38 protein-coding genes and 1 tRNA gene (1 of these 39 running past the window's edge) are annotated in these 57,671 nt (G+C 58.6%); 34 read left to right on the top strand and 5 right to left on the bottom strand.

The window, feature by feature from the left end:
* Window positions 1-498: 498 nt before the first annotated feature.
* Window positions 499-3,231, bottom strand: a complete 2,733-nt coding sequence (gene valS, locus O3648_RS04325; protein WP_371568678.1) for a valine--tRNA ligase — start codon at window positions 3,229-3,231, stop codon at window positions 499-501.
* Window positions 3,232-3,769: 538 nt separating this feature from the next.
* On the opposite strand from valS, the gene O3648_RS04330 reads away from it, so the two are divergent.
* The 6 genes from O3648_RS04330 (at window position 3,770) to O3648_RS04355 (ending at window position 12,417) form a co-directional block, all read left to right on the top strand.
* Window positions 3,770-4,084, top strand: coding sequence for a penicillin-binding protein (locus O3648_RS04330; RefSeq protein WP_371568680.1), 315 nt, complete (start codon window positions 3,770-3,772; stop codon window positions 4,082-4,084).
* Window positions 4,085-4,224: 140 nt separating this feature from the next.
* Window positions 4,225-5,025, top strand: a complete 801-nt coding sequence (locus O3648_RS04335; protein ID WP_371568682.1) for an SDR family oxidoreductase — start codon at window positions 4,225-4,227, stop codon at window positions 5,023-5,025.
* A gap of 543 nt (window positions 5,026-5,568) precedes the next feature.
* Window positions 5,569-7,137, top strand: coding sequence for an LPXTG cell wall anchor domain-containing protein (locus O3648_RS04340; RefSeq protein ID WP_371568684.1), 1,569 nt, complete (start codon window positions 5,569-5,571; stop codon window positions 7,135-7,137).
* 1,340 nt (window positions 7,138-8,477) lie between these two features.
* Entirely contained in the window at window positions 8,478-8,738 is a 261-nt protein-coding gene (locus O3648_RS04345; protein WP_279754138.1) for a hypothetical protein, read from the top strand.
* Window positions 8,739-8,941: 203 nt separating this feature from the next.
* The gene (locus O3648_RS04350) at window positions 8,942-11,593 is read left to right on the top strand and encodes an HtaA domain-containing protein (RefSeq protein WP_371568687.1); all 2,652 of its coding nucleotides are present in this window, start codon (window positions 8,942-8,944) and stop codon (window positions 11,591-11,593) included.
* 83 nt (window positions 11,594-11,676) lie between these two features.
* Window positions 11,677-12,417, top strand: coding sequence for a sirohydrochlorin chelatase (locus O3648_RS04355; protein ID WP_371568689.1), 741 nt, complete (start codon window positions 11,677-11,679; stop codon window positions 12,415-12,417).
* A gap of 124 nt (window positions 12,418-12,541) precedes the next feature.
* Here O3648_RS04355 and nirD read toward each other — a convergent pair whose 3' ends face one another.
* Window positions 12,542-12,868, bottom strand: a complete 327-nt coding sequence (gene nirD, locus O3648_RS04360) for a nitrite reductase small subunit NirD (RefSeq protein ID WP_279788961.1) — start codon at window positions 12,866-12,868, stop codon at window positions 12,542-12,544.
* A 545-nt stretch (window positions 12,869-13,413) separates the two neighbouring features.
* On the opposite strand from nirD, the gene nirB reads away from it, so the two are divergent.
* Both nirB and cobA read left to right on the top strand, forming a co-directional pair.
* A complete protein-coding gene (nirB, locus tag O3648_RS04365) occupies window positions 13,414-16,083 on the top strand; it encodes a nitrite reductase large subunit NirB (protein ID WP_371568691.1) in 2,670 nt (889 codons plus the stop codon).
* Between the two features lie 97 nt (window positions 16,084-16,180).
* Complete coding sequence (gene cobA / locus O3648_RS04370; protein ID WP_279740118.1) at window positions 16,181-16,996, top strand: uroporphyrinogen-III C-methyltransferase; 816 nt, start codon at window positions 16,181-16,183, stop codon at window positions 16,994-16,996.
* Window positions 16,997-17,703: 707 nt separating this feature from the next.
* Here cobA and O3648_RS04375 read toward each other — a convergent pair.
* The gene (locus O3648_RS04375; RefSeq protein WP_371568694.1) at window positions 17,704-18,180 is read right to left on the bottom strand and encodes a hypothetical protein; all 477 of its coding nucleotides are present in this window, start codon (window positions 18,178-18,180) and stop codon (window positions 17,704-17,706) included.
* 1,361 nt (window positions 18,181-19,541) lie between these two features.
* Here O3648_RS04375 and ileS point away from each other — a divergent pair.
* From ileS to O3648_RS04460, 17 genes are all read left to right on the top strand, one after another.
* Window positions 19,542-22,883 carry an isoleucine--tRNA ligase gene (gene ileS, locus O3648_RS04380; RefSeq protein WP_371568697.1) on the top strand — a complete coding sequence of 1,114 codons (3,342 nt, stop codon included), beginning with the start codon at window positions 19,542-19,544 and terminating at the stop codon, window positions 22,881-22,883.
* A 116-nt stretch (window positions 22,884-22,999) separates the two neighbouring features.
* On the top strand, window positions 23,000-24,670 hold the full coding sequence (locus O3648_RS04385; RefSeq protein WP_371568699.1) for a folylpolyglutamate synthase/dihydrofolate synthase family protein: 1,671 nt from the start codon (window positions 23,000-23,002) through the stop codon (window positions 24,668-24,670).
* 383 nt (window positions 24,671-25,053) lie between these two features.
* Window positions 25,054-25,731, top strand: a complete 678-nt coding sequence (locus tag O3648_RS04390; protein ID WP_279754134.1) for a TenA family protein — start codon at window positions 25,054-25,056, stop codon at window positions 25,729-25,731.
* A 470-nt stretch (window positions 25,732-26,201) separates the two neighbouring features.
* Window positions 26,202-26,864: a vitamin K epoxide reductase family protein gene (locus O3648_RS04395; protein ID WP_371568701.1), complete on the top strand. Its 663-nt coding sequence runs from the start codon at window positions 26,202-26,204 to the stop codon at window positions 26,862-26,864.
* A 313-nt stretch (window positions 26,865-27,177) separates the two neighbouring features.
* A complete protein-coding gene (locus O3648_RS04400; RefSeq protein ID WP_279790219.1) occupies window positions 27,178-27,417 on the top strand; it encodes a nucleoside-diphosphate sugar epimerase in 240 nt (79 codons plus the stop codon).
* Window positions 27,418-27,983: 566 nt separating this feature from the next.
* Complete coding sequence (locus O3648_RS04405) at window positions 27,984-31,799, top strand: Rne/Rng family ribonuclease (protein ID WP_371568704.1); 3,816 nt, start codon at window positions 27,984-27,986, stop codon at window positions 31,797-31,799.
* A 537-nt stretch (window positions 31,800-32,336) separates the two neighbouring features.
* Window positions 32,337-32,648 carry a 50S ribosomal protein L21 gene (gene rplU, locus O3648_RS04410; protein WP_005505764.1) on the top strand — a complete coding sequence of 104 codons (312 nt, stop codon included), beginning with the start codon at window positions 32,337-32,339 and terminating at the stop codon, window positions 32,646-32,648.
* A 40-nt stretch (window positions 32,649-32,688) separates the two neighbouring features.
* Complete coding sequence (rpmA, locus tag O3648_RS04415; RefSeq protein ID WP_005505766.1) at window positions 32,689-32,946, top strand: 50S ribosomal protein L27; 258 nt, start codon at window positions 32,689-32,691, stop codon at window positions 32,944-32,946.
* Between the two features lie 198 nt (window positions 32,947-33,144).
* Window positions 33,145-34,752: a GTPase ObgE gene (gene obgE / locus O3648_RS04420; RefSeq protein ID WP_279740101.1), complete on the top strand. Its 1,608-nt coding sequence runs from the start codon at window positions 33,145-33,147 to the stop codon at window positions 34,750-34,752.
* Between the two features lie 470 nt (window positions 34,753-35,222).
* Window positions 35,223-35,864: a nicotinate-nucleotide adenylyltransferase gene (gene nadD / locus O3648_RS04425; RefSeq protein WP_279740363.1), complete on the top strand. Its 642-nt coding sequence runs from the start codon at window positions 35,223-35,225 to the stop codon at window positions 35,862-35,864.
* Between the two features lie 11 nt (window positions 35,865-35,875).
* Window positions 35,876-36,931 (top strand): sulfite reductase subunit alpha, encoded by a 1,056-nt coding sequence (locus tag O3648_RS04430; protein WP_279790224.1) that lies wholly within the window; start codon window positions 35,876-35,878, stop codon window positions 36,929-36,931.
* A gap of 66 nt (window positions 36,932-36,997) precedes the next feature.
* Window positions 36,998-37,435, top strand: coding sequence for a ribosome silencing factor (gene rsfS, locus O3648_RS04435; protein WP_279740098.1), 438 nt, complete (start codon window positions 36,998-37,000; stop codon window positions 37,433-37,435).
* Between the two features lie 210 nt (window positions 37,436-37,645).
* A tRNA-Ala gene (locus O3648_RS04440) sits at window positions 37,646-37,718 on the top strand.
* 129 nt (window positions 37,719-37,847) lie between these two features.
* On the top strand, window positions 37,848-38,801 hold the full coding sequence (locus tag O3648_RS04445) for a cation diffusion facilitator family transporter (protein ID WP_371568708.1): 954 nt from the start codon (window positions 37,848-37,850) through the stop codon (window positions 38,799-38,801).
* Between the two features lie 255 nt (window positions 38,802-39,056).
* Window positions 39,057-40,457 (top strand): glutaminase, encoded by a 1,401-nt coding sequence (locus tag O3648_RS04450; protein ID WP_279740094.1) that lies wholly within the window; start codon window positions 39,057-39,059, stop codon window positions 40,455-40,457.
* A gap of 175 nt (window positions 40,458-40,632) precedes the next feature.
* Entirely contained in the window at window positions 40,633-41,598 is a 966-nt protein-coding gene (locus O3648_RS04455) for a polysaccharide deacetylase family protein (RefSeq protein WP_280927027.1), read from the top strand.
* Between the two features lie 45 nt (window positions 41,599-41,643).
* The gene (locus O3648_RS04460) at window positions 41,644-41,916 is read left to right on the top strand and encodes a hypothetical protein (RefSeq protein ID WP_371568713.1); all 273 of its coding nucleotides are present in this window, start codon (window positions 41,644-41,646) and stop codon (window positions 41,914-41,916) included.
* 193 nt (window positions 41,917-42,109) lie between these two features.
* Here O3648_RS04460 and O3648_RS04465 read toward each other — a convergent pair whose 3' ends face one another.
* The gene (locus O3648_RS04465) at window positions 42,110-42,823 is read right to left on the bottom strand and encodes a DsbA family protein (protein WP_371568715.1); all 714 of its coding nucleotides are present in this window, start codon (window positions 42,821-42,823) and stop codon (window positions 42,110-42,112) included.
* A 165-nt stretch (window positions 42,824-42,988) separates the two neighbouring features.
* Entirely contained in the window at window positions 42,989-44,053 is a 1,065-nt protein-coding gene (locus O3648_RS04470) for a polysaccharide deacetylase family protein (RefSeq protein ID WP_279740087.1), read from the bottom strand.
* A 177-nt stretch (window positions 44,054-44,230) separates the two neighbouring features.
* Between O3648_RS04470 and O3648_RS04475 the strand changes: the two genes are divergently transcribed.
* The 9 genes from O3648_RS04475 to uvrA all read left to right on the top strand — a co-directional run.
* A complete protein-coding gene (locus tag O3648_RS04475) occupies window positions 44,231-45,340 on the top strand; it encodes an App1 family protein (RefSeq protein ID WP_371568718.1) in 1,110 nt (369 codons plus the stop codon).
* Window positions 45,341-46,114: 774 nt separating this feature from the next.
* Complete coding sequence (gene nrdH / locus O3648_RS04480; RefSeq protein ID WP_005505794.1) at window positions 46,115-46,339, top strand: glutaredoxin-like protein NrdH; 225 nt, start codon at window positions 46,115-46,117, stop codon at window positions 46,337-46,339.
* Window positions 46,340-46,413: 74 nt separating this feature from the next.
* Window positions 46,414-46,941: a class Ib ribonucleoside-diphosphate reductase assembly flavoprotein NrdI gene (nrdI, locus tag O3648_RS04485; RefSeq protein WP_279754130.1), complete on the top strand. Its 528-nt coding sequence runs from the start codon at window positions 46,414-46,416 to the stop codon at window positions 46,939-46,941.
* A complete protein-coding gene (nrdE, locus tag O3648_RS04490; protein WP_279740076.1) occupies window positions 46,914-49,094 on the top strand; it encodes a class 1b ribonucleoside-diphosphate reductase subunit alpha in 2,181 nt (726 codons plus the stop codon). The genes nrdI and nrdE overlap by 28 nt, the downstream gene beginning before the upstream one ends.
* A gap of 147 nt (window positions 49,095-49,241) precedes the next feature.
* Entirely contained in the window at window positions 49,242-50,219 is a 978-nt protein-coding gene (nrdF, locus tag O3648_RS04495; protein WP_049352870.1) for a class 1b ribonucleoside-diphosphate reductase subunit beta, read from the top strand.
* Window positions 50,220-50,549: 330 nt separating this feature from the next.
* Entirely contained in the window at window positions 50,550-51,593 is a 1,044-nt protein-coding gene (locus O3648_RS04500; protein ID WP_279740073.1) for a zinc-dependent alcohol dehydrogenase family protein, read from the top strand.
* Between the two features lie 230 nt (window positions 51,594-51,823).
* Window positions 51,824-53,536 (top strand): formate--tetrahydrofolate ligase, encoded by a 1,713-nt coding sequence (locus O3648_RS04505; protein WP_279754127.1) that lies wholly within the window; start codon window positions 51,824-51,826, stop codon window positions 53,534-53,536.
* A 1,057-nt stretch (window positions 53,537-54,593) separates the two neighbouring features.
* A complete protein-coding gene (locus tag O3648_RS04510) occupies window positions 54,594-55,367 on the top strand; it encodes an MBL fold metallo-hydrolase (RefSeq protein ID WP_279788989.1) in 774 nt (257 codons plus the stop codon).
* A 126-nt stretch (window positions 55,368-55,493) separates the two neighbouring features.
* Window positions 55,494-57,671 carry the 5' portion of an excinuclease ABC subunit UvrA gene (uvrA, locus tag O3648_RS04515; RefSeq protein ID WP_371568724.1) on the top strand. 711 nt of this gene lie beyond the right edge of the window, so the window shows 2,178 of its 2,889 coding nt (coding positions 1-2,178); the start codon lies at window positions 55,494-55,496; its stop codon lies beyond the right edge, outside the window.

Raw genomic sequence — 57,671 nt, forward strand, 5'->3', positions numbered from 1 at the left:
GCGGCACGTGCGGCGTTGATGGAGCTTTCGTGGTGCAGCATATCGCAGTTTTCGCGCATGAAGCGCATCCACTTGCGGGTCAGGCCTCAAGCTGCTGAGCGCTCAAAGAACCGGAGGCGATGCTCGCCTCATCGGTGGCGGCGCTGGTGGAGATGTGTTGATGCCAGAGCTCATACACTTCGTTGGTGTAGCTGGCGTGTAGAGCCTGGGCAGACTTATGCGCCTGCCGAAGTTGAATATTCCATGGTCTAATGGGCCTAAACCCACATGTTCAGAGGTGCGTTTCTAGCGGGTGCCTGGTCTCCGTATGCGAGGCGAAAGAATAGTTAAATGCAATAAAACCCAAAGTTGGCGGCTTTTAGAAAATACCCCAGAAAATAGAAAACTAACATACAGAGGCACAGAAGACGGGGCGGTACCGTCAATCGGTACCGCCCCGTCTTCAACGCTCAAACAGCGTCATAAATTTAAACGAAGAACGCTTAAAATTTGGCAAAATTACTCAGCTGCTTCTTCCACAACGAGCACAACATCGCGAACCTCCAGCTCACTCTCAGCTGCCACCAGGGACAGCTCACGAGCGTTACCGGCAGCCTTCAAGTCAGCCATGCCAGCGGCAATGCGATCCAGCTGAGCCTGCGGAGCCGCAATAGTTGCGGACTCCACCTCGGTGCGCTGCTTAACCTTCGCGTCGCTCTTAGCCTTACGCAGGCCACCCAGAGCCTCGGCAACATCCGGCAGGATCTGCTTCAGCGACTCAATCTGAGCCGGGTCAGCATCCGCCAGGACCCACTGGGCAGAAATGCCGGCAGTCGGGTTCTGTGCAGAGTACTCAGCCAGCAGGGTACCTTCCAGAATGGGCAGTGCCTGCGGCCACTCGGCGCGGTGCACGCTACCTGCACGCCACCAGGACCAAATCTCTTCGGTCACGAACGGCAGGAAGGGCGCGAACAAGCGCAGCAGAGCATCCAGGGTGGTTGCCAGCGCAGCCAGAACAGAAGCCTGCTCCTCCTCGCCGCGAGCACCGTACGCACGGTCCTTAATTAGCTCAACGAAGTCGTCGGTGAAGGACCAGAAGAAGCTCTCGCAAATCTGCAGGGCACGAGCGTACTCATACTTCTCGAATGCGGCGGTTGCTTCCTCAATCAGGTACGCCAAGCGAGCCAGCAGGGAACGGTCCAGAGCGTTGATCAGCACACGCCCCTGGGCCTGAGAAGTAATCACGGACTTCTCGGTAGCGCCCAGGTTCAGCACGAACTTGGATGCGTTCAGCAGCTTGATGGCAAGGCGGCGGCCAATCTTCATCTGGCCTTCGTCGTAGGCGGTATCAGCACCCAGGCGAGCGGAAGCAGCCCAGTAGCGCACAGCGTCCGAACCGTACTTCTCCAGAACCTCGTTGGGGACCACAACGTTGCCCTTAGACTTGGACATCTTCTTGCGGTCCGGGTCGAGAATCCAGCCGGAAAGCGCAGTGTTGTACCAGGGCACGGAGGAAGCCAGGGTCTCCGCGCGGACAGCGGTGGAGAACAGCCAGGTACGGATAATGTCGTGACCCTGCGGGCGCAGATCCATGGGGAAGGTCTTCGCGTGCAGGTCCGGGTTCACGCCCCAGCCGGTCGCAATCTGCGGGGTCAGGGAGGAGGTAGCCCAGGTGTCCAGAACGTCCGGGTCAGCGATGAAGCCGCCCGCTACGCCGCGCTGATTCTCGGTGTAACCGGGAGCAGCCTGAGATGCGGGGTCAACCGGCAGCATCTCTTCGGTCGGCAGAATCGGGTTCTCGTAGTCCGGCTCGCCCTCAGCGTCCAGCGGGTACCAGACGGGGAAGGGAACGCCGAAGAAACGCTGGCGAGAAATCAGCCAGTCGCCGTTCAGACCCTCAACCCAGTTCTCGTAGCGGCTACGCATGAAGGAGGGGAACCAGTTCATCTCACGGCCGCGCTCGATGAGATTCTCGCGGCGTGCCGCGTCACGGCCACCGTTGCGGATGTACCACTGACGGGAAGCAACGATTTCGAGGGGCTTGTCACCCTTCTCGTAGAACTTCACGGGGTGGGTAATCGGCTTGGGGTCGCCGTCCATTTCGCCAGCCTCAACCAGCATCTCCACGACGGTCTTCTGCGCGGTGAAGACAGTGGTGCCTGCCATGCGTTCGTAGCGCTCGCGACCCTCGGCGGAGGTAATCCACTCGGGGGTTTCACGGGAGAAACGGCCATCGCGACCGATGAGGGCGCGGGTGTCCAGCTGCAGTTCACGCCACCAGGTGACGTCGGTGGTGTCACCGAAGGTACAGATCATGGCGATACCGGCACCCTTATCCGGCTGTGCCAGCGGGTGCGCCTTAATCTCGACCTCAACGCCAAACAGCGGGGAGGTGACGGTGGTGCCGAACAGCGGCTTGTAACGCTCATCGTCCGGGTGTGCCACGAGAGCCACACAGGAGGGCAGCAGCTCGGGGCGGGTGGTCTCAATCCAGACCTTCTCACCGTTGGGGCGGTGGAAGCTGATGCGATGGTACGCGCCGGGGCGTTCCTTGTCTTCCAGCTCAGCCTGTGCCACTGCGGTGCGGAAGGTGACGTCCCACATGGTCGGTGCTTCTGCCATGTAGGCGTTGCCTGCTTCCAGATCCTTCAGGAAGGCGAGCTGGGAGACCTTGCGGGAGTGCGCGTCGATGGTGCGGTAGGTGCGCGACCAGTCAACGGACAGACCCAGGGTGGTGAAGAGGTTTTCGAAGACCTTCTCGTCTTCAACCGCGAGCTCTTCGCAGAGTTCAATGAAGTTGTTGCGGGAGATACGCGGCCACTTTGCCTGGCTGCGGTCAGGCTTGGGGGTACCGTCTGCCTTCCAGGTGATCAGGTCACGGAAGGAGTCGTTGTCTGCCACCGAGGGGTCGCAGAGAACGCCGTAGTAGTTCTGAACACGGCGTTCGGTGGGCAGGCCGTTGTCATCCCAGCCGAGCGGGTAGAACACGTTCTTGCCGGTCATGCGCTGGTATCGTGCAATGACGTCGGTCTGGGTGTAGGAGAACATGTGACCCACGTGCAGGGAGCCAGATGCGGTCGGCGGCGGGGTGTCAATGGAGTAGACCTGTTCGCGAGTGGTGTTCTCGTCGAATGCGTAGGTTTTCTCGTCGGTCCAGCGCTGCGAGAGCTTCTCTTCGAGGCCTTCCAGGGCGGGGCGGTCGGGAACGTTAATCTGTACGGGCGAGTCTGAGCCCAAAATGTTTTCAGCCATAACGGCTATTTTCTCATATTCACGGCATTCTCTCAGCTCCAGGGGAATTCCGCGCTGCGCTGTGCTGTTCGTACCGCTCGATGGCGGCTTCTAGACGCGCCAGGAGGTGCCGGTACCGGCGCGCAAATTGTGCCCTGCGTGCTGCGGCACGTATCCCGCTGGAGGCGGTGAGTTCTTGCCAACTGGCGGGGTCGAGGTAGCTCTGCCCGAGTAGCAGGTGAACCTCAGAACTGTAGGGGGTTCCGGTGGCGGCACGGATGCTGTGTGCTCTCTGCTGTAGGGTGCGGCGTTGCTCGTGTAGCGCGGTGATGCGCTCGTGCGGTATTGCTGTCATGGAAGTTCCCTATATGAGGAGTAACCGGGGATTCAACGGTAAACTCAGCGGAAAATGGCGAGGGGGAGAGAACCCCCCCTATTATCTGTCCTTGATTACCAGCAGTGTAGGCGTGAAAATCTTGAGTATCAACAGCTGGTGAATCCTTCTCAGTAGCGCGGAGGCGGCGTAGACTGAAAGTACATGACCTTCGAGGAGTTGCCAATGAGTTCTCTGAGTATTTTTGGTTTGGGTACGCCTGAAACTGTTTTGCTGATACTGCACCTGGTGCTGGTTGCGTTGTGCGTCTGGCATTTGGCTGTGTGTAGCGGTTACGGTGAGGCGCGTATGCGTTTCGTACTGCCTCTGATTGTGTTCATGCCCGGTGCCGCGATTCTTTATCTGATGTCGGCGCGTGAAGGTACAGTCCCTCCGGACACCATCAGGACCGGTAGTAGCTCGCCCGTCTATTTTGAGCACCGCCTTGGGTTCCGTGACGGCGGCAGGAGCCGTTGGGGGTTGCCTCGCCGCCGCAAGTAGTAGGTGTGACAGTGCCTGTACCGTTCGTCCTGAATAGTGGCATTGTCGGCATCTATCTCGCTATCGAACATTTCAAAATATATGCCCGCGGGTCTGCTCGAACAGAGCACCCGCGGGCATCGCTCTACTAGGATTAAAGTATGACTGAGAACACCCACATTCCTGTATCTCCTTTCCTGCCCAATACCGGTGTTGGCAAAGTTGCCGTGGTAACCGGCGCCTCCAGTGGTATTGGGCGAGCTACGGTGCATCAGCTGGTGGCTAGCGGATGGACTGTTTATGCAGTGGCGCGGCGTACTGACCGCCTCTACACGCTTTACACCGAGACTGGTGCACACCCGGTTACGTGTGATGTGACCGACGAGCATTCCGTACGCTTCGTTACCGAGCAGATTTTGGAAGAGCAGGGCACTATTGATGCCCTGGTCAATATTGCTGGTGGTGCTATTGGTGTGGACAAGGTCGCAGAGGGTAAGCCTGATGATTATCTGAAAATGTACCAGATGAATGTGCTCGGTATTCTGCATATGGTGCGTGCTTTCGCGGAGGCACTGCGGCAGAATGGCTACGGCACGATTCTGAATCTGACCTCCACTGCTGCTGAGCACGGCTACGAGGGTGGCGCCGGATATAACGCGGCGAAGTTCGGCGCTCGCGGCCTGACGGAGGCGCTGCGCTTGGAAGAGGCAGAGCATAATGTGCGCGTGATTGAGATCTGCCCGGGCATGGTGCGTACCGAGGAATTCTCCCTGAATCGTCTGGGTTCTAAGGAGGCGGCTGAGCGTGTTTATGCCGGAGTCGAGAAACCTTTGACTGCCGAGGATGTGGCGCAGACTGTGACCTTTGCGTTAAACGTTCCGCACCACGTGAACCTCGACCGTATTACTATTCGCCCGGTGGCGCAGCCCAGCCAGTTCAAGGTGATTCGCAAAGAGAGCTAAGTTTTGTGATCTTGCGTCCGCTGATGCGGGGGTTTTATATTTGCCTCGCCTGCATTCCTGATTCTTAGGATGCGGGCGAGGCTTTTTGTTCGTGTGCGCGGGAGGTCTGCGGCTTGTATGGAGCTTTGGTTGGGGTGCTACGCGGGGTGGGAAAGAGTGGGGGAGAGATGTCCAAGAGTACTTAATAGAACCATAAAGTGGTACATGAGACTTATGGTTCACTATGGTGAAATAGTTGGGGTGAAATTATTCATGGAAAGTATCCTAATTTCCTAAAATGCAATCAAAGTGTAAGGTCGTCGGCGCTCATATGTCAGTATATGACTGGAAAACACCACAATTGGTCTGTAATAACCCTCAACTTAAGAGATGGTTTTATAACGATTTCATTACAGTTACTTAAAGTGGATATTAAAAGAGTAGAAGACTCAGAGTCGGGTGTTAGCCTTTTAGCAATCACACCCATATGTGAATCTGTGCGTCCCTCAATGACGGAGGCGCGCCGCTTAGGTTCACCATCGATAATTCAGAGATCGAGGAAAAATGTCGAAGACTACCCGTCGCGTTTACAAGATTGCAGCTGCGGTAGCTTTTACCGCTGGATCTGTAGCAGCAATCCCGGCAACCTTTGCGGCAGAAGCACCCGCCGATCAGCAGCAGGTTGTTGATCAGAAGGCATCTTCTCAGACTTCTTCCCTGCCCGGCGGCAACGCAACCGAGACTCCTAAGGCTGAAGCCCTTAAGGCTGAGGCAACCGAAGCACCTAAGACCGAAACCCCCAAGGCAGACGCAACCGAGACTCCCAAGGCTGAGACTCCTGCCCCCACCGCTCCGGCAACCCCCGAGCCGACCAGCCCCGCCACCCCGGCTCCCGAGGTGAAGCAGGCTGACCCCTCCATCGTTATTGAGGATGCTCGCTTCCCCGCTGATGCACAGCTGAACACTGTGAACATTGTTGGCGCAGGCTTCTACGGCGAGAAGGTTGGCCCCGGTGTGCAGGTCAGCATCTACGCACTGGATGCAGACAACCAGATCACCGGCGAGGCTCTCGCTACCGTTGTGGTACCCGCAGACCAGATTCAGGATGGCACCTTCAAAGGTTCCATCACCGTTGAAACAGGCAAGCTGCCCGCCGGCGCATCCTACGCACTGTCTGCTGTAAGCAACCCGCAGGGTCAGCCCGATCAGAGGCTCGTAGCTATCTCCTCCTTCAAGGTTACTGAGAGCGTTACCCACGCACCGGAGACCCCCAAGGAAGAGACCCCCGTTCCTGTAACTCCCACACCGGAAGCTCCCAAGGAAGAGGCCCCGGCACCCGAGGCGCCCAAGGATGAGACTCCCGCACCGGAAGCTCCCAAGGAAGAGCCCCCCGCGCCCGAGGCTCCCGCGGTACCTGAGAACGCAACCCTCACCACCGAGGATGCTTCCCTAGATCCGAACGACCAGTACAACGTTCTGACCTTCAACGGCTCCGGCTTCACCCACGAGTCCGTCGCTAACGGTGTCCAGATCGCGATCTTCCGCTTGGATGCAAGCGGCAACATCACCGGTGAGGCTCTGGCAACCCACGATGTGCCTGCTTCTGAAATCGTGAACGGCACCTTCCGTGTCAAGGTTGGCGTTCTTGCTGAACTGCTGCAGCCCGGTTACGCATACGCAATGGTGGCAACCAGCGACCCCAATGGTCTGGTTCACCAGGTTGCAGTCACCACCGCTACTGTGAGCGATGCGAACAACCCAGCACCGACCCTGCCGGCAGCAACCGAGGATGACAATACCACTGTTCGTGATAACGGCGACGGTACCACCAGCGTCTTCACCGCTGAAATGCGCGAAGACGGTTCGGTTGTCGTAACCGAGACCCGCATGCCCACTTCTCAGGCACCCAAGGCTAAGGTTGGCAACGCTTCTGCTGCTACCTCCTCTAGCTCCAAGGGTCACACCGTAGGCTTCTCCGGCACTAAGGGTTCGACTTCGACCTCTTCTTCGGCTTCCTCGAAGCCGCAGCTGGCTAACACCGGTGCTGAAGGTGTTGCAGGTATCGCAGGCGTTGGCGCTGCAACTCTGATTGCTGGTGCCGCACTGATGCTCCTGCGCCGCCGCAGCCTCTAATAGCTTAGGCTTTAATAGCCCAGGCTCTAAACATCTGATGCTCACCGCGAGGTGTGTGAAGTAAGTGCCGCTAATACTTTAGACAGAGTGTTAGTGGCACTTTTGCGTATCTGTGTTTTTTCTTTCCCGTGCTTTCTGTGCCTGGATGCTTGGGGGAGGGGGCGTGTCGGTTGAGGGGTTGGCTTGTTGCGCTCAATGGTGAGGGGGATTCTATCAGGAGTATCGGTCTGTACTCTTTGTGAAACAATGTAGGAAAAGTGGCATGACCTGCTATTTTTTCACTTAAAATAAATAAATTAAATGCATTAAAGCACAGAATATTTTTATTGCAAATCCATTAATCTACATATATATGCAATAAAACTTTGACTCTCAAGGTGGAGTTGAAAAGTTTTATCTAGTCTATGTATTTTGAGTGCTCTTGATGGAGTTCTGAAAGATAAAAAATATGCTATGTGGGTTATTGCACAGTAAAATACTTGGGAGGTAAAGCATATTTACCACAATAAATAAAAAAGTATTGTTAGTGTGGAATTACCGATAAATAGAGCAATTCCCTTCATGATCGTACCCGCAGCTCATCTGATTGTCTCAAAAGAATGAAGAAGGCAACTTGGAGCTGAGCATACACCAGTGCCTCAATGTTGAGCAGCCGTACATGGCGGAAATTGAGAACCTGAGCAACAGTGAGACTGTCTCGATTGAGTTTACGCCCAAGCCTGGTGTAACAGTCGACGAGATTATGGCTAGCTGCCAGAACATTTTTCCCGGACACCACCGGAGTTCCCCGCGCCGTAAAGGTGGAGGCGCGGCTTGAGGCTCAGCGTTCTGCTCGTGCGGATTACTGCGCAGTCTCGAAGCTCTGTGGCGGATACTTCTGTGCAGGCTCCTGAGACGATGATTATGTCTGGCTATGCACGCTATTGCCCGGCTGTACTGTGGTGAACCTGCTGGGTTATCAGTCTTCGGAGTCTGAAACGGTGAATGTTGCTTCTCCTCAGGAGAGTATGGGTGCTGAAGAGTTGGGTGCGGAGTAGTTTAGCGTATCTGTTTCTTGGTGCTGTGAGGCGTGGCTCTCTGTAGGGGAGTTGTTGAAGGGGAGAGGCTCTGCCGGGTGCCTGCGTGTTCGGTAGGGTACCTTCTGTGAGCCCTACTGCGATTTCTAGCGGCGATTCTACCGTAAATAGTGCTGCGGGCGGCAACAAGGTCCGCGGTATCCGTTCCGATACTGCTATGGCGCCGGGAACTCGGGACGCCACGATTTCTGTTCCTCGCTCCTCGCGCTCTTCGAGCCCTGAATCTTCTCCGGCTCTGGGGTACCGTACTGGGAGGCACATGTTGTGCAGGCAACCCCTGAGTCTGATTTGCCGTCCGGTAATGATTCGGCGGCACAGTCTCGTCGCGCCGCGATTTTGAGTGGCTCCTCGTCGAAGGTGCGCACTGAGTCGGGGTCACCGAATGGTGTGAAGGAGACGGAGGCGCAAATTACTCGCGGAGTTGAGAAGTCCTCGCCCTTGTTGCCGATTTTGGTGATTTTGGGTGGCGGTCTGATTCTTGGCACCCTGGGTGTGTCACGTTTTAACTCTTGGAAGCGAGACTAGGTGAAACGAGGCTAGGGGAGTAGAAGCCGTCTTAGCGCTCTACCTGGCGGAGTGTAGCCGTCGGCGTGCGAGGGTATTTAGGTGATGCGGTATATTTCGCGCGCTGTCACAAAACGGTTTCTTGGAATCTGATGTTGAGAAATGCTTACACTGTCGATATAGTAAGCCTGTCCTAACAATGTCGATAGTATGGATACACACCAATGAAGATTTTCACATCTGGCACCCGCTTCTCCAAGGGAGCCTGCGCCCTCGCCGTCGCCGGCGCTGTTACCCTGCCTCTGGCACCGGTTCTCGCTGAGAACATTAATGTCGCTGCCCAGAATGTTGCCGTACAGAACGTCGCTGCAGGCGACCAGGCAACTGCTGGCGCGTCCTTCGGGTGGGGCGTGCGCGCATCTTTCCTGTCCTATAACGGTATGCCCCGCGAAATGACCGACGGTGCAGCCTGGGACGCAACCGCAAAGCAGTTCACCTTCACCCCGACCTCCACCACCGTCTCTGAAGACGGCAAGCAGGTCACTCTGCAGGCTGCCGGCCGCCTCTGGTTCACCGGCCACTGCGCTGAAGGTCAGGACCCCGAAACCGGCTGTGCCCTGAACCTCACCTTCTCCAACCCTCGTGTGGAACTGAACCTCGCTGACGGCACCGGCTCCCTCTACATGACCGTGCGCACCAAGAACTACGCCTCCGGCAAGTTCGAAGGCCCCGCGGAAGTCAAGATGGCGACCCTGAGCACCGGCACCGCCAAGCAGAGCGAGAAGGGCGGCGTGGTCAGCATCAGCGGCATCTCCGCGAACCTGACCGCCGATGGTAACCACGCCTTCTCCGACTTCTACAACGAAGGCGCTAGCCTCGACCCGCTGAGCATCTCCTACACCGGTAGCGCAGCCAACACCCCCAAGAGCGCCTACAGCGTCGCCGAGTCTTACAACACCGGCGCGGGCGTGAGCCAGCCCCAGAACACCGCACGTCTGGGCCGGAACCACATCGTGCACGTCGCACCCCCGAGCTTCAGTGGCGACACCACCTACACCGTGCTGACCAGCTCCAACCTGAAGATGACCGACACCGGCGTCCTGAAGGCAATTAAGGGCGTTTTCGCGGTGGACGCTGACGGCAACCGCATGCTCGTCATCGGCAGCGAGACCAACAAGCCCGAGCTGTACACCGTGACCGCTGAGGGTAAGCTTGTCTCCTCCGGTCCCTACTCCGACGCAGAGCTCGGTGCCAACACCGTCAAGGCAATCGGCTACAACCCCGCCAACAACACTTGGGGTATCGTTAGCATTGACGGCCATGGTGGCGGCAAGCTGACCATCATTGACGCATCCGGCAATGCAACCTCGCAGACTCTGCCGAAGCCCGACTCTATCGACCCGCAGGTTGTGAAAGCGTACTCGCTCGACGAGTACTACGGCGACTCGTTCTCCAACAACACCCTGACCCTCGCACCGCTGCCCGACGGCAGCTTCGTTTACGCACCGTCGACTTCCATCTACGATGCGTCCGGCGAAAAGGTTGTTCAGAAGGGCCACCTGCTGCACCTGAGCAGCAACGGCGTGTCCCTGGTGCCGAACTCCTCGCCCGAGGGCTACACCACCACCCTGCCTTCGACCCTGGTCAGCCCCAAGGGCTACATTTACCGTTGGAACAACTGGTACGGCGGTAAGGTGCAGATCCTCAAGTACGAGAACGGCACTTTCAGCGTGGTCCGCGAGTCCGCAACTCTTGAGGGCTTCGAGAAGACCGAGGTTGCCACCATGTTCCTGACCCGCGCGGGTAACGTGGTTGTGGTGGACGCCTCCGGCTCCCGCCTGGTGTTCATGGATGACACCCTGAACAAGGTGAACGAGGTGGTGCTCTCCTCGATGCGCAAGACCGACAAGAGCGGCGGCTACAACGCTCTCGAACTGCCCAACGGCGATATTATCTACCCGACCAGCTTCGAGAACCCGACCACCTACGAGGATCAGCTGTGGCTGAACCGCCTGGCAACGAACTCGGCACCGGAACAGACCCCGGCACCCGAGCCGACCAAGGCACCGGAACCGACCAAGTCTGCTGAGCCTACCGTTGCTCCCACCGAGGCACCGACCGCTGAGCCGACCGTTGAACCCACCGTGGAGCCTACCGCAACTGCAGAACCCTCTACCACCGCAGAACCGACTGCTGAGCCTTCTGCAACCGCTGAGCCGACCGTGGAGCCTTCTGCAACCGCTAAGCCTAGCGTGACCGCAGAACCCACCACAGTGCCTTCGGAGGAGCCCACCTCGCCGTCTCTGCCGACCGAGTCCGTGGTGCCTTCTGTTGCGCCGAGCGCTTCTGTAACCCCGAGCGCATCGGTGAGCGCATCCCCGACCTCGGTTCCGAGCGTTCCCGCCGTGACCCCCTCAGCGAGCGAGTCCGCATCGGCGTCCGCTAGTGCGTCCGCTTCTTCGAGTGTTTCCGCGAGCGCATCGAGTTCCGCAAGCAGCTCCAGCAGTGCATCGGCGACCGCTTCGGCGAGCGAGTCGGCATCTTCGAGTGCTTCCACTTCTGCGAGCGCTTCCGCTTCTGAGAGCAGCACCGCCGACCAGAACGCTGCCGGCTACAAGGGTGGCTCCGACGGTGGTTCTGATGCGGGTTCCGGAGCATCCGACAACTTGGGTGTGAGCGGCTCCAATGGCGGTTCCTCTAACGGCGGTTCCTCCCTCGGTGGTGGTTCTTCCGCAGGTGGCTCCTCGACCTCCGGTAGCTCCTCCTCGAAGCTAGCGCAGACCGGCGCATCCGGCGCTACGTTTGCCACAGCAGCTGGTGCTATCACCCTGGCGGTAGGTACCGCACTGGTTGTGGCACGCCGCCGCAAGAGCTAATATTTAGCTTTCGTGCAACACCCCGCTTCGTCACTCGTGTTCATGAGTGGGGAAGCGGGGTGTTCCTTTCATACAATGGAAGTATGACTATTCTGAATGTAATCGCCACCTCGCACGGCACCGACTCGGCCGCCGGTCGCGAGGCTATTACGCTGATTCGTGAGCAGATCAAGTTCCTGCTCGCGCAGCGTAATGACGGCGTGGAATACCGTATCCATGCCGCATATGTGGATGTGGAATCTCCCAGCGTTGATGATGCCGCAGCCTCTCTACCCAATGATGAGCCCTGCGTGATTGTGCCGATTCTGCTGTCGACCGGCTTTCACACTCAGGTGGATTTGCGCCGTGCCGCGCGTAATAGCGGCATTGAGCGTATCGGCATTGGTGAGTCGCTGGGTCCGGATCCTCGCCTTGCCGCTTTGACTCGCACCCGCCTGGAGGAGGTCGGCTGGGCTCCCGGTGATGGCCCTGTGGTGCAGGGCGCGGCTGGTTCTTCCCGCGCTGATGGTCGCGCGGATATGAGCCGTGCCGCTGAGCTGCTGGCTGAGGAACTGAATACTCCGGTGCATCACGGCTTCGTTGCCTCTATCGATCCGAAGTTCCACGAGGTGGTTGCTGAGCATCAGCCTAAGTTTGCTGCAACCTACCTGCTGGCGGAGGGGTTCTTCTCCGGTAAGATGCGCCGTGATGCTGAGTCGACCGGTGTGCCGGCGAAGCTCGCCGCGCCGCTGGTGAATGCGCAGGATACCGATGCTGCTACCGTGGTTGCTGAGTGCTTTATCGATCGCATGGATGCGGCTATTGCCCAACTGGATGCCGGATAGCAACTCAGGTTTGCGGTGCGTGTAGATGTGCTTGTAAAGCTAAAAATGTTAATACAAAAAACCTCGGGATGTAATGGTCCCGAGGTTTTTGTGTTGCTGTATTTGAGTTGTGAAGTGTGAGTGTTTAGGCGGTCTTGAGGTAGACGTCGCCGTCACGGACCTCTACGGGGTAGACCTTGATGGAGTAGGAGGGATCAGAGAGGCACTCACCGGTGGTCAGATCGTAGACTTCCTTGTAGAGGGGGGAGGTAATGGTGGGGTTTCCGTTCTTCTCGCCGACGATACCGCGTGCGAGGACCAGTGCCTGGCTGTGCGGGTCGAGGTGGTCACTGGAGAAGATGCCGTGCTTGGTCTTGTAGATGGCGTACTGGTAGCCGTCGACCAGGGCGACTTCACCCCAGTTTTCTTCGAGTTCAGATTCGGCGCAGATGCGTACCCAATTCTCAGCCATGGGGGTTCCTTTCGAGGCGGTGGTCTGCGCCGCGCGGGGTGCAGGACACAATAGCGGTTCGTGTGTTCTTTGTTTGGAGTTTACCTTATGAAACCCACATTTGGAAATGGGGCACGCGGAGGGTGCTAAAGGTTATTTTTACCCTAAAACTCAAGCCCTATTTTTTGTAGATTAGCCTTACCTAAATTAACTGCCGTTAAGATAGGAGTGCCCCATTCTAGCCCGGTATTCCGCGGAATTTTTGGAAAATTTTCCCAAAGAATGCCAAATTTCAGTGCCTGAGGCACCTGAGAACGTGTACGATAAAAGTCGTAGTTAAAAACGCCTTTTGACTGTCTGAAGAAAGCAACACAATCCCACATAAAAGTGTTTCGTAATTTTTCAGATGCATTCTAAAGAAGCGGGCGCCTCAACTACCCGGTACGCACCGGCACAAGCCCCAAAACCGGGAAACTAGGAGTTCCCGCCGAAGGCACGCCACCACCGCGTATCGAGAGTAGGAACGCGCCATGAACTACCTGCATTACAACTAGGAAGGAAAATCCATGTCGCACACTCCCCGCAACATTCTCGTTGTCGGCGCAGGCCCCGCAGCGTGGCGATTCGTACGCGCATACCACGAAGGCGCTGAAGCTGCAGGTCGCACGGCGGACACCATCACCGTCCTCAACGATGAGCCCTACATCCCCTACGACCGTGTTGCTATCGAGCAGATTTTCAAGGACACCGAGAAGGACCTGACCCTCGGGGACCCCGAACTGTGGAATGCAGAGAACATCAACCTGGTCAACAACTGCCGCGCAGAGAAGCTCGACCGCACCCGCCGCGTCGTCACTGACACCGAGGGCAATGAGTACCCCTACGACGTGCTGGTCTTCGCAACTGGTTCCCGCGCGGTTCGCATCCCGATTCTTAACTCGGACGCCGCACACGTCTTCCGCACCATCGACGACGTGAAGAACATGGTCTCCGAGGTCAAGCGCCTGCAGGACACCCTCGGCCGCGCACCCCGCGGTATCGTCGTCGGTGGCGGCCTGCTCGGTCTCGAAGCAGCTGAGGGTCTGAAGGACCTGGGCGCAGAGCCCACCATCCTAGATGTGGCTCCCTGGCTGCTTTCCGTTGAGGTTGACCAGGGCGGCGGTTACGCCGTGAACGCCCAGATCAAGGCAACCGGCATTGAGATTGAGACCGGCGTGTACATCTCCGGCATCAACAAGGATGCTGACGGCAACGTTGTCTCCGTATCCATCGCAGATTCTCCCTCCGAGGACGCAGAAATCCGCACCCTGCCCGCCGATATGGTGGTCTTCGGCGCAGGTATTCGCCCCAACGATGAGCTGGCACGTGACGCTGACCTGGCGCTGGGTGAGCGTGGCGGTATTCTCGTCAACGACGCATGCCACTCCTCCGACGAGCACATTTGGGCGATCGGTGAGGTCGCCTGCGTGCTGGGCCGCACCTGGGGTCTGGTCGCACCGGCTAACGCTATGGCTGACGCTGTGGCAGCTAACCTGCTCAATGACAATGAAGAAGCTCAGGTTGAAGAGTTCGACATCGCAACCAAGCTGAAGTTCTCCGGCGTTCAGGTGGCTGGCTTCGGTGACCGCCGCGGCACCACCGAGGGTTGCCTCGAGGTTCTGTTCGCCGACCCCGCACGCGGCATGTACCAGAAGATCGTGACCAGCGGCGACGCAAAGACCCTGCTTGGTGGCGTGTTCGTCGGTGACACCGCTCCCTTCGACTCCCTCAAGCCCCTGCTCGGTCGTGAACTACCCGCTGAGCCGAACGTCTATCTGACTGCAGCTGGCGGCGGTGACGGCATCCCTGACACCGAACTGCCCGACGACGCGATCCTGTGTTCCTGCAACAACATCAGCTTCGGTGCTGTCCGCGAGGCAATCGTAGACGGCAACCACGATGTTGCCTCCCTGAAGTCCTGCACCACCGCGGGTACCCAGTGTGGTTCCTGTGTTCCGATGCTGCAGAAGACTCTGGAACAGCAGATGAAGAAGATGGGTCTGACCGTCTCCAAGGCACTGTGTGAGCACTTCGACTTCTCCCGTGCAGAGCTGGCTGAGGCTGTGCGCCTGACCAGCCTGGATGACTTCGACTCCGTGCTGGCACGCTTCGGTCATGGCGGCGACGGCTGTGCAATCTGTAAGCCGACCGTTGCATCGATTCTCTCCTCCTTCCGCAACTCCTACGTTCTGGACGCTGGTCGCGGTGGCCTGCAGGAGACCAACGACCGTGCACTGGCGAACATGCAGAAGAACGGTACCTACTCCGTCGTTCCGCGTATTCCCGCAGGTGAGATTCCCGCTAAGAAGCTGGGCGTCATCGCAGAGGTCGCTGAAGAGTTCGGCCTGTACGTGAAGATCACCGGTGCTCAGCGTATCGGTATGTTCGGTGCTCGCCTGGAGCAGCTGCCCTACATTTGGGAGCGCCTGGTGGATGCTGGCTTCGAGTCCGGTCAGGCATACGGTAAGTCCCTGCGTAACGTGAAGTCCTGCATGGGTTCGACCTGGTGCCGCTTCGGCGTTCAGGACTCGACCGGCATGGCAGTCCAGCTCGAGAACCGTTACCGTGGTCTGCGCTCCCCGCACAAGTTCAAGTTCGGTGTTTCCGGTTGTAACCGTGAATGTGCCGAGGCACAGGGTAAGGACGTTGGTCTGATTGCAACCACCAACGGCTGGAACCTGTACCTGGGTGGTAACGGTGGTGCAAACCCCGCTCACGGTCGCCTCTTCGTCAAGGACGCCTCCAGCGAGGACATCATCCGCTACATTGACCGCTACCTGATGTACTACATCCGCACCGCAGATAAGCTACAGCGTACCGCTCGCTGGCTTGAGGATCTGGATGAGGAGCACGGCGACGGTCTGGCACACCTGCAGTCCGTCCTCATTGAGGACTCCCTGGGTGTGTGCGAGGACCTGGAGCGCGATATGCAGCGTCACGTTGACTCTTACGAGGACGAGTGGGCTGCAACCCTGCGCGACGAGCGCCGCCTGCGCCGCTTCCGTGCCTTCATCAACGAACCCAACGGCAGCGACGAGGGTTCGCACCTGTACGTGCTGGAGCGCGAGCAGATTCGCCCCGCAACCCCGGAGGAAATTGCGGCAGCAGAATCTGGCGAGTCCAATACCGTCCTGCTGACCGGTGCCAAGATTCCCGTGGGTAAGCCCAGTGACCTCAACCCGGTCCCGGCAGCATAGTATGTGCCCGAAGATTCCTCCGTTCCCGCCCCGTGAATTCGCCACTATTGATGAAATACTCGCGGGCGGGGCGCCCGGGCACACCCTGGACGATAGCGTGACGGAACGCGGTATTGCCCTGCCCGGCGAGCCCGCCGAGAACCCCGGTAAGGTCTACATTGTCGGTGGTGGCCCCGGCGCCGCCGACCTACTCACCCTGCGTGCAGCAAGTGCCCTGAGCGAGGCGGACGTGGTCCTTCTAGATCACCTCGCCCCGCAGGAGTACGGCGAGTATGCACCGAACGCTCTCATCGTTGATGTGGGCAAGGTTCCTGGTAAGCATGCTGTTCCGCAGTCCCGTATTCAGCAGCTCATGATTGATTACGCGCTCTCAGGTAAGACCGTGGTGCGTTTGAAGGGCGGCGACCCGTACGTGTACGGTCGTGGTGCTGAAGAGCTGGATGCATGCATCGCAGCCGGCCTGGAGGCTGAGGTTATTCCCGGGATTACCAGTGCCATTGCGGTTCCTGCGCGTGCGGCGATTCCGGTGACCCTGCGTAAGGTGTCCTCGATTTTCACCGTCATTTCTGGTCACTCCGGCCTGTCGGAGACCGAAGTGTCGGCTGTTGAGGCGACCCTGCGTGCCCAGGGCACCGTGGTGTTGCTGATGGGCGTTCGTACTCTGCCCGATACGGTGGCGTCTCTGCTCTCTCGTGGGATTGAGGCTGACACGCCGCTGGCAACCATTGAAAACGGTTTCTCTGAGAAGGAGCGCGTGACTGTCACGACCCTTCAGAACGCTCAGGGAGATTGCGCATCGGTCAAACCGCCGGCTATTACCGTCATCGGCGAGGTCGTACATTATGCTCGCGATCATCACAACCGCTTTGTGAGCGAGGTTCACGAGCGTCTGCGTGAGCGTTCCACCTCCTAGAGGCGGTCCGCTAGATAGTATTGCGCAGCCCCGCATCCTTAGTTTCCTAGTTGCCAAGGAGCGGGGCTGTTGCTGTGCCTGCTGTTATTGTTGCGTGTGCAGATGCTAGATGTTGGGTAACTGAGGCGCTCGCAGGTGCAGTAGCGCCGGGAACGCCGCGGTATAAAAACATACGAAAGCGGGGCGGGTATCAGTTGATACTCGCCTCGCTTTCGTCGGGGGCGTTGCTCTCAGAGCCTATATCTTGAATTCGTTGCTGCTACCGGAACCACTGGAATTGCTTGCCGAAGCCGAGGCAGACTCAGAAGGCGAAGCCGAAGCTGAGAGGGAAGCGGAGGCGCTCGGGGAGCCGGAGAAAGTATCACCGGTACCGGTGGGGTGGAATATCCTTATTGAAAGCGCATCCTGCTAGAGCCAAAGCACAGGCGGTCAGACCACCAAAAAGAACAGTGCAGCGGGTCAATCCGTTTCGGTCGTTAGCAGAGAAGCTGGCGTGTGCGCTCGACCGGAAGCACATGGTATTTCCTGAAAATGGTTGATTGAGGTAGCGCACTTCACAACGCTGTGATGCGTACGAAAGAATCCGTCTCATCGTTCTGTATGGTGTGCAGTACAAAGGAGGTACCGGGATACGTGTGTGTCGGAGCGCAAATTGCGGCGGTATGAAGTATCCATTTTTTACTATAGAAGATTGGTTTAAAGCTTCATTAGACCTTAGTGGAGCTGCGACCCGAGGACGAAGAACCACTCGAACCGGTAGAGCTGGATTCTCCGGAGCCAGAAGAGCCCTTGCCTCCGATAAAACGCTCACTCAGGTAGTCGTTGCTAATGCGCCACCACTTACCTTCGGTGTAGAGCATCACGTGCGAAACGAATACCTGAGTAATCGCCGGAACCTTGCGCTCGGTGCCATCCGGCTGATGAATGGCAGCGGCAGAATACTCGGCGTCCATCACGATTTCTACGTAGCCGTCACCGTTTTTCAAGGCACTGCCCGGTTCGGTGTTCTGCATGACAATGCTGCACGTGAATTTCATGTACCAGCCATTCTTCTCGTGCAGTTCCTTGAATACTTTGACCTCATCACTGGCACGCTTATCAGCCGGGTAGGTCAAATCATTCGTCTGGTCTATGTAGCGTCCGTCCTTGAGTGTGGCAATCTGAGCGCTGTAGTAGGCGTGCAACGTCTCGTAGACACCCTGAAAGGTCGGTTCCTCACGGTGAGGTCCGGAAGTGACCTCGGGTGTACCTCATGTCGTGGGCGAGGGGTACTGGTGAAACTGCTGTGGTCATGCCCCTGCTGAGAGGGTAGATACTACCGAATCGCCATTGATGTGTTGCATGATTCATTTTAGATTATTTTGAGCTCAAAATGCACGAAAAAGAATCTTAGTAATCTCTGGGAGCCTATGGGACACTCAAGATGTCAGTTACTGTAAAGTATTACGGCTACTCCCTGTTGGTGAGGGGCTATTTGATAGAGGGGACTACTCAGCGAGGGGGTTGCATGCATGTCGAACTAAGTGATTTCAGTCATATTTATGACTTGAAAAATAAAAGAACTGCGCTTCAGCATTTCCAAAAGATGGGGGAGTGGAGGGTGGTTGGTTCAGCCTTCTGACCCTAAGGAAGCCTTCAATAGTCCAGAAGAAATACCCGATCCAATAAGGGGAAAACCTGCTCAATAATCCCCAAATATGCACTCTATTCACCCGCTATGCATTGCTGAATAATCCAGGAAAACCGGTTCCCACACGGGATATCGAGGGGGTGAAAACTTATAGGGGTGAATATCTAGTGGAATTACATCGGTGTTCACCCTATATCTTGTGGTTGTGCCGGCACTAATCCCGCAGGTTCCCTTAAAAAAATCAAAACCCACTTAAAGCAACACTTGAGGAATGTAAAAACATACATCCTTAAACACGCCCGAGTGTGGGGTGAGTCGAGCCCCCTTAAGACCCCTACTCGCTCTAGATATCGCCGAACGAAGAACCATTCTGTTTTGCACCTCCAGTATCGGTACATTAGAAAAGTGCTGTTCAAACCCACACCCCGTGGGGTTGCATACAGACACAAAAGCCACATAAACTATTAGTGTTTGCAACGACCCGGCCATCACCGGCGAGCAATTCGGAAGAACGGACCGCACCTGCGGACACCCGCCAATCGCTGCGGCGAGGGTGTCTTAGCGGAAGAGATGTAGTCCCAGTAGAACCGGACGGTTAAGCCCGATATAGCTGTAATAAGCGACTGATACCCGCCCAACGCGCCGCTCTTCCGGTGGCTAGGTATCGCGGACATGAGCCGTGGCACCCCGTAGCCCCGGGAGGGTTCGGTGCGTTGAGCTGTTAAATCAGTAAGCAAGGTGGTACCGCGCCGCATCCTGCCCCGGCACAGCCCGGATCGGTCAGCGATGCCCAGGCGTCCTTGCACCCGTCATGTCAATCCTCACCCGCTGAAAGGGCGCGGACGACGAGTGCCAACGTACCCTGTCGCCCCAACCTCTCAGCGTTGAGAACAACAGATAAGGGCGCACAAACACATGTCCCATGTATACCCCAAGGCGAGCGCCTTCGAAGCCGCAGGAAGCGGCGTCACCGCATCGCCCAAGTTCCCCGCACTTGAAGAGGCAGTCCTCGACTACTGGAAGAAGGACAACACCTTCTCCGCATCCGTCGAGAACCGCCCCGCAGGCGAAAACGGCGAAAACGAATTCGTCTTCTACGACGGCCCTCCCTTCGCTAACGGCCTGCCCCACTACGGCCACCTGCTCACTGGCTACGCTAAGGACCTCGTTGCACGCTACCAGACTCAGCGCGGCCACAAGGTAGAACGCCGCTTCGGCTGGGATACCCACGGCCTGCCCGCAGAACTCGAGGCAATGAAGCAACTCGGCATGACCGATAAGCGCGAAATCCTTGAAATGGGCATCGACAACTTCAACGATGCTGCCCGCGCATCCGTGCTCAAGTACACCAACGAGTGGGAAAAGTACGTCACCCGCCAGGCACGCTGGGTCGACTTCGAAAACGACTACAAGACCCTGAACGTCGAGTACATGGAGTCCGTCATCTGGGCGTTCAAGCGCCTCTATGACAAGGGCCTGACCTACCAGGGCTTCCGCGTGCTGCCCTACTGCTGGAAGGACGAGACCCCTCTCTCCAACCACGAGCTGCGCATGGACGACGACGTGTACAAGGACCGCCAGGACCAGACCGTCACCGTCGCATTCCGCCTCACCGCAGACACCGCCCTCGGAGCTGACGAGAAGGTCGCCGCAGAACTCGACGGCGTCGAAGCACTCGCATGGACCACCACCCCCTGGACTCTGCCCACCAACCAGGCGCTCGCTGTCGGACCCGAGATTGAATACTCCGTCGTGCCCGGTGCAGGCAAGTTCGAGGGCCGCTCCTTCCTGATTGCCTCCGAGCTGCTTGGCTCCTACGCTAAGGACCTCGGCTACGAAGGCGACCAGCCCGAAAAGGACGCAACCGCAGCCGTCACCGCACGCTATACCGGCTCCCAGCTTGAGCACGTGCGCTACACCCCGCTGTGGGACTACTTCGCAGATACCGAAAAGTGGGGCACCGAAACCTCCTGGCAGATCCTCGTCGCCGACTACGTCACCACCGGTGACGGTACCGGCATCGTCCACCAGGCACCCGCCTACGGTGAAGACGACCAGAAGGTCTGTGAAGGCTACGGCATCCCCGTGATTCTCTCCCTCGACGAAGGCGCAAAGTTCCTGAACCTCTTCGCCGAGCCCACCGCCTCCGGTGCCACCGCCCTGGCTGAGATTGCAGGCGTGCAGGCATTCGACGCGAACCGCACCATCATCAACGCCCTCAAGGCAGATGACGTGCTAATCCGCGAGAAGTCCTACGTGCACTCCTACCCGCACTGCTGGCGCTGCCGCACCCCGCTCATTTACCGTGCAATCACCTCCTGGTACGTGAAGGTCACCGACTTCAAGGACCGCATGTACGAGCTGAACAAGCAGATCAACTGGATTCCGGAAAACGTGAAGTACGGCCAGTTCGGCAAGTGGGTTGAGAACGCGCGCGACTGGTCCATCTCCCGTAACCGCTTCTGGGGCTCCCCGATTCCCGTGTGGGTTTCGGACGACCCGAACTACCCCCGCATGGACGTGTACGGCTCCCTCGAAGAGCTCAAGGCAGACTTCGGTCGCCTGCCCCTGAACAAGGACGGCGAACCCGACCTGCACCGCCCGTACATCGACGAGCTGACCCGCCCGAACCCGGACGACCCGACCGGCAAGTCCACCATGCGCCGCGTGGAAGATGTGCTTGACGTCTGGTTCGACTCCGGCTCCATGCCCTACGCACAGGTGCACTACCCCTTCGAGAACCAGGAATGGTTTGAGAACCACTACCCGGCAGACTTCATCGTCGAGTACATCGGCCAGACCCGCGGTTGGTTCTACGTGTTGCACGTCCTGGCGACCGCGCTCTTCGACCGCCCCGCGTTCAAGAACGTCATCAGCCACGGTATTGTGCTTGGCTCGGACGGTCAGAAGATGTCCAAGTCCCTGCGCAACTACCCGGATGTCTCCGAGGTCCTCGACCGCGACGGCTCCGACGCGATGCGCTGGTTCCTGATGTCCTCTCCGATCCTGCGCGGCGGCAACCTGATCGTGACCGAGCAGGGTATCCGTGAAGGTGTTCGCCAGGTCATGTTGCCGCTGTGGAACGTCTACCACTTCTTCGCCCTGTACGCTAACGCCGCCAACAACGGCGAAGGCTACAGCGCGAAGCTCAAGTACGACTCACAGCACGTGATGGACCGCTTCATCCTCGGCAAGACCCGCGAACTCATCGAGCAGGTCACCGCAGCGATGGACTCCTACGACATCTGGAACGCCTGTGAATCCCTGCGCCAGTACGCCGACGCACTGACCAACTGGTACGTGCGCCGCTCCCGCGAGCGCTTCTTCAACGAAGACACCGACGCATTCGACACCCTCTACACCGCACTGGTGACCGTGTCGAAGGTTGCTGCGTCCCTGCTGCCGCTCAGCAGTGAGGAAATCTACCGCGGCCTCACCGGTGAACGCTCCGTGCACCTGGCTGACTGGCCCGAGGCATCTGCTTTCGCTGATGAGTCCAACCTGCTGGCTCTCATGCAGACCGTGCGTGAGGTCTGCTCCGCCGGTTCGGCACTGCGTAAGGAAAAGAAGATCCGTGTGCGTCAGCCGCTGCAGAAGATGACCGTGGCAATCGCACCCGAGCAGTTCGCTGCCCTGGGTACCGCATTCGGCGAGAAGGGCGCGGAGTACTTTGCGAACATCGTTGAGGACGAGCTGAACCTGCGCCAGGTGGAGCTGGTCAGCGCCGACACCGTCGACCCCGCCGATTACGGCATCTCCCAGCAGCTGAAGGTCAACGCACGTGCGGCAGGTCCGCGCCTGGGCAAGCAGGTGCAGGTTGCTATTAAGGCGTCCAAGTCCGGTGACTGGGCCGTGACCGAGGACGGCACTGTCCTGGTCGGCGTGGCAGCTCTGGACGGCGGCCTGGCTCTGGAAGAGGGCGAATACGAGCTGGCAACCGTGGTTGCCGCTGATGCTGAGGGTGCTGAGCATACTGCGGCTGCGGTTCTGCCCGGCGGCTTCCTGGTCCTCAACATTGAGCTGACCGACGAGCTGGTTGCCGAGGGCATCGCCCGCGACACCATCCGCGCTATTCAGCAGGCACGTAAGGACGCCGACCTGAACGTTTCGGACCGCATCAACCTGAACATCGCGGCACCGGAGGAAACTCTGGCAGCTCTGCGCGCCAACGAAGCACTGGTGACCGGCGAAACCCTCGCCGTGTCCCTGCAGCTGAGCGAAGCAGCCGAGCTGAGCATTAGCGTAGCCAAGGCATAAAACGCCTGAACCGTACGGCCGTCTCGCCCCTTTATTGGGCGGGGCGGCCCGTCGTCTATCCCGCCACACGGCGGGCCACCTGCCGGCACCGACCGGCTATCCCAGTGAGGAGAACAATGAGCGAGAAGAATTACCCCGCAATTCCCGACCCCGAGGGCGTGGAGCGGGTCTACGGTGAACTGCTGGCGCGAGCACCCGAAAACAAGATGGCGCCGCGCCTGGACGCCGTGGCGCGCGCCGTCGAAATCCTCGGCGACGTGCACCGTGCCGCGCCGGTCATCCACATCACCGGCACGAACGGCAAGACCAGCACCGCCCGCATGATTGAGGCCCTGTTGCTCGGCCACGACCTGCGCGTGGGCCGCTTTACCAGTCCGCACCTCGAAAGCGTCACCGAACGTATCTGCATTAACGGCGCGCCCGTACCGGATGCCACCTTCGTGCGCATTTGGGATGAAATTGCCCCCTACCTGCAGATTGTGGACGCGGAGATGACCTCCCGCGGCGAGCCCGCCCTGACTTTCTTCGAGTCCATTACCGTGCTTGCCTTCGCGATTTTCGCGGACGAGCCGGTGGACGTGGTGGTGCTTGAAGTCGGTATCGGCGGTACCTGGGACTCCACAAACGTTGCCGACGGCGTGGTTTCTGTGGTCACCCCGATCGGCCTGGACCACACCGATATGCTCGGTGAAACCCTCGCCGAGATTGCAACTGAAAAGTCTGGCATTATCAAGCCCGGTGGCTTCCTAGTTTCTGCCGCCCAGGACCCGGAAGCGGCGGATGTGCTGCTCGCCTCTGCCCGGGAGAAGGAAGCATCCTTCGCCTTCGAGGGGGTGGAGTTCGGCATTGTCTCCCGTGAGCTTGCGGTCGGCGGTCAGCTGCTGACCCTGCGCGGCCTGGCTGGCGAGTACCCGGATGTGCCGCTATCCCTGCACGGTGCGCATCAGGCGCAGAACGCCGTGGTGGCTCTCGCCGCTGTGGAGGCGTTCTTCGGCGGTCGGCGTCAGCTGCCCGAGGACGTGGTCCGTACCGCGTTGGAGACGGTGCGTTCGCCGGGCCGTCTGGAGGTTGTGCGCACCGAGCCGTTGACCATCCTGGATGCGGGCCACAACCCGCACGGTGTGCGTGCTTCCGCGGCTGCGCTGACTGAGGCGTTCAAGCTGTCGCATCTGCATTCCGTGGTCGGAATTTTGGGCGAGAAGGACGCTCTGGGTATGTTCGAGACCATGCGCGAAGAGTACGTGGATGCTTCTGATGGCACTTTCCGCCTGTACTTGGCGGCGTCGGATTCGCCGCGTGCGATTGCACCGGAGCGTCTGCACGAGCTGGCATTGGATGCGGGACTGGATGAAGACTCGATCGAGGTGTTTGAACACTTGGATGAGGCGATTGCCACCGCCATGGAGAACGCCCTCTTTGAGCAGGAGTCGGCGGGTGTGCTGATTACCGGTTCGATTACGGTGATTGGTGAGGCACGTACCCTGCTGGCGGCGCATGAGGAGGCGAAGACCCCCGGCGCTGAGGCTGAGGAGCTGCCGGATGAGCTGGGTGCCGAGGGCGCTTATGCGGGTTCTGCGGGCGCGGCGTCGGCTTCGACTCTGGCTGCCGCGGCGGCTGCGGCAGCCTCTGCTGAGTCGGATGAGCTGCTGGACGGCATCATGGCTGAGTTGGGTGGCGAGTCTGCGCCGGGTTCTTCACTGGAGGATTCGCTGGGTCTGCCGCTGGGTGACTCGTACACCGATGATTTCTTCGGTGGTGATGATTCCGAGGACGAGGCGGATCACTAAATTGACCTGTTGAGGTCATCGACATGAGGCGGGGTGCCGTTCTCTGGCTGGTTTTACTGGCTGAGCTGGTTCTTTTGGCTGCTGAGCTAGTATTGACCGGCTAGAGGAATTGCGCCCTGCCTTTTTTGTGTGCTGTTTTTGGGGCCCGTTTTGTATTTGGGAGAAAAAGAGTAGCTTCATGCCTGAAACCTAAGAGCCCTCATCCACCCCAAAAACGAAAAGAACGAAAATTTTCGGGTGCCGGGGGTACAAAACCGGGCACACCGTGGTATCCCGGTGCTATATTCACTGAGGCACCGGCCCCATTGTCTGAGGCTGCACCAATAAACCCGCATATATGCGTATACCAGCGACGGTATGCATTATCTCGAAAGGCAACTCTTATGTCCGCGCCCTTTGCTGATGTGAATGGAACTGATTCGTTCACTGAAACGTTGCGCCAGGAGAACATTGATACCTGGCTTTCTGCCACGAATCACCGCTTTGTGACTGAACTTTTTGAGGGCACGATTGCCCCGCAGGTTATGGCGGGGTACCTGGTGCAGGACTACCGCTTCCTCGATACCTTCCTCGCCCTGATTGGTGGCGCAATCGCCAATGCTGACACTCTCTCTGGGCGCTTGCGGTTGGCGCAGTTTGCTGGTGAAATTGCCGGTGATGAGAACACCTACTTCCTGCGTTGTTTTGAGACTCTGGGCGTGACCGAGCATCAGCGTGAATCCATACCCGATACAGAGGCGACCACCGGCTTTAAGCGTCTCTTCCTGGACGCTGCGGCAAGCGGCAGCTACGCGGCGATTCTATCGGTGCTGGTGGTTTGCGAGGGCCTGTACCTGGATTGGGCGTCAAAGGCTCCCACCAAGCGCCCCGATTCTTTTGTGCACCACGAGTGGATTACCCTGCACGACTACCCGGAGTTCCGTGAGCTGGTTGATTTCCTGCGCAGCGAACTGGACCGTGTGGGCCCCTCGGATGCGCAGCGTGCCCGTGAGTTCTTTAGCCGCGCGGTGGAGCTGGAGCAGCTGTTCTTTGATGAGTCGTACACCCACCCGCTGCCCTAACGTGCCGTCTGTGCGCTCCACGGTAGTTGCCGTGGGAGCTGCCGCGCGTTGATGAGGCGAATGCCCTAGAAAACATGCGCACCATGCCCCGAAAGGTTCCGCCCGCCGCTACGTTGCGGGCTCCTTCCGGGGTTTTCTGGGTTTAAGGTACGTCACAAAAACGCGCCTATTTGCATGATGTGAGGCGTCATATGGGAAATGTAAAAGCTAATGGCGTGCTATTTAGCAATGTGAGAGGCTAGGATAAATGGAGTACTGCTTCCGGGGTGCTGGCTATGCCGCGTCGGTGAATACCTCCTGACAAGCGGGGGGGCGCGCCTTTCAGGAACCTCCTAGAGGAACCTAGCGAACCCTCCCTGTGCCTCTCGGCTTGAAGATTGCCAGGCGCCCGAACACCCCAATTTTTCTGGCAGAGCTAAGACGGTACTGCCGTGAACGTACCACCGTAAAACACTATCTAAAGGAGTCGTATGAGTACTGCCGCATCGAGTACTACCGAGCCCACCCACGCTGAAAAAGAAGCGCAACACGGGCACACGGGAACCCCGGGCAGCTACTCAGACCGACAGCTCGGATTCTGGCTGGTTGGTGCTGGCCTGATTGCACTCATTTCTTCAGCGATTCTGGTGTATGAGCGCCTGCAGATTTACATTGATGCCGGCCACTCAACGGTCTGCGATATCAACGCCCTGCTCAGCTGCGGCACGGTGATGCGCTCGCCGCAGGCGGAAGCTTTCGGCTTCCCGAACCCGTTCATTGGTATGGTGGGCTTCTCGATTGTGGTGACTATCGGCGCCGCGATGATGGCGGGTGCACAGTTCAAGAAGTGGTTCTGGGGGTGCATGAACATTGGTTTGGCTGCAGCGACCGCGTTCACTATGTGGCTGTGGTACCAGACGACCTTCCAGATTAACGCTCTGTGCCTGTTCTGTATGATCGTGTGGATTATGACCATCATGCTTTTTGTGAAGACCACGGTCCGCAATATTTCGGCGGGTGTTATTCCGGCGTCGCAGTCGATGTGTGAGAGCGCTCGCGGCTGGTCCTGGTTTGCGGTTAGCCTGTGGCTGATCCTGATTTTCGGCATTATTGTGATCCGCTTCTTTGAGGTCATTATGAATATGATGCGCTAAGCGTTCATCTCTGAACTTGGTTTGAGGGCCGATACCCCGAACATGCAACGCCCCGGTACTTGTTGGTGCCGGGGCGTTACTGTGTCTGCGGGCGGGTGAGGCTGTGCAGGGTTGGGGGCCCGGTCTGGTTACGCCGGGTAGTGGGGAGGGGAGGGGCCGGTGGCGACCAGCGGGGAGGCGGAGTGGGTGCGTATAATGGTCAGGTATATTCTTGAACGGCATCGGACGGAGCCGTCCGCGGGGTTCACCTGCGACGTTGACTGCCTGCCGTTCTGCTGGAGACTAGATTCTTGATACCCCTTCGAGGAGAACCGTGAAGACTGCCGGAATTGCCGCAATGGGCGCTGCTGCCGTTATTTTTCTGACTGCCCTGCTGTTGCTGACCGCCGGTCACTTCTCGCTGCTGTGGGTAATTCTGCTGGTGGTTTCTCCGTTTGTTTTTATTCTGGGTGTTCCGTTTGCGACCGGTTCCGGTCCGGAGTATCTGCCGACCGACCCGAAGCTTGCTCAGCAGGTTCGTGAGGCGCGTGATGCGGAGCTGGGTCTGGACTAGCCCCTCCTCTCAAAGTTTTTTGAAGCCGGGTGGTGCGTAGTGGCACGCCCGGCTTTGCTGTGCCCGCTAGATGACCGCCATAATCTGTCCCACGCATCCTGCCCGAAAGTGGAGCCCGGATACGAAGGGTAGGGTGGCTTAGAAGCACACTCTACCGGGTATAATGGAACGCGGTGTCTTGTGCGCCCCGCACGCGCATAAAGATCCCCACCAACGCATCGAGGGAGAGTACCCGAAGAGCGCCGGCTATAAGCCGCGGAGCATAACTGTCGCACCGCGCGAGCCGCCCGCCACGGCGAAGAAACCCGAAGACCGGCAGAACACCCAGGAAGGGTGTGAGCGTGCCGTGCTCGAGAGCGAGGTGGCTGTGACCGTCGCGGCGCGCTCTGCGTTCCGCCCGCTCGCCCCTTACGGCAGAAGCACTGAACGAGATAGTGCCCGGTAGCGCCAATGAATGTGCACTGTAAGGTGAAGCTTGAGCCGCGGTGACAGCAACTAGGCTTTGCGCTGTATGCGCGCTATTAAAATCCTTGCGGTGCGGAGCAGGGTGTAACGAAAGAAGATTAATGTCTGACGAGAAGAACGTCGAACTTGGGGTTTTTGAGGCGCTGAACGCCCTCGCGGAGGAGAAGAACGCCTCTGCAGAGACCCGTGAAACTCTGCGTAAAAATGTTCGTGAGAGCTCTGAGGCCCAGCAGGGTACTGAGCGCCGCCGCCCGGGTCGCCCGAAGAAGGAGAAGGCTTCTGAGGTTCCCCTGGATGAGGCGATTGCTACTGGCCTGACTAACCTGCGTAACGCTAAGGCTAAGCACGCGCCAGCACCGAAGGTTGCCGCTCCCGCTGTGTCTGAGGCCGAGGTTGCTTCTACTCTAGATAGCCTGTTTGAGGTTGCTGAAAAGAAGGCGGCTGAGTCTGCTGTCGTGGAGAACACCGCGAAGGTCGAGACTGTCGAGAAGACCGCGAAGGTTGAGGAAGTTGTTACGCCCGCCGCTGCGCCTGCTGAGTCTACCGTTGAGATGAAGGAAGAGACCGCCAAGGTTGAGGTCGTAACCCCGACAAAGGCTGAGGAAGCTACCGAGAAGGTCGCTGAGAAGAAGCGCCCTATGAAGAAGGCTGCCGCTCAGAAGGCGGAAGTTGCCGAGGCTAACGCAGCTGAGGTGTCTGTACCCGCCGCGGAGCAGCCCGCTGAGACTGCTGTAGTTGCGGAGGAATCTGCAACCGAAGAAGCTACTTCTGAGGCACCCGCCGCAGAAGAATCTGCTGAAAAGCCCGCAGCTGAGGAACCCGTAGCTGAGGAGTCTGAAGTAGCTCCCGAGCCGGTAAAGACCATTAGCGACCTACAGCGCGAAAAGCTGCAGGAGCTACGCTCGCGTACCCCCATGGGTGCGATGCCGCTGTTCATGGCTCCCGAGCCGGAGGAGCTGAGTGATCTCGCTATCGCCGCCAAGCTGGAGCGTGAGGCACGCCGCGCCGCTGCCGAGGAGCAGAAGCGTAAGGAGCGCATGGAGCGCCGCCGCGAGGAGGCTGCCGCTGAGGCTGAGGTGACGAGCCACCGTCGCCGTCGCCGTCGCCGCGGTACCGAAGATATTGAGATTGAGGGCGGAGTTGATGATGAGGTTGAGACCGTCACCAAGGTGCGTGCACCGCGCCTGGCTGACTCTCACGCATCCAACACTGTGACCGGTGTGCGTGGTTCTACCCGCCTGGAGGCGAAGCGCGTGCGCCGCCGCGAGTCCCGTTCCCTGGGTCGCCGCCGGCACATCGTGACCGAAGCCGAGTTCCTGGCCCGCCGCGAGTCCGTGGACCGTCAGATGCTGGTTCGCCAGAAGGACGGTCGCATCCAGATTGGCGTGCTCGAGGATGGCGTGCTGGCTGAGCACTTCGTGTCCAAGACCCAGCAGGATTCCCTGATTGGTAACGTGTACCTGGGTAAGGTACAGAACGTTCTGCCGTCCATGGAAGCTGCATTCGTTGACATTGGACGCGGCCGTAACGCTGTGCTGTACGCGGGCGAGGTCAACTGGGATGTCACCGGCCTGGACGGTGCACCCCGCAAGATTGAGAACGCCCTGAAGCCCGGCGATTCGGTTCTGGTGCAGGTCACCAAGGACCCGATTGGCCACAAGGGTGCCCGCCTGACCAGCCAGGTTTCCCTGCCCGGTCGCTTCCTGGTGTACGTGCCGGGTGGTTCGATGACCGGTATTTCCCGCAAGTTGCCCGACACTGAGCGTGCTCGTCTGAAGAAGATTCTGAAGGACAAGCTGCCCGAGGGTGCTGGCGTGATTGTTCGTACCGCGGCGGAGGGTGCTTCTGAAGAGGAGCTGACTCATGATATTAACCGTCTGCGTGCGCAGTGGGAAGAGATTCAGGAGAAGGCTAACTCCCGCAAGGTGCTGGCTCCTGAGATGCTCTACCAGGAGCCCGACCTGATGATTAAGACCGTGCGTGACGTCTTCAACGAGGACTTCACCGCGATGATTGTTCAGGGTAAGAACGCGTGGGATTCCATCGAGGCGTACGTAACCTACGTGGCCCCGGACCTGGTGTCCCGCCTGCAGCAGTGGGATGGTGATGACGACCTCTTCGATCATTACCGCATTAACGAGCAGCTGGCGAAGGCTCTGGACCGTAAGGTGTACTTGCCTTCGGGTGGTTCGCTGGTAATTGACCGTACCGAAGCCATGACCGTGGTGGACGTGAACACCGGTAAGTTCACCGGTAGCGGCGGCAACCTGGAAGAGACCGTCACCAAGAACAACCTGGAAGCTGCTGAGGAGATTGTCCGTCAGCTGCGTCTGCGCGATATTGGTGGCATTATCGTCATTGACTTCATTGACATGGTGCTTGAGTCGAATCGTGACCTGGTTCTGCGTCGTCTGATTGAGTGCCTGGGCCGTGACCGTACCAAGCATCAGGTGGCTGAGGTGACTTCGCTGGGTCTGGTTCAGATGACCCGTAAGCGCCTGGGTACCGGTCTGCTTGAGGTCTTCTCGGAGCCCTGTGAGCAGTGCGCCGGTCGTGGCCTGGTGGTTCATGATCAGCCGCTGAGCGGTCGTAACGGTGGCGCGTCGGATTATATCCACCGCCATGAGCGTAATGACCGTAAGCGTAGCCGTGCCGCTGCCCGCGAGGATTCTCGTGACCAGCAGAAGCAGGACGCTCTGGAGTCGAAGAAGGCTGAGCGCCGTAATGCTATGGCTGCGGTGGCTGCCGCATCCGCTCCGAGTGAGGACGTTTCGGAGGAAATTGCTTCGACCCGTAAGAAGCGTAAGCGCCGCAAGCGTTCACGCCGCGCGGAGACCGCTGAGCTTTCGCTTGAGCAGGAGATTCAGGGTATTGCCGAGGCTGCCGGCGAGCAGACTCACGCGGAGGTCGCTCAGCGTGAAGACAAGGTCGCGGAGGTCACCGAGGGCAACTGGATCGGTGAGCAGGGCGGTTTCTCCCTGGAGCAGCTGGCAAACGCGTTCGACCGCGTGGAGGAGGAGTCCGCTGAGGATTCCTCGAAGGAATCTGCTGAGGACCGTTGGGATGAGCGTCGTTCGTCCAAGCGTGGCGGTAAGAAGTCTTCTCGTAACCATAAGCGTCGCGAGCTGACTGATGCAGATATTGCCGCTGTAGAGGATTCCGGTGCGGGTGCTCTGGAGGATGAGCACCACGTTGACCCGGAGCTCGACCCGCGCTTTACCCGTTCGTCGGATCGTTTTGAGGCGATTCGCGCCGGCGAGGCGAAGGCCCGTGCTTCTCAGAAGGCCGGCCGTATTGCCCGCGCTGAGGGTGAGTTGTTCCGTTCGGGCCGTGAGGACCGTGCGGCTAAGCGCTCGGAGCACAAGCGCTCGGAGCATAAGGGCGCGGAGGCAACCTCCGGCGAGCAGAAGGCTCAGGAATCCAAGCGTGTTGAGCGTGAGGACCTGCGCATCGAGGATGTTCGCGAGACTCCGCGTGCGTCCCGCCGCCGTGCTCGTCGTGCCGCTGATGAGAAGCGCGCCGAGAAGGCAGCTGAGCAGGCACCCGCGAAGGCTGATAAGGTTCAGAAGTCTGAGTCTCGTACGGTTGTGACCGGCGTGATTGGTGCTCCGGCTGTGACCGGCGTGGTGGGCGCAGCTCCTGCAGCGGTTGAGGCGCCGGTTGAGAACCCCCAGAAGCCTGCAGCTCAGGTGCCCGGTTTGACCCCGCGTAAGCGTCGCACTCGCCGTGCGGCTTCGAGCGCCGGTGCCGGTGCTCAGGTCGTGACCGTGGACGCTTCCGAGCGTGCTGAGGGTTCCGTGGTCGCTTCCGCTTCTGTTGCGGATGTGGCTCCGGTGTCTAATGACGCTTCGGCCCCTGTCTTGTTCGGCATTGGCGTGGCCGCTGCCGACATTAAGCGTGAAGGTAAGGACGATTAGTCTTTAGCTTCCAATCATCGGAATTACGATGGTGTGTGTATGTCGAGCCCCGGTGGGGTGGAGTAATCTACCTTGCCGGGGCTTGCCTATGGGCGGCTGTCTCAGCGTTGTTGATACGGACGGGTTGCGTGTGGTTTATGTACGGTGCGTGTGCAGGTTGAGTAGTATCACGTGCCGACTTCGAGCGTTCCGCAAAATTATCTATTGCGTGGCACGTAGATCATGCCGTATCCTTAAGGACTGGTGTTTATCTCAGTGAAGCCCTATCGACGCAGGGCCAGCGGGAGACACCGCTCCCACCCGCATCGTCTTCGGCGCGGTCGAGTAAGCGGCTGAGTTTTGAACGTGCGGGAGAGAGACACCACCGGTGAGCCTCGCGTGTTGGCTTCAGCGGGCAATCCCGCCGGAACGCACGGGCCGTTCCTCCTTGTTCGCGGTCATTCGACTGGCGGGGGAGGGCGCACAGCAATGAAAGCGCAGGCTGCTCATTCGTGTGAGATTCAAGAAGCAAAGTTGTCGAGAAAAGTGAGTCCCATAGTGGCATACGCGATTGTACGCGCTGGCGGCCGCCAGGAGAAGGTTTCCGTAGGCGACCTCGTTACCCTTGACCGTGTTGCAGGCGAGCCCGGTAGCACCATCGAGCTGCCCGTGCTGCTGCTCGTCGACGGTGACAAGGTCACCGCTGACGCAAAGTCCCTGGCTTCCGCCAAGGTTGTTGCTGAGAAGGTTGAGGACCTGCGCGGTCCGAAGATCGTTATTCAGAAGTACAAGAACAAGACCGGTTACAAGAAGCGTCAGGGCTTCCGCGCCGAGCTGACCACCGTCAAGATTACCGCTATCAACGCGTAATCGAAACGACCGGAATTCAACCCTAAGGTAGGAATACAGAATGGCACATAAGAAGGGCGCAAGCTCCACCCGTAACGGCCGTGACTCGAACCCCCAGTACCTCGGTGTTAAGCGCTACGGCGGCCAGTCCGTCAACGCAGGCGAGATTCTCGTTCGTCAGCGCGGCACCCACTTCCACCCCGGCCTGAACGTTGGCCGTGGTGGCGACGACACCCTGTTTGCTCTGGCAGCAGGCACCGTCGAATTCGGTACCCGCAAGGGCCGCAAGGTCGTTAACATCCTGGCAGCAGCTGAGTAATACTCACCGCTAGGGCAGAGGGGGTAGGCGTTAGTCTACCCCCTCTCGCTATGACCTCGAATGCCGTGGATGCCCGCCTGTGCTGGGCTCCACGATGAGGCGCACCCCAACCCGGTCGCGCCTGCCGCCGCATCCGCAACATGATTGGTGTGTGCCGTGCGGTGGCGAAGTGAAGATTTTCCAAGATAAGGAGAACCCGTGGCAGAATTCGTGGACCGCGTGGTCTTGCATGTATCTGGCGGTCGCGGAGGTAACGGCTGCGTCTCCGTGCGACGTGAAAAGTTTAAGCCTCTGGGCGGCCCTAACGGTGGTAACGGTGGTAATGGCGGCGCGGTGATTCTGCGCGTGGATAACCAGACCACGACCCTGCTGGAGTACCACCACAGCCCGCACCAGCACGCCCCGAATGGCGATATTGGTCGTGGCGATATGCACCACGGCTTTAACGGTGAGGACCTGATTCTGACCGTGCCGCAGGGTACTGTGGTGAAGGACCGCGAGGGTAATGTTTTAGCTGACCTGCTGCGTGTGGGCGATGAGTACGTTGCTGCCCCTGGCGGTATGGGCGGTCTGGGTAACGCTGCGTTGGCTTCGGCTAAGCGTAAGGCTCCCGGTTTTGCTCTGTTGGGCACCCCCGGTGAAGAGGCTGATATTGTTCTGGAGCTCAAGTCCATTGCGGATGTGGCTCTGGTGGGTTATCCCTCGGCGGGTAAGTCTTCGTTGATTGCTGCGATTTCTGCGGCGCGTCCGAAGATTGCTGACTACCCATTCACCACTTTGATCCCGAACCTGGGTGTGGTGCAGGCGGGCGATGTTCGCTACACCGTCGCGGATGTTCCCGGTCTGATTGAGGGCGCTTCGGAGGGTCGCGGTCTGGGTCACCGCTTCCTGCGCCATGTGGAGCGTTCTTCGGCTCTGGTGCATGTGATTGACTGCGCTACTTTGGAGCCGGGCCGCGACCCGATCAGTGACTTTGAGGTGATTCGCGGCGAGCTGGAAAACTACGAGGTTGACCCGACTGCAGGTGTGACCGTGCCGTTGCATGAGCGTCCGCAGATTGTGGTTCTCAATAAGATTGACGTTCCTGAGGCTCGTGAGCTGGCTGAGTTTGTTCGCCCTGAGTTTGAGGAGATGGGCTTCGAGGTCTTTGAGATTTCGACTGCTTCCCATGAGGGTCTGAAGTCTCTGATTTTTGCGATGGCAAAGCTCGTGGAGGAGGACCGCGTGGCTCGTGCCGCTGCCGAGAAGGAAGCGGAGCGTGTAGTCGTTGAGGCTCCTGTGGTTCGCCCGAAGGGGTTCCGCGGTAAGAAAAAGCAGGAGTTCATTATTCGCCGCGAGGAGCGTAACCTTGAGCCGCTGTTCCGCGTGATTGGTGAGAAGCCTGAGCGTTGGATTCAGCAAACTGACTTCAATAATGATGAGGCTGTTGGCTACCTGGCGGACCGCCTGGCGCGCCTGGGTGTTGAGGACGAGCTGTTCAAGGCTGGTGCTCGTGCCGGTGATGCCGTGGTGATTGGCGAGAACGATAACTCGGTGATTTTCGATTGGGAGCCGACCATGGTCGGTGGCGCTGAGCTGCTGTCCTCCCCGCGTGGTACGGACGCTCGTCTGGAAGAGCTCATTCGCCCGACTCGTGCGCAGAAGCGTGTGGAGTACAAGGAGCGTATGGACGCGAAGGCGGAGGCTCGTGCCGAGCTGGAGTCCGAGCGCGTTGCAGGCGTGTGGACTGAGTCGGTTGAGTACCGCAAGAAGTTGAAGGAAGGCAAGGTCGACGAGAATATCGACATGCCGAACGTCGACGACTAATAGCTGAAGCGTTAGCTGTTGCATAGACAGTGAATGGTGCCGTGCATCGGGGTTTGCTCCGGTGCGCGGCACTTTCTTGTGTTCGCGATGCTTTCTTGTGTTCTCTGCGGTTGCTTCTCGCGCTGGATGTGTGTGTCGGAACATGCGGGTGAGCCTGTGGCGAACCTGCGGTCGGGCATGCTGGTTGGGTATTCCACTGGCGGCTTAGCTCACCCCCGTCATTTCGGGTTTTTTAACCGGAAGCAGGTAGCATAGAGGGGAATGTACGCGGGCACCGTTTTCGGTGTTGCGTACCTTCTGTATACCTGCCCGCATCCGCACCTGTGGTGGCTCTTTAAGTTGCCCTGGCGCGGTCTCTGTCCCCAGCAAGGACGGCATTTGTGACTGACCAGCCTGTTCACCTTGATTTTGGTGCTTTGAGTACCGAGTCGATTCCCCCGCGCACTCCCGGCCGGGTGCGTCTGGGCGTGATGGGTGGAACCTTTGACCCGATTCACCACGGACACCTGGTGGCAGCTAGTGAAGTTGCCGCCGTGTTCGACCTGGATGAGGTTGTTTTCGTTCCGACCTGTCAGCCCTGGCAGAAGGTGGGGGAGCGGCATGTGAGTGATGCTGAGCATCGCTACCTGATGACGGTGATTGCGACCGCGTCGAATCCGCGTTTTACAGTGAGCCGTATTGATATTGACCGTGGCGGCGCCACCTACACCTTTGATACGCTTAACGAGCTGCGCGCCCTGCGCCCGGATGCTGACCTGTTCTTCATTACCGGTGCGGACGCGATCAGCCAGATTATGACCTGGCGCAATGCCCATAAGCTGTGGGATTTGGCGACTTTTGTGGGCGTGACCCGCCCCGATCATGAGCTGGATCCGCCGCTGGCAGAGGGTCGTCATATTACGACCCTAAAGATTCCTGCGATGGCGATTTCTTCGACCGATATTCGTCGCCGCGCAGCTGAAGATGCCCCCATCTGGTACCTGGTGCCGGATGGTGTGGTGCAGTACATTACTAAGTACGGCCTGTACAAGAAGGACGCCTTGACGGCGTACCGTGACGGCTTGCCCCGCGTGAAGGATGAGTCTGGGCAGGCACCCCCAATGGACGAATAATGAGGGAACACATGAGTGAAGCTACGGGTTCGAAGCCCTATAGCGAGGACGAAGCGTACCTCTACGAGACGTACGTGACCGAGGACGGTATTGAGGTGCCGCCGCCCACTAAAGTGATGGGTCCGCGCCGTCTTGCCCGTTACCGTGAAGAAGTTGCCGAGTACCTGCGTGCGAGCCGCCGCGGTGAGCCCGCGAAGCCTGTTGCCAACATGGGCTCAGTGGTTCATACGGACGCTATCGACCCGCGGGTTCTGGCTGTTCAGCGTCGTTTTGCAGCGCTGGCTGCTCAGGGCAAGATTGACACTGAGGCGAACGATGAGGAGAAGCTGCACGAGCCTGCTCCTCTGACCACTAGCCTGCGTGTTCTGCGCCCCGAAGACATCGCGCAGAACCGTGTGGATGCGACCAGCCCCTCCGCGGTGGATAACCCGATGAATTCTTCGATCCCGATCATTGCCGTGGTCAAGAAGGAGAAGCCGGAACCCGAGCCTGAGCTGCACCAGTACCTGGTGCGCGATGAGCCGAAGGTTGAGAAGATGGACAGTTCTGACACTGAGGCTGAGCACACCGAGGCTGCTTCCGCTGAGGAAGAGACCGTTGAGGTTGCTGAGGTTGAAGAATCTGCTGACGAGCTGCCCACCCGCGTGAGCGCGGTGGACGCGCAGGGTCTTGATCTGAGCGTGCTGGATAGTGCCTCCGCTGGTGACACCGTGGATTCGGTGGACGGCGACCCGACTGTTGCTCTGAGCCCGGATGAGGTTGAGGAGCTGTTGCAGCGCATGGTGGATCGTCAGAATCCCGAAGAGGCACTGGTCGAGGAGACTGCTGAAGAGTCCGAAGAGGACTCTGAGGATGAAGAGTCTGAACCGGCTGAGCCGAAGTCTGCTTCGACTGTTTCTGCTGAGGCTTCGGAGGCAGCTGAGGAAGAGTCTGCTTCTGAGAGCGCTGTTGAGAAGGGTGAAGAGGTTCTGCAGCCTGCGCGGAAGACCTCCCTGGCGTGGCTGTGGATTGTGCTGCTGCTCGCCCTGTTCGTTGTTGGTTTGATTATGATTTTTGGCCCTAAGTAGGCCGTGAACAATGCACCCCTGTTGCGGGTGCTGCCGGTGGGTGTTCTGCTGGCAAGGAAGGAAAATATGACTGCTGCACAGTCCTCGATTGAGGCTCTGCGCATTGCCGCCCGCGCTGCGGAGGAGAAGCAGGGAACTAACCTGTTCGCTGTGGATGCATCCGACGCGATGGGTCTGATCGATGGCTTCCTGGTGGTTTCTGCCCACAATGAGCGCCTCGTGAACGCTGTTGCGGATGAGGTTGAGGATGCTCTGCGTGAGCAGGCAGGCCTGAAGCCGGTTCGCCGTGAGGGGCGTTCCTCGGGTCGTTGGATTCTGCTGGACTTCGGCGACATTGTCGTGCACGTTCAGCATGAGGAGGACCGCGAGTTCTACGCTCTGGATCGTCTGTGGGCTGAGGCTCCGCGTATTGAGCTGGGCGTTGAGAACGAGGCTCCCTTCGACATTGAGGGTGAGACTGAGGAGGATGCTGCACGCATTATTCCCGCTCAGGATGAGGCGTAAGCTTCCGCTTATTTTTAGCTGATGAGGGGTGGACTCTGCTGGTGCTGTATGGTGCCCGCGGGGTCCGCCCCTTTCTGTGTGTTTGTGGGTGTTTCTGTATGCCCGGTTGCTCCGGAACTTTTTTGTATTTTTGGGTGTGCTGGTTTGCAACGTTCTCCGTGGTGTGTGTAATATATTCATGTTGCCTTATTGAGGTCACTAACAGAATATGGGGATATGGCGCAGCTGGTAGCGCATCTGCATGGCATGCAGGGGGTCAGGGGTTCGAGTCCCCTTATCTCCACGTTTTCCTCGGTTGAGGAGCTTTTCGCCCGGTTCTTGTGAATCGGGCGATTTTGCTATCTGCCGGTAGGTTTTGGTAGCCGACAATTCTTTAGAGCTGACGGTGTAGTGAGTAGTTGAGGAGCCACTCATGGGAGCACACAAACATCACCATGGGCACGACCATTCGCATGCCCCGAGCCCGGAGGACGCCGCTTCGATGCGTCCGCGTCTGCTGATTGCGTTCAGCTTGGCGGTCGTTATTGTGTTGGCTCAGGCGATTGGGTCGTTGGTCACGGGAAGTCTTGCGCTGCTGACTGATACGGCGCACGCCCTGGCGGATGCCTCAGGCCTGCTGGTAGCACTTACAGCGGCTTCACTGATGACCCGGCCCGCGACGTCCCGCCATACATGGGGTTTCCGGCGCATTGAGGTGCTTGCCGCTCTCGGACAGTCGGTGCTGCTGCTGGCGGTGGGTATCTACACGGCGGTGGAGGGCGTGCATCGCCTGTTCGCCCCGCCGGCGGTACCCGGCACCGAACTGCTGATCTTTGGTGTGGTTGGCCTGGTCGCGAACGCTATTGGTATTGCGGTGCTGGCTACGGCGAGGAATACGAACTTCAATATGCGTGCCGCGTTCCTGGAGGTGCTCAATGACGCCCTGGGTTCGTTGGGTGTGATTGTGGCAGCTATCGTGATTTGGCTGACCGGCTTCTATCAGGCGGATGCCCTTGCCGGTCTGCTTATTGCGGCGCTGATTGTGCCGCGTGCGATGCGTCTGATGAAGCAGACGACTGCGGTGCTCATGGAGTTCACCCCGGACGGCCTGGACCTGGATGCGATGCGTGAGCACATGCTACGCGTTGACGGCGTTGTAGAAGTGCACGATGTGCACGCCTCGATGGTGGCGACCGGCCTGCCGGTGGTGACCGCGCACGTGGTGGTTGCCGATTCGTGTTTCCGTGACGGGTCTGCGGTGGCGATTTTGGACCGTATCCGTTCATGTGTGGCGAGCCATTTTGAGGTGTCGGTGGAGCATTCAACGTTCCAGTTGGAGACTGCCGAGTTGGGTGGTCGTGAGCCGGCTTCGATTCGCCACCCCTAAGCCACCTGAAAACCCTGCGTGTATGATTTCTGCGGGCCGAAATGGCAGGGGAGTGCCTACCGTATATTTGGTAGCTCAACTACGCAAAAGATACACTCATTAGGGAGCAAAAGGTGCTCCTCACCCGCATACATTGACAGGCTTCGCAGCTTGTGGGGGATTGCCGCACTAGCCGGCCTGTAATGGCACAGCCGGCAGTCGCATCCTCGAATTGTTGACGAGAAAAACCACGATTAGCAGCAGATACGGAATACTATGCATTCACCTATTGCCACTTACCTGACCGAGACCCTCGAGTCGGTCGCTTCTGATACCTCCGGTGAGCTGGCAAACTACATTCCGGAACTTGCCGCCGTGGACCCGGACAAGCTTGCCGCGTCCATCGCCATGGTTGATGGTGAGCAGTACGCCGCCGGTGACTCTGATGTGGAGTTCACGATCCAGTCGATTTCTAAGCCGTTCGTGTACGCCCTAGCGCTCGCGGACCGCGGCTATGATGACGTGCTTGCGAAGGTGGGCGTGGAGCCTTCCGGCGAGCCGTTCAATGAGCTGTCCCTGGAAGATGACTCCGGTAAGCCGCTGAACCCGATGATTAACGCCGGCGCAATTACCACCCATTCGCTGGTGGGTCCTCCCGGTGCGACTCAGGGCGAGCGCATGGAACGCGTCATTTCTGGTCTGTCTGCGTTTGCAGGCCGCCGCCTGTCGGTGAATGAGCGCGTGTATGAGTCTGAGCTGGAGCACGCGCACCGCAACTACGCGATTGCGCACATGCTGCGCGGTCACGGCATCCTGACCGGTGACCCGACCGTGGCGGTGCAGGGTTACACCCGCCAGTGCTCGCTAATGGTGACGGTCAAGGATTTGGCGTTGATGGCGGCGACTTTGGCGAACTATGGTGTGCATCCGGTGACGGGTGAGCAGGTGGTCCCTAAGGACGTGGTGCGTCAGGTGCTGAGCGTCATGTTCACGTGCGGTATGTATAACGCTGCGGGCGACTGGGCGACCCAGGTGGGTGTTCCGGCTAAGAGCGGCGTGGGCGGCGGCATTATTGGTGCGGTGCCCGGTCAGCTGGGTGTGGCGACGTTCTCGCCGCGCCTGGATGGTCACGGTAACAGTGTGCGTGGTGTGGAGCTGTTTGAGCAGTTCTCTGATGACATGGGCATGCACGTGATGAACGTTCCGACGGTGGCTCGTTCGGCGTTGCGCGCGAACTACCAGGTCGGTTCGGGTGATGAGTCTATGCGCCTGATTCAGCTGCAGGGCCGTATCCGTTTTGCGGGTGCGGAGCGTGTGATTCGTGAGATTGTGGAATCTCCGTTAGAGGGTTCGAAGGTCGCCCTGGATGTTACTCGCGTGTACGCGGTGGATGAGGTCGCTCAGAGCATGCTCCTGGAGCTGATGCGTCGCCTGCGGAATGACGGGTACAAGGTGTATCTGATTGATAATGATGAGACGATTACTGATACGGATGCTCTACGTAGTATGGGCGTGAAGGTTCTGACGAACCCGGCGGCGGTGACTTCTGCCGAGTCGGATAGTGAGCGTGTGGCTGAGGCTGATGCTGAAGAGGCTGCGGAGGCGGCGGCCATAGAGGCGCTGAATGCGCTGGAGCCTGCTGAGGCGCAGCAGTCGGTAGCTTCAGAATCTGAGTAGGTGTGTTTTTGAGCTGGGTCGTATCTGTGCGGCTGACTGCCGGATGCGTGTTTGAAGTCCCCTTTCCGGGGTGCGTTCTGAAGGGAACGCATTGCGGGAAGGGGCTTTATTGTTCATAATGTAATATTTTGAATTTTTCGATAGCTCAGGGCATGCCCCGCTATACACTCATAATATGAACACTGTTCCACACCCAGAAACACCTATCACTCCTCGTCAATCTGCTATCGCCAACCCCGCGACTGATCACATGATATCGGGCGCCTCTGCCCGCGCCTCCATCGGTCGACGGGAACTTTTACAGCATATTGGTACCTATAGTCTGGGTACTGCGGGTTTTGGTCTGCTGGGTCTTGGACTGAGCGGCTGCACCCCGCCCGCGGCGAAAGATGCCCACGGGGCGTCGGCTGGTGGTTCTGCCTCGGGTAGCGCGTCGGGTAATGCTTCTGCGACTCCTTTGCCAACCGCCGCGGTGTCTAAGACCGCTTCTGCGACTGCTGCCTCGTCAAACCCGGTTCCCGTAGCGCGCACCTGGACTGGCCCGCAGACCGGCCTTCCCGGTGAGGGTAAGTATATTGCGTGGACGGTTGATGACGGTGCCGACCCGGAGGTGGTGCGCGCCTACGCGGAGTTTGCCCGCCGTACCGGTACACGTCTGACGTTTTTTGTGAACTGTCAGTATCCGGCATTCAAGCAGCATCGTGACCTGTTGTTGCCGCTGGTGAAGAGTGGGCAGTTGCAGATTGCAAACCATACGTATAGTCATCCGGCGTTGACGAGTTTGACGGATGAGCAGATTGTGCGTGAGCTGACCCGTAATGATGAGGAGATTATGCGGCTTTTTGGGGTGTCTTCGAAGCCGTATTTCCGCCCGCCGTACGGGTATTATGATGCGCGCGTGTTGGCGGCTGCGGCCTCGTGTGGTTTTACGCGCCCGGTTCTGTGGTACGGGTCGTTGGCGGATTCGTCTAATATTTCTTCGGCTGAGGTGTATGCCTACGCGGAGAAGTACGCTTTGGCTCAGCATATTGTGATTGGGCATTTGAATTATCGGGGTGTGGTGTCTGAGTTGGACCGTATTCGGGAGTTGTTAGATCGGCGCGGTTTGACGACGGTGACGATTCGTGATTATTACGGGTAGTGCGGAGGAGTCCTGGCGGGGGTTGTGGTGGGTATACTGGGAGGCATGATGAAGCTTCCTCAGAATCCTATCCTTCGACAGGTGTACCGTTTCCGTGAGCCGCTGCTGCTTCTGCTGTATTATTCGCTGTCTTTTCTGGGTGTGCGGTGGATGCGCACGGGGCATCCGCGTGTGGCGGCGGTGTGGTCTGTTGGTTTGTGGCTGAATTTGGTGGTGCGCGGCATGGGCCAGCTGGTGCGTATGCTGGTGCCGGTCCTGCAGGATGCGGAGGCGCGCCGTGCTCGTGCTGAGCGTGCCCGCGCCTACCAGCCGCGCTAACCCCCCTGCTACCCGCAGGTTCTTACCCTGTGCGGATTCTATGCTGACATGCTGAAGCCCCCTCGTACTAGAAATAGTACGAGGGGGCTTCGCTATATCTGGGGGCACCAGCCAGGGACGCTAGGGGAGTAGCGCCCCGACCGGGATAGCTCTAGCGGGCAGCACTAGCCAGAACCATTGCCCAGAGCCGCCGCTAGGAGCAGTTGCCGTTCATATCGCAGGACGGACCCGCCTCCGAGGCACCCGTCAGCGGGTTCAACAACTCAACCTGATGGGTCTGCTCCCACACCTGACGCAGCGCCTGCACCAGCGCCTCCGCAGGCTGCGCACCACTGACCGCCCACTTCGACTCAATCAAGAAGAACGGCACGCCGTTAATACCCAGCTGGCGCGCCAACTGCTCGTCGGCACGCACATCCGCCGCGTAACGGTCGCTCTTCAACACCGCCTCAACCTCGGCAGTATCCAGGCCAATCTCAGAAGCAATATCCAGAATCGACTCGTGATCCTGCACCGAACGGCCCTCCGTGAAGTATGCCTTCTTAAACGCCTCCTCCGCCGCCGACGCCAAACCCTGCTCCGCCGCATAATGAATCACACGGTGCGCATCAAACGTGTTACCGTAGCGTGCCTGACGCCAATTGAAATCCAAACCCACCTCGCGGGCACGCTCCGCCAACGACTCCTGGCTCGCAATCGCCTGCTCCAACGGCATCTGATACTTACCGGCAATCAGCTCAGGCAACGAACCGGCAGGATGCTCCGTAGCCGACGGGTCCAGCTCAAAACTATGCCACACCACCTCAACCTCGTCACGGTGCTCAAACTCGGCGAGCGCCTGCTCCAGGTTACGCTTGCCCACGTAGCAGAAGGGGCACACAATATCGGACCAAATATCAATACGCATAGTATCTATTCCTCTCACACTAGGACACGGCAACTGCCGTAACTGTACGACCACCTAACACCCCGGCTGCCACGTTTATTCCTGCCGGGCATGGCAAAGCCCCCTCGTGCCGCTCCGCATGGGAACCGGAGCCAAGGGGGCTTAGCACACACGATATACGCGAGCCTATCGACGGGAAGCCGCCGGAGCGGTAGTGGCAGTAGCCACAGGTGCAGTCGTAGCCTGCTGGTTTGCCGCTACCTCATCCTCATAGCGGGTGGTTGGTGCCTGAGTCGGAGCCTCAACGGTAGACTTCTGGGTAGGGGTTTCCGGTGCCTCAGCGGTCTGCTCGGGTGCCGGGGTGTTCTCCTCCGGGGTAGGAGTCGGTTCGGGCGCTGCCGCCTTAATCTCTTCCTCGGATGCGTCACCGTAGTAGTCGTGAATCGTCACCGCAGTCAGACCGCGGTCATCGAGTAGGCCCTTCACCTTATCGAGAATCGGGATGATCGTCTCGTAGTTCAAGTGACCCAGCACAATCTGCTGCGGCAGCATGTAGCGGATGCAGCGCGTGTAAATCACGCGGGCGCTCGTCTTCGCCTCATCGCCGGTAGTGCCGTTCCACATGACCGGGCGGGTAAAGCCAATCTCGCCTGCAGCCTTCAGCACCGCATCGTTGTAGCGGCCGTAGGGCGGGCGGAAGTACGGCTTTGACGAGACACCGAACATGCTCATAATTTCGTCTTCGTTACGCTGCAGCTCTTCTTTCACACCCTCAGCGTCCAGGGTGGTCAGGTCGGCGTGGCTGTAGGTGTGGTTCGCAACCTGAATCTGGCCGCTCTGAACCAGTGGACGCAGCAATGACACATGCTCCTTAAAACCGGTGTACGAAGCGTTAATGAAGAATGTCAGGCGCGTATTCGTACGCTTCGAAAACTCAGCGTAGCCGCGAATCGCCTCCGGGCTCGCGCCGTCATCAACAGTCCACGCAATATACTTGCCGTCACCAATGAGGGAATTGCCAATGCCGGGCCATTCGCGCGGCTTATCAACCGGGTTGCCAGCAGCAGCAACGGTCGGTGAATTCGTGGCTGCGGGGCGAGTAGCAGCAGTGGTCTCGCCGCCAGCCTGATACGGAGTGAAATTGCCGCTGGTGCCGTCGTAGTCATTTGACTTCTTCGAGCAGGCAGCAAGCAGCGGAAGCATAGCAGTGCCGAGCACAAAAAGTCGGCGGTTAGGCTGTGAGTGGGTCATACTCTCCAGGATAACGCCCCCACCTGCAAGGAACGAAGCTGAACAGCGAATACACCCCTAAATAATGTGCACATCACACCGCACGTTCAGCACCACAGTATTAATAGGTATAAAACTAGGTATAAGAACACAAAATTAAGAAGCCTCAAGCCGGTAACGCTCCGCTACACTAGTGGGATGGAGAATTTGGGCACTCACGAATTGCGCAACCTTGTGAACGATGCTGCCGACGAGGCAGTCAACATCGGCTACCGTGTTGCTGACCGGCTGCACAGGTGGCGCGAAAAGCACGCTATCGCCGCTGGCCGTGAGCCTATCCTCGTGCCCACCGAAGGCTACGGTCGCACCGCCTCCGACGGCAGCCCCGGCTGGGTCCGCGTCATCGCCCGCGCAGTCTACAAGACGGTCAACCTCGAACGCCTCCTGCAGGTTGTAGAAGGCACCCAAGACACCGCCAACCCTATGCGCGGCTGGCGCTCCTTCACTGCAACCGCAATGTCCGATGCACCCGTCACCATCGTCATTGACGGCACCAAGTATGAGGCGTACACCGACCACGGCGGCGTGCTTGACGTCAAACTTAGCATCGACCTCGAACCCGGCATACACGAAGTCATCATGTACGTGCCCGGCTCTCGTGCTGTAGCAACCAGCGTCTACATCGTTCCCGAAAGCCAGAAGCTCGGCGTCATCATGGACGTCGATGACACCGTCATGGTCACCATGCTGCCGCGCCCCATGGTTGCCGCCTGGAACTCCTTCATCCTCGACGAGCACGCACGCATCCCCACCCCCGGCATGGCGGTCATGACCGACCGTATCCGCCGCAGCCACCCGGATGCGCCGTTCATGTACCTGTCCACCGGCGCCTGGAACATCACCCCGACCCTGCGGCGCTTCCTCGGCCGAAACGGCTACCCGCGCGGCACGTTCCTGCTCACCGACTGGGGCCCCACCCCCGACCGTTGGTTCCGCTCCGGCACCAATCACAAGGTTGAGTCCCTACGCCGCCTCGCCGAGGAATTCCCGCAGATGAAGTGGATCCTCGTCGGTGACGACGGGCAGCGTGACCCGTACATCTACAACGGCTTCGCGGTACGCTACCCGGACAACGTGGCGGCAATCGTCATCCGCAATCTGACGGTGGGGGAGAGCATGCTCGCCTCCGGTCGCGTGTGGAGTGACTATCGTGCCGAACAGATGATGCGCTCGCCGCTGTGGATTGAAGCCACTGACGGCATAACGCTGAGTAAGAAGCTGCGTGAGCTGGGTCTGATCGATTTCTAGCCGGCCACTGCTCACCGGTTGCTAAAATCTGTGCCTATGGCTTGTAAACCCACTGTGAGTACCGTGAAATAGCGGTATCTGCGGTGGGTTTTACTGTTTCAGCGGAATTAAACAACTTAAACCCACGACACACCGGTTACTAGAAAAGAGTTAAAAATCTTTTCTACAGCTTTAATCACATAGCTTAAACCCGCTCGAAGGGGGTCAACCCTCGTCTTTAAGAAAGTCCGTTCTGCTTTAAAACCCCGCTGTTCCGCGCAAGAACGCGTGAGAGTTAAGATCTCTTTAAAATCAAGCCCGGATCTGTCGGGTTTTATGCCCCCGAAAGCATACATGAGGTTACCTGAACCTCAACTTGGCGGGCGAATGAACCCTTAAAAATCCTGACCAACTTAAACCCCACCTGTGGATAACCCGGCGTACTCCGCGAAAATCCGGCGAACCAGTCCTATGGGAAGGTGTGGATAAGCTGTAGGCACCCCCTCTTAAGTGGGTTCAGCTGTGGGTTTATCGAACGAAACACGACCCTTGCACCACATCATCTTGTGGCGAAGAAAAATCTCGACACTAGATGTAGTATTAATACTCGGTTCCACCACTACGGTACTTTTATGGGCACTGCCCTAGCGCGGGAAACCGCCACACCTCACTAGAAGGGGGCAGCGGACGGCACCGCACCTGCCGTAAACAACACATGGTGAGCCATAAACGAAACACACCCGATTCATTCACGAGATAAGCCCGCCTGAGCGGGAGAAAGTAAGAGGCATTCCCATGGTAGTGACCGTGTACACCAAGCCCCAGTGCGTCCAGTGCAACATGACCTACCGCGCCCTCGACGCGAAGGGTATCAGCTACACCAAGGTTGATATCACCGAAGACGCTCAGGCCCTCGAAATGGTCAAGTCCCTCGGCTACATGCAGGCACCCGTTGTCATTGCAGGTGACGAGCACTGGTCCGGCTTCCAGCCCGACAAGATCAACGCTCTGGCAGCCTAACAACCCTGCCGAACCCGTACAAACGGAAAAATTGGCACGGAACTCACACCGGCACACGAGATAAGGAGTACACGTTGAGTACCATCCTCACGCCCAACCCCGTCGATGAGCACGCAGAAATCCGCCAAATTCTTATGGATGCACGCAATGCTTCCGAGGGTCGAGCGACCGAGGTCCTGGACAACTCAGCGCCGCTCATCGTGTACTTCTCCTCCATCTCGGGTAACACCCATAAGTTCGTGGAGAAGATTCGTGCCCGCAGCCTCCGCCTGCCGCTACGCACCGGCGAGGACACCCTCATTCTTGATGAGCCGTTCGTGCTCATAGTCCCCACCTACGGCAAGCCTGAAGGCGCCGGTAACGTTCCCCCGCAGGTGGTTAAATTCCTGAACATGGAGCAGAATCGCAACCACATGCTCGGTGTGATTGGCTCCGGCAACACCAACTTTGGTCCGCTCTTCGGTATTGCGGCAGACATTGTCGCCAAGAAGTGCGATGTGCCCGTGCTCTTCAAATTTGAGCTCATGGGCACCGATTCAGATGTAGAAAAAGTCAACGAAGGATTGGAAGCATTTTGGACGCAAAACTGCCCTCAGCACTAGAAACTCTCGGTGCGAGCCACAGCGGCAAGAGCGTACCCGAGAAGTTCAAGGGTATGAGCTACCACGAGCTGAACGCACTGCTGAACCTCTACGATGAGGACGGCCAGATTCAGTTCGATGCCGACCGCCAGGCTGCACGTCAGTACTTCCTGCAGCATGTCAACAACAACACCGTCTTCTTCCACGACCTGGAAGAGAAGATTGAGTACCTGATCGAGAACCAGTACTACGAGCCGGAACTCTTCGACAAGTACAACTTCCAGTTCATTAAGAACCTGTTCAAGCGCGCCTATGCCGTGAAATTCCGCTTCCCGACCTTCCTGGGTGCCTTCAAGTTCTACACCTCCTACGCGCTCAAGACCTTCGACGGTCAGCGTTACCTGGAGCGTTTTGAAGATCGCGTCTGCATGGTCGCACTGCTGTTGGCAGAAGGCAACGAGAAGCTCGCCGAAGACATTGTCGACGAGATTATCTCCGGCCGTTTCCAGCCGGCAACTCCGACCTTCCTCAACGCAGGTAAGAAGCAGCGCGGCGAGCTCGTCTCCTGCTTCCTGCTGCGCATGGAAGACAACATGGAGTCCATCGGCCGCTCCATTAACTCTGCACTGCAGCTCTCCAAGCGCGGCGGCGGTGTGGCATTCGCTCTGACCAACCTGCGCGAGTCTGGTGCGCCCATTAAGAAGATTGAGAACCAGTCCTCGGGCGTTATCCCCGTCATGAAGCTGCTGGAAGACGCCTTCTCCTACGCAAACCAGCTCGGTGCACGTCAGGGTGCCGGTGCCGTGTACCTGCACGCACACCACCCCGACATCTACGCCTTCCTGGACACCAAGCGTGAGAACGCTGACGAGAAGATCCGCATCAAGACCCTCTCCCTGGGCGTTGTCATCCCCGACATCACCTTCGAGCTGGCTAAGAAGAACGAGGACATGTACCTCTTCTCCCCGTACGATGTGGAACGCATCTACGGTGTGCCCTTCTCCGACATCAACGTTTCCGAGAAGTACTACGAGATGGTCGATGATGCACGCATCACCAAGACCAAGATCAACGCACGCGAGTTCTTCCAGACCATCGCAGAGATTCAGTTCGAGTCCGGCTACCCCTACGTGATGTTCGAAGACACCGTCAACCGCGCGAACCCCATCGCCGGTAAGGTCATCATGTCCAACCTGTGCTCCGAGATCCTGCAGGTTTCTGAGCCGTCCACCTACCATGCTGACCTCGGCTACGAGACCGTCGGTAAGGACATCTCCTGCAACCTCGGTTCGCTGAACATTGCACTGACCATGGACGGAGAAGATTTCGGCAAGACCGTGGAAACCGCAATTCGTTCGCTGACCTCCGTCTCCGACCAGTCAGACATCCGCTCCGTACCCTCCATCGAGCGCGGCAACAACATGAGCCACGCCGTGGGTCTGGGCCAGATGAACCTGCACGGCTACCTGGCACGCGAGCACGTCTACTACGGTTCCGAAGAAGCACTAGACTTCACCAACATGTACTTCTACACCGTCGCCTACCACGCAATCCGCGCCTCCATGCAGATTGCTAAGGAACGCGGTCAGCGTTTCGAGGGCTTCGAGAACTCGAAGTATGCATCCGGTGAGTTCTTCGCCAAGTACATTGAGAAGGAATGGGCACCGCAGACCGAGCGTACCCGCGAACTGTTCGCTAAGCACCACATCCCCACCCGTGAAGAGTGGATTCAGCTGGCTGCTGACGTGGCACAGTACGGCATGTACAACCAGAACCTGCAGGCTGTTCCGCCGACTGGCTCCATCTCCTACATCAACGGCTCGACCTCTTCGATTCACCCGATCGCTTCGAAGATTGAGATCCGTAAGGAAGGCAAGCTCGGCCGAGTCTACTACCCGGCGCCCTACATGACCAACGAGAACCTGGAATACTACCAGGACTCCTACGAAATTGGTTACGAGAAAATCATCGACACCTACGCTGTGGCAACCCAGCACGTGGACCAGGGCCTGTCGCTGACTCTCTTCTTCCGCGATACCGCAACCACCCGCGATATTAACCGCGCCCAGATTTACGCGTGGCGTAAGGGCATCAAGACCATCTACTACATCCGTCTGCGTCAGATGGCTCTTGAGGGTACTGAGGTTGAAGGCTGCGTATCCTGCATGCTTTAGCCTGAATGCTGTGACGCATTCAGCCTGAGCTGGCACACTATAACTAAAGACTGGAAGGGGCGGTTACGGTGAACACGCAAACCGCTTGCGCGACTGGCTGAGCGCGCGTGGGACCGTAATCGCCCCTTAAGAATCGGAGAATTACTAATGAGCGAAAAGGTGAAGCTCGTCGACCACGTGGTTGAGGCTATCAACTGGAACCGTATTGAGGACGAGAAGGACCTTGAGGTTTGGGATCGTCTGACCGGTAACTTCTGGCTGCCGGAAAAGGTGCCGCTGAGCAACGACGTACCCTCCTGGAAGACTCTGACTGAGGAAGAGAAGCAGCTGACCATGCGCGTCTTCACCGGTCTGACCCTGCTGGACACCATCCAGGGTACTGTCGGTGCAGTGTCCCTGCTGCCGGACGCTGTGACCGCGCACGAAGAAGCCGTGTACACCAACATTGCGTTCATGGAGTCCGTGCACGCAAAGTCGTACTCCTCGATCTTCTCGACCCTCGCCTCCACTAAGGAGATTGACGAGGCGTTCCGCTGGGCTTCTGAGAATGAGCACCTGCAGAAGAAGGCGAAGATTGTTCTGTCCTACTACACCGGTGACGACCCGCTGAAGAAGAAGGTTGCCTCCACTCTGCTGGAGTCCTTCCTGTTCTACTCGGGCTTCTACCTGCCGATGTACTGGTCTTCGCACGCGAAGCTGACCAACACCGCTGACCTGATTCGTCTGATTATTCGTGACGAGGCAGTGCACGGCTACTACATTGGCTACAAGTTCCAGCGCGGCCTGGCGAAGGAGTCCGCGGAGCGTCAGGCAGAGCTGAAGGAGTACACCTTCAACCTGCTGTACGAACTGTACGAGAACGAGGTGGCGTACACCCACTCCCTGTATGACGGTGTGGGTTGGAGTGAGGACGTGAAGAAGTTCCTGCACTACAACGCTAACAAGGCTCTGATGAACCTGGGCTACGAGCCGATGTTCCCGGCGTCCGTGACGAACGTGTCCCCGGCGATCCTGTCGGCGCTGTCCCCGAATGCTGATGAGAACCACGACTTCTTCTCCGGTTCCGGCTCTTCCTACGTGATTGGTAAGGCTGTGAACACCGAGGACGAGGACTGGGACTTCTAAGGCTGAAATTTCTAAGTCTGAGACTTCTAAGCCCTTTCTCGCCTTCAGATATAGGCTGAGAATAAACCGAGCGGAACCCCCGCGTATCCACCGTGGATGCGCGGGGGTTCCGCCGTTTAACCGGGCTATTTAGCGTGCCGGGATGCCCAGGATTCCCCGGTTTAACCTGGCACGGAAGCGGCGGAGAAGCAGGGGAGTGAGATCGGTTTTGCCGGTTCCGGTTGCCGGAATTTTTACCTTCACCCCGTAGCATAAAAAATTATTGATATATCGGGGTGCGGGGCGTACTCTGATACGACTAACTATCAACGCAGATTTGAAAGGAACATCATGCGTTCAGTTGTTATGGAAGCCCCCGGCAAGGTTGTCGTCAACGAAGTTGAGAAGCCGACCCTGCTCGAACCCACCGACGCCATCATCAAACTCGCAGCATCCTGTATCTGCGGCTCCGACCTGTGGCCCTACCGCGGCGCACAGCCCGTTGACCACAGCGCAATGGGTCACGAATACATCGGCGAGGTCGTAGAAATCGGCTCCGAAGTCAACACCGTAGCCCCCGGCGACTTCGTCGTAGGCTCCTTCTGCATCTCCTGCGGTGAGTGCGAAACCTGCACCGCAGGCTATCCCTCCCGCTGCCTCAAGGCAATCGCAGCAGGCGATGCCTTCATTGGCGCACGCTCCAACGGCACCCAGGCAGAATACGCCCGCGTACCCTTCGCAGACGGCACCCTCGTCAAGACCCCCGCCGCACCCACCGCAGAGCAGATCCCGCACCTGATGGCGGCATCCGACGTGCTCGGCACCGGCTGGTACGCAGCAGACGCAGCGCAGGCAGGCCCCGGCAAGACCATCGTCGTTGTTGGCGACGGTGCAGTCGGCCTGAGCGCAGTCATCGGCGCTAAGCAGCTCGGCGCAGAGAAGATCATCATCATGTCCCGCAACCCGGAACGTCAGGCGCTCGCTAAGGCATTCGGCGCAACCCACATCGTGGAAGAGCGCGGCGAAGAGGGTATCGCCAAGGTTCTGGAGCTCACCGACGGCGTGGGCGCGCACGGCGTCGCGGAAGCTGTTGGCTCCCAGCAGTCTTTCGACCAGGCACTCGGCTGTGTACGCCACGGCGGTTACATCGGCTTCGTAGGTGTGCCGCACGACAGCTCCATCGGCACCGATAAGCTCTTCGGCAAGCAGGTTCACCTGGAGGGAGGCCCCGCCCCCGTGCGCAAGTACCTGCCGACCCTCATCGACCTGATTTACAAGGGTGAAATTGAGCCCGGTAAGGTATTTGACCTGGTTCTGCCTATTGACGAGGCAGCTAAGGGTTACGAGGCAATGGACCAGCGTACCGCCACCAAGGTTCTGCTGACTATGCCGTAAAGCCGATCGTATTGCCGGTTCTTGTGCTTTCTTGCACCGGCAACCGGCATGTAAGAGCTACTGATCCCCGCACTGACCCTGCTCGTTCCACGTGAGAGTAGGGCCCCGGTTGCGGGGATTAGTGCATTAAAAATTGAGTTTATTCGCCACCTTCCGGCGAGGTGAGGGACAAATGAGTGAGCCAAGGCATAGAATAAAAGAGCATGATTCGTACAACTCGAAGGATGACAATGACGAAGAAGCCTTTCCCTTCCGACCTCGAAATCGCACTTGCCGCCGATCTTTGGCCTATCAATAAGATCGCAGCGGACAACGGCATCAGCGAAGATCGCCTTGAACCCTACGGCAAGTACGTCGCTAAGGTCCTCCTCGACGAAACCACCAACGCAGAGACCGCCCGCAAGCGCGGCTCCAAGTACATCGTGGTTACCGCAGTAACCCCCACCCCCCTCGGTGAAGGTAAGACCGCAACCTCCGTCTCCCTCGCACAGGGCTTCGCCCAGACCGGCCGCAAGGCAGTCCTCGCTCTGCGTCAGCCCGCAATGGGCCCGACCTTCGGCATCAAGGGCGGCGCAGCAGGTGGCGGCTACTCCCAGATCGTTCCCATGGAGAAGCTGAACCTACACCTGACCGGCGACTTCCACGCCGTCACCGCAGCACACAACCTGCTTGCCGCCATGATTGACAACCACCTGCACCACGGCAACGAGCTGCGCATCGACCCGCGTGCAATCGAGTGGCGCCGCGTTATCGACATGAACGACCGCTCCCTGCGCAACATCGTCGTGGGCCTGGGCGAACGCATGGACGGCGTGGTCCGCGAGACCGGTTTTGACATCACCAGCGCCTCCGAAATCATGGTGATTCTCTCGCTGGCAACCTCCTTCAAGGACCTGCGCGAGCGCTTGGCAAAGATCGTTATCGGCCTGAACTACGACGGCGAGCCCGTCACCGCAGCCGATCTGAAGGCTGACGGCGCAATGTCCGTCATCCTGGCAGACGCTATCAACCCGAACCTGCTGCAGACCCTGGAGCACACCCCCGCTCTGATTCACGCCGGTCCCTTCGGCAACATTGCAACCGGTAACTCCTCCGTGGTCGCAGACTATGTTGGTCTGGAGTACTCCGACTACGTGATTACCGAGGCTGGCTTCGGCGCAGACATGGGTGCGGAGCGTTTCTTCAACGTCAAGTGCCGCGTCTCCGGCCTGAAGCCGGACGCAGCAGTGCTCGTTGTCACCGTGCGCTCCCTGAAGTCCCACTCCGGCCTGTACAAGATTGTTCCGGGCAAGCCTCTGCCCGAAGGTATGTTGCAGGAAAGCCCCTCCGACGTGGAGAAGGGCGCAGAGAACCTGAAGAAGCACATCGAGATTGTGCGCAACTTCGGTGTTCAGCCGGTTGTGGCAATCAACGCCTTCCCGACCGACTTTGAGTCCGAGCACGAGACCATCCGCCGTATCGCTGAGGAAGCTGGCGCTCGCGTCGCTATCCACCGTGGTGTGGCTGAGGGCGGTAAGGGCACCACCGACCTGGCCAACGTGGTTGCTGAGGCATGTGACGACGTTTCGGACCTGAAGTACACCTACGATCTTGAGGACTCCATCGAGACCAAGATTGAGAAGGTTGCCACCAAGGTCTACGGTGCGGACGGCATCTCTATTGCTCCCGCTGCCGCTAAGCAGCTGAAGCGTTTCGCTGAGCTGGGCTACTCGCACCTGCCGGTGGTTATTGCTAAGACTCACCTGTCCATCTCGTCGGATGCAACTCTGAAGGGTGCGCCGACCGGCTGGACCCTCCCCGTGCGTGAGGTTCGCCTGGCTGCTGGTGCTGGCTACGTCTACGCTATCTGCGGCACCATGCGCACTATGCCGGGCCTGAGCAAGAGCCCCGCAGCTGAGCGCATCGGCTTCGATGAGAACGGCGTGATGGTCGGCCTGTCCTAAGGCGACTGTGTTAGCTAATCTATAGCTAGTGGAGGCGGCGCTCCTTCCCCACAGCGGGGGAGAGGCGCCGCTTTGCTGTGCCCGGCAGTTTACCGTGCCCGGTACCGGCAAATGGGGTGAACACCCAGGGTGGTTGCCGGTGAAAGGGGGAGCGTATTGGCGTTTTCGGTGTTGAACGGTGTGGTACTGAAGGAATCTAAAACCCCTAGTGGAAGGGGATTGTAACCTTTCATGGAGACTCGAATGAGGCCTCTGCGGAGACTGTAAATGGTACGTATGGGTTAATAATTGGGCTCTATGCTTGCTTGAGTGTCAAGTTTTATCAACAATCTATAGAGGTTGATTTTTAGTGACACACTATCTTGTATTTTGTGAAAATATATTTTTGACTAGGTGTTTTGCTCTTTGAATGGAGTTTCAGTGGGTGTGCCCAGTGAACCTGAAGGTAGGGCTGCTGTTATCGTTTTGTTATAAAAGCTCTACTTCCGCGGAATACCGGGCTAAAACCGGGGATTGAGCCTTCAAAATTACTAAGTGTGAAGCTTGGGTCAAAGGTGTGCAGAAGCGCCAAATGGGGGAAATATTAAACCTATTTTAGGTGAAATAAGTCACGCCAAAACCCGTAAAATGAAATTGGTACGTATGGATAGCCAAAAAATACCTATTTTTATTACAGAACGATTATATTGAGACTCAAGTCGCCAAAACCGGCTCCCCGCGCCAAATCGAGTGGCAAAACAATCCCAAAAAGTTTGCTACCATTAAGTCATCAAGTAATCGTGAGATTTCCAAAGTCCTCGGGTTGCTTGTGTTTGAGTGAGTGATAGATACCCCTGGGTGTCATGAGAAGCGACTGTGTATCGATGCGCAGTCGCTTCTCTGTTTAACTTTGGAATTTCACTGGAGTCTCAGATAGACGGGACCTGGCTAGAGCTTGTTCCGAGCGTGCTCCAGTATCTGTTCCCTGTGCATCCCGCACAGTCAATGCCGAATGCGCTCACAGGGAAGTGCTCTATATAGACTCCTCCTGCAATGTGGGAACCCCTACACTGGAACTATGACTACTTACCCCGAACCAACCCTCATCTTTGAAAACCCCGAACTGACTGTCCGAGCGTTCAGCGTCTCCGAGATGGACAACAGCGTCTACCTCATCACCATGCGCGCCACCGGTGAGCAGGTGCTTATCGACCCCGCAGACGAGGCAGAAGAACTCTATGCCTACACCCTCGATGCGCTTCTGAACGATTGCCCGCAGCTGGAACTGACTGACTCGGAAGACCGTCGCGTGCGCGTTATGGAGAAGGAAGAGGACTTCAACTCCCTTAGGCCCCGGGCAGTCGGTCTGACCGGCATCCTTGTCACCCACGGCCACTGGGACCATATTCGCGCTATTAAGGAGCTCGACCACCTCACCGGTGCCGTCACCTCCGCAGGTGCAGCTGACGCAGCCGCTATTAAGGAGCAGGAAGACTACACCGTCGAAGAGGAGCTGGCCGGCGGCGAAAGCTTCGACTTCTACCGCTCCGACACCGTCATCCGCTCGCTGCACGTGCCTGGCCACACCCCCGGATCCATCGTCTACACCCTGGAAACCAGCTGGGAAGACGGCACCCCCGCAACCCTGCTATTCACCGGTGATACTCTCTTCCCCGGCGGCGTGGGCAAGACCGACTCCCCGCAGCAGTTCGGTGAACTCTTCTCCAATGTGCTCGAAAAGCTCTTCGGCGGCTTTGAAGATGACGCAATCGTGCTGCCCGGCCACGGCCGCTCCACCACTCTCGGTGACGAGCGCCCACACCTGGAAGACTGGGCAACCCGCGGCTGGTAAACCGTGCCTGTCAGTCCGCCTCATATAAGTACTGCACCCTCAGGCCTTCACCGGTCGCATAATCCCGCCGGTGAAAGGCATGAGGGTGTAGAATTTAAGTTCGAAGATAAGACGAAAGGATTTTCGATGACACCCCGCCCTGCATACGGTAGCACCGCACTCAAAGCGAACGATCTGACCAGCATCCGGGTTCAGGGTGCCCGCGAAAACAACCTCAAGAACGTAGACCTCACCATTCCGCGTGATGCAATGGTCGTCTTCACCGGACTCTCCGGCTCCGGTAAGTCCTCCCTCGCCTTCGACACCATCTTTGCGGAAGGTCAGCGCCGCTACGTTGAGTCGCTGTCCTCCTACGCACGTATGTTCCTCGGACAGGTCGATAAGCCCGATGTAGACTTCATCGAGGGCCTCTCCCCGGCGGTGTCTATCGACCAGAAGTCCACCTCCAAAAACCCGCGCTCAACCGTCGGTACCATCACCGAAATCTACGACTACATGCGTCTGCTCTGGGCGCGCATCGGCCACCCGCACTGCCCCGAATGTGGCGAAGAAATTACGCAGCAGACCCCACAGCAAATCGTGGACATTCTGCAGGAGTACCCCGAACGCACCCGCCTGCAGATCCTCGCGCCCGTCGTCAGCGCACGTAAGGGCGAGTTCGTTGACCTCTTCAAGGACCTGCTGACCCAGGGCTACTCGCGCGCCCGCGTGGACGGTGAAACCGTGCAGCTCTCCGACCCGCCCAAGCTCGCCAAGCAGTACAAGCACACCATCGAGGTGGTCGTCGACCGCATCGTCATCAAGGACGGTATTCACCAGCGCCTGACCGACTCTATCGAAACCGCGCTCAAGCTTGCTGATGGCCGCGTGCTCATCGACTTCGTGGATCGTGAGCAGGACGACCCCGAACGCACCCGCTCCTTCAGTGAAAACCTCGCCTGTCCCAACAACCACCCGCTGCAGATCGACACGATTGAGCCGCGAGCCTTCTCCTTCAACTCGCCGTTCGGTGCGTGTAGCGCCTGCGACGGCATCGGCTCGCGCCTGGAAGTGGACACTGACCTGCTCGTACCCAACCCCGACCTGACCCTCGGCGAGGGCGCTATCGCTCCCTGGTCGCAGGGCAAAGCAACCACCGAATACTGGCTGCGCCTGCTCGCGGGTCTGGGGGAGGAGCTCGGCTTCGACCTGAACACCCCCTTCAAAGACCTGCCCGCCAAGACCCGCGCTGCCATTCTGGACGGTAAGGACTATAAGGTTGAGGTGTCCTACCGCAACCGATTCGGCCGCGAACGCCGCTACACTTCCGGATTCGAGGGCGTGAAGGCGTACATCAAGCGCAAGCACGAAGAAACCGAATCGGACTTCGCCCGCGACCGCTACGAACAGTACATGCGTCAGGTCGCCTGCCCCTCCTGCGGCGGCGCGCGCCTGAACCCGACCATCCTCGGCGTGAAGGTTGGCGGCAAGTCCATCGCAGATATTACCGACCTGTCCCTAGCTGACGCACTTAGCTTTGTGCGTGGCCTGCAGCTCAGCGCCCGTGAAGCCAAGATTGGTGAGCAGGTCCTCAAGGAAATTGACGCGCGCCTGCAGTTCCTGCTGGACGTGGGGCTGGACTACCTGACCCTCTCACGCTCCGCCGGTACGCTCTCCGGCGGTGAGGCGCAGCGCATCCGCCTCGCAACCCAGATCGGTTCGGGTCTGGTTGGCGTGCTCTACGTGCTCGACGAGCCCTCTATTGGTCTGCACCAGCGCGATAACCGCCGCCTCATCGAAACCCTCACCAAGCTGCGCGATATGGGTAACACGCTTATTGTGGTCGAGCATGACGAAGACACCATGCGTGAAGCCGACTGGATCGTGGATGTAGGACCCGGCGCCGGCGAGCACGGCGGTGAAATCGTGCACTCCGGCAGCTTTGAGGAGTTGCTGAAGAACACCAAGTCCATTACCGGCGACTACATGGCTGGCCGCCGCACTATTGAGGTGCCCGCATCCCGCCGCCCCGTGGACAAGAAGCGTCAGCTGACCGTGCGCGGCGCCCGCGAAAACAACCTCAAGAACGTGACCGTGTCCTTCCCGCTGGGCGTATTTACCGCGGTGACCGGCGTGTCTGGCTCGGGTAAGTCCACCCTCGTCAATGACATTCTGTACACCTCCCTGGCGAACAAGCTCAATGGCGCCAAGCAGGTACCCGGCCGCCACAAGAGCATCGACGGCCTGGAACACCTGGACAAGGTCATTCACGTGGACCAGTCGCCCATCGGTCGCACCCCGCGCTCGAACCCCGCCACCTACACT

It is taken from the genome of Rothia sp. 27098_8_161, from assembly GCF_041432905.1.
Taxonomy (GTDB): domain Bacteria; phylum Actinomycetota; class Actinomycetes; order Actinomycetales; family Micrococcaceae; genus Rothia.

Bases quoted from the DNA above. Each gene is read 5' to 3' on its own strand.
- valS (WP_371568678.1), bottom strand. From the start codon at position 3,231: ATGGCTGAAAACATTTTGGGCTCAGACTCGCCCGTACAGATTAACGTT.
- O3648_RS04330 (WP_371568680.1), top strand. From the start codon at position 3,770: ATGAGTTCTCTGAGTATTTTTGGTTTGGGTACGCCTGAAACTGTTTTG.
- O3648_RS04335 (WP_371568682.1), top strand. From the start codon at position 4,225: ATGACTGAGAACACCCACATTCCTGTATCTCCTTTCCTGCCCAATACC.
- O3648_RS04340 (WP_371568684.1), top strand. From the start codon at position 5,569: ATGTCGAAGACTACCCGTCGCGTTTACAAGATTGCAGCTGCGGTAGCT.
- O3648_RS04350 (WP_371568687.1), top strand. From the start codon at position 8,942: ATGAAGATTTTCACATCTGGCACCCGCTTCTCCAAGGGAGCCTGCGCC.
- O3648_RS04355 (WP_371568689.1), top strand. From the start codon at position 11,677: ATGACTATTCTGAATGTAATCGCCACCTCGCACGGCACCGACTCGGCC.
- nirD (WP_279788961.1), bottom strand. From the start codon at position 12,868: ATGGCTGAGAATTGGGTACGCATCTGCGCCGAATCTGAACTCGAAGAA.
- nirB (WP_371568691.1), top strand. From the start codon at position 13,414: ATGTCGCACACTCCCCGCAACATTCTCGTTGTCGGCGCAGGCCCCGCA.
- ileS (WP_371568697.1), top strand. From the start codon at position 19,542: ATGTCCCATGTATACCCCAAGGCGAGCGCCTTCGAAGCCGCAGGAAGC.
- O3648_RS04385 (WP_371568699.1), top strand. From the start codon at position 23,000: ATGAGCGAGAAGAATTACCCCGCAATTCCCGACCCCGAGGGCGTGGAG.
- O3648_RS04390 (WP_279754134.1), top strand. From the start codon at position 25,054: ATGTCCGCGCCCTTTGCTGATGTGAATGGAACTGATTCGTTCACTGAA.
- O3648_RS04395 (WP_371568701.1), top strand. From the start codon at position 26,202: ATGAGTACTGCCGCATCGAGTACTACCGAGCCCACCCACGCTGAAAAA.
- O3648_RS04405 (WP_371568704.1), top strand. From the start codon at position 27,984: ATGTCTGACGAGAAGAACGTCGAACTTGGGGTTTTTGAGGCGCTGAAC.
- rpmA (WP_005505766.1), top strand. From the start codon at position 32,689: ATGGCACATAAGAAGGGCGCAAGCTCCACCCGTAACGGCCGTGACTCG.
- nadD (WP_279740363.1), top strand. From the start codon at position 35,223: ATGGGTGGAACCTTTGACCCGATTCACCACGGACACCTGGTGGCAGCT.
- O3648_RS04430 (WP_279790224.1), top strand. From the start codon at position 35,876: ATGAGTGAAGCTACGGGTTCGAAGCCCTATAGCGAGGACGAAGCGTAC.
- rsfS (WP_279740098.1), top strand. From the start codon at position 36,998: ATGACTGCTGCACAGTCCTCGATTGAGGCTCTGCGCATTGCCGCCCGC.
- O3648_RS04445 (WP_371568708.1), top strand. From the start codon at position 37,848: ATGGGAGCACACAAACATCACCATGGGCACGACCATTCGCATGCCCCG.
- O3648_RS04450 (WP_279740094.1), top strand. From the start codon at position 39,057: ATGCATTCACCTATTGCCACTTACCTGACCGAGACCCTCGAGTCGGTC.
- O3648_RS04455 (WP_280927027.1), top strand. From the start codon at position 40,633: ATGAACACTGTTCCACACCCAGAAACACCTATCACTCCTCGTCAATCT.
- O3648_RS04460 (WP_371568713.1), top strand. From the start codon at position 41,644: ATGATGAAGCTTCCTCAGAATCCTATCCTTCGACAGGTGTACCGTTTC.
- O3648_RS04465 (WP_371568715.1), bottom strand. From the start codon at position 42,823: ATGCGTATTGATATTTGGTCCGATATTGTGTGCCCCTTCTGCTACGTG.
- O3648_RS04470 (WP_279740087.1), bottom strand. From the start codon at position 44,053: ATGACCCACTCACAGCCTAACCGCCGACTTTTTGTGCTCGGCACTGCT.
- O3648_RS04475 (WP_371568718.1), top strand. From the start codon at position 44,231: ATGGAGAATTTGGGCACTCACGAATTGCGCAACCTTGTGAACGATGCT.
- nrdH (WP_005505794.1), top strand. From the start codon at position 46,115: ATGGTAGTGACCGTGTACACCAAGCCCCAGTGCGTCCAGTGCAACATG.
- nrdF (WP_049352870.1), top strand. From the start codon at position 49,242: ATGAGCGAAAAGGTGAAGCTCGTCGACCACGTGGTTGAGGCTATCAAC.
- O3648_RS04500 (WP_279740073.1), top strand. From the start codon at position 50,550: ATGCGTTCAGTTGTTATGGAAGCCCCCGGCAAGGTTGTCGTCAACGAA.
- O3648_RS04505 (WP_279754127.1), top strand. From the start codon at position 51,824: ATGACGAAGAAGCCTTTCCCTTCCGACCTCGAAATCGCACTTGCCGCC.
- O3648_RS04510 (WP_279788989.1), top strand. From the start codon at position 54,594: ATGACTACTTACCCCGAACCAACCCTCATCTTTGAAAACCCCGAACTG.